The organism is Vibrio sp. 10N.247.311.47, from assembly GCF_041467535.1.
GTDB lineage: Bacteria > Pseudomonadota > Gammaproteobacteria > Enterobacterales > Vibrionaceae > Vibrio > Vibrio crassostreae_C.
Genome location: NZ_JBFSUR010000016.1, coordinates 60,329 through 117,999, shown reverse-complemented (window position 1 = coordinate 117,999; position 57,671 = coordinate 60,329). Strand labels below are relative to the sequence as shown.

The following is a 57,671-nucleotide window of genomic DNA, read 5'->3' as shown; positions in this document are numbered from 1 at the left end:
ACTACCAATAAACTGAAAAGACTTGGTTACTCTTGTTCGCTAGATTTAACGGTCCCAAAAGACCAAGCGAACTCCCGAATCATCTAGTCTTGTTTACCTATGTTGGCTTGTTCTTCACCAAATTGAATCAACTATCAACGTCATCAGTAACATCCGTACTCGTTTTTCAAACCACTAACTTTGAATTTTCTGATGCCCAACGGTCATTGTTACCAAACTGCGTTGCCATCCAAAACGAACTTCTATAAACGACTTGGCTAATCGTAAGTTACAGTGCAACATAAATTCTATTAACCTCTGTCTGGACTATATTAACTTGTCTCATAACTGCGATAATGACACTTCTATTACCAACAAGTCTTTAAAATCAGATCTTTAGGCTAGTTCTCAATTAGTTAGAGTATCTTTTGTTTGTTAACATATTCTGGAACAGAATAACTTATTATCTTAGAAGGCTTTACATGAAAATCAGTACAATCGCCCTATCGCTATTCACCGCTTTTTTTGGCATCAGCTCGCAGGCGCTTGCTAGTGAAAACGAAAACTCACCTAGAGAGCATGGTCATTTTTATGCTGGTGTTGATATCGGCTTTTATAATGAAACTGAATTAGAATATCGTGGCAGCGCCATTGAAGATTCATCTGATCTATCAGACTTTAGCTATAACTTGGTTGGAGGCTACGAATTCAATACACATGATGTCGTCAAACTGGGGCTAGAAGCCGAGTACCGAAAAATCGGAAAAGTTAGCTATAACGACTTAATGGATATTGAAGGCCATGCTTTCTTCGTAAACATTAAACCAAAGTTTATTGTTGAAGGTGACGTATTAGATCTGTATGTATCTTTATTAGCCGGTGTTGGCTCTATGGATATGGAAGCGAAAGCTTTTGGAGTATCAGACTCTAAGTCTGAAGCAGCCTACCAAGTTGGTGCTGAGCTTGGTGCGATGGTAACAGACAACATCGATATCCATATTGGTTACCGCTATGCAAACGTTGAAATTGAATCCATCGATGTGTCACCTCAAACCGCTTACCTAGGTGCAAGGTACCACTTCTAAACTTGATTCACTCGTAGGCTCAATACTACTAAAGCCGTCCTTTTAAAGCTCGGCTTTAATTTTGATCACCTATTTCCCTACTCGACCTCTACTTTGACAAGACAATTCAACCATAAATAAAGTTACGTTGTATCTTCTGTAAAAAGTTACAACTTGAAAGCTTTGCCCTAACGCAAAATAAACCACTTTAACAGGCTATTATTTCGTGTTTAAATTTTTATCTATCAAACAGTTATACGAATAAATTTGGTGATTAAGCAATCAAATGCTATGCATTCAATCCTTAAAAGTAAATTAAAGTGTTAACATCAGGCAATTTTGTAAACTAGGTGTTTGATATGTTGCCTAAACTTTATAAGTTCAGATCACTCCACGACAGAAACATACAATCTATTTCCGAGTGTTCGTTGTGGTTTGATTACGCTAAAACTTTTAATAACCCTTTTGAATCTAACCACGCATTCAACAAAGAGCTTCAACAAAACTTTAAGATCATGTGTTTCTCTCAGTCGAACGACCACCCAATACTATGGTCGCAGTATGGTGACAACTTTAAAGGCATGTGTATCGAGTATGATCTCAACTGCTATAACGGTGAGGCCAATCTCAACTGTTTTGAAGTCCAGTATGAAGACGAACCGAATATGTTCCGCCCGGCATCGCTAAGAGGTTTACAAACATCAAGACTGGGAGCTGAGATATTCAAAACTAAGCATTCTAATTGGCGTTATGAAAAGGAATACCGCTGGGTATTACCTGATGACGAAATGATCGGAAATAAACTCTACCTTAATAGAGAGTGCCTAAGCTCGGTGATTCTGTCAGAGCACGCTCCTGCCGACAGGAAATTGAAAGTTCTGATGACTTGCCAGCGCCTTGGTATCCCTGTTAAACACGCAATAGCAAAGCAAGAGTCGTTTACCTTCGAAGTGGTCAGTTAAGTAGAGTGTAATCCTACTGTTTAGCGCCAAAACAAGACATTCACATAAAGTTACAGCGCAACAAAAAAGAGAGCGACATTAATGAGACTCTCTCTTTTTATTACATGTTCACCGTAAGCTTTCCCAGTACTTTATCTTGCATCTGCTCAATCGTCGCGATAGACATTTGAACAGTTGAAAACCAATAAGGTCGGTGCTTAACGTTAAATAGTTCACTATTATCTAACGCCTCGAAAACGGAATATTTTCTACCTTGAGCCAAAGCTGCACCATAAACCGTTCGCTCAAGTACTGGAATGTCATTCACTTCCTCTAGAAGTGCCCTCTTGATGAACTGATTTCCAGGGCTCCAATCTATAAATTCAACGAGGTTTTTTAGTAGCTTAAGCTCTAGCTGCTCGACCATTGATTCAAGAAACTGTGTGTTTGGCATCACCTCAGTACAAGCATAATATTCGTCATGCTTGTCACTTGCTTCACGATAACCAAGCATCGTTTTTACCAATGCGTCTTCAAACGTTGAAGAAAAGTGGTTACAAATTAAAAACAAAGGCAGAACTCTCAACACACCAAGTAAAATGCCTACGTTAGGATCTTTAACCGACGTTTCTTGAAGTCGAATTCGAGTCGCATTTGACGTCACGACCAAGTGTTGCCAAACCTTAGGTGTGATGTGTTTAATGTTGCCATCATTCCACTTAATCAGCTGTTGACTCATTAACAATGGGAACAATAAACGACAATTTTCTATTCCTATTTGTCGTGCTGCAACTTTTGGATCGAGAATTACCTTAGATTTCTTTCCATATTTATCTGCAAACTCTTGATTGGAAACAAACTCGATTAAACTTGAGCTCAATGGCCTACTTTTCGCGGATATTTCATGGAGTTTGGAAAAGTTTAAAGATGGCGAATACGCAACACTAGCGAACTGATTGTAATCGGGTAAGTCTGAAAACAACGAACTTATTAAGGTACCTTGAAGCTTCTCAAGCATTAGCGCAGAAGCGGCATTGCTGACATCATCGATAACGTATCGTAAGGTTTGTTGCTTCGCGTCGACTTTTTCACGATGAGCATTGACTCTATCCTGCTCGCAGCGCAATAAAATACGTTGATTGTGAGATATGCGGTCAGATTCATCAAATATGACACTATCACAATACCTATTTTCCAAACTTAGTAACGTGTCTACTGTAGATTGTGCGAGCTTATATTCAGGTGAGATTAACCATCGATTAAAGCGAGCTTCAACATTGATTGAGACCTTCCTTGAGATCTCAACTACTTCAGGGGTATAACTTTTATTTGCTAACAACAACCGTGACTTTCCTTTGCCGTAAATGCTCTTGTATCGGCATATCCTGCCTTTATAACAAAACTAATATTAATAGAAATTAGAGATTGGTTCACGAAATTGTTTCAATAAAATTAAGGATATTTAGTTATAGTGCGTTGAGAGTGGCTAGTGTGTGATATGTAGCCGGATATACTTTTCTGGAAAGCTGTATTTGAACCTTTTCTTCGTCGGTAGGTGTTTTTTCGCCTGCTTGCAAACTTTACTATCTCCAGACGTTCTCACCTTTTTGATTCTTGCATAACCTTTAGAGTGCTTCATCTCAATCATCAGATCGCAATAACCCTCGAAATCAACATTACTCTTGTTGAGCCCTTTCATGACGGTGACTTTTATCTTTTTAGCTACAGGATTAACCAATGCATCGTCGGGAAAAGCGACTGGGGATAAAAAACATAATAGTAATACTAGATATCTCATACTGCTCTCTCTTTGTTGAGGGTGAGAACAGTATGCGGAGATTTAAGAGAAATGAAGGATTAACTTAGTATGAGGATTGACCAGCTAACGCGTAACTCTCAACGATTACGCTTTCTTTGAGCCTTTAGACTTAAAACCATTATGCGGGAACACGTTACGAATACGTTGCTGTACGTTTTTAGGAACATCTTTAGTGAACTTGAGATTGTAACCAGAACGTTTTGCATACACTTTTAGCTCGCCTTTAAAGGTATTGTTATGACCAATCTCTTGAAGGTTGTGCTTAAAGCTCGGTGGAAGATGCCCTTTAACTTGTTCGATCGCCCCGTCGCTAAATTTAATTTTCAATACCGGTCGGTCGACTGCTACTAACCAAAAAACTAATACCGCACCGATTAAGATTACGTACATCATAATGTCACCACTACTGTTGATGGTTATTTATCGTCAGAAAGGAGCTTGCTTAAGTCTTCTTTGAGGCTAGTCACCGTCTTGCTGGCCTGCTCACTACGAGACGCTTCGCTAACCAAATACTCGATGGCATCTGAGAGCGTACAACCTAGCTCGTTCGCACGTTGAGATAGCTTTTCCCATACACGGTAATCAAGGTCGATTGATTTCTTCTTTGTATGAACTTGTTCAGCATTGAAGTGGCGTTTTCGCTTAGCTCTGATCGCTTGTTTAAGCTTGTTATCGAGCTCAGGAGACATGTTGTTAGAGATCCACTCAAGAACACCCGTAGGCTGGTGTTCAAGCTTCAATAAGGCTTTAACAGCAACGTCAGCTTCACTTGAATCTATGTGGCAGGTGATCGACTCGCCTTCTTTCCATTTTTTGACCAGATAGTTCCATTTCCAACCACATTCCAAGTTTTCAAGTTGCTGATATTTCATGTCTAATCTCGAGAGTTAATCCTAGTGACAGCGTAACCCAAAATAGGCTATTTAACAATTATGATCTTGAAAGAATAGACCAAGATCATACTTATATTAGCTTAGTGATTAGTAACTACAACATAGAGCTACAAGCGAGATCGGTTTTTCTATATACTCCCTACCTCATTATCATAATCAGAAACTTAAATGACTCAAGTAGATTGGCGACATGTTACGCCTCAGTACGACGAATATAGCGCTCAATTAGAGCAATTCCCTGACATCTCGCCTTTCCCGTTTTCAGATATTCAACATAGATTCAAAGATGCGTTAACCCGCTTTGTCCGTTTGTCTAACCTTTCGCGTGTTTTACTTGTAAACGCTCCAGACAATTCGATCTATCGTCAAATGATTGTTGAATCTCTAGTCACTGCTTTAGATGATCACACTCTACCGGTTATAAAAACTGAGTCTTTAAATGCTATCTCTCTGTTTGACCAAGTTCAGTCAAAAGACGGTAAGGTTGTAGCGACAAAGCCCGGCCTACTGGCTAGAGCAAACAACGGCTATCTGATCGTTTCAGCAAACTTGATCTTGGCAAACCCTGGAAGCTGGTTACTACTTAAATCAGCACTGCTTGGTGAAGCCGTAGAACCAATCAGCAGCAATCCAGAGCACTTGAACCAATCCCCGACTTTGCCTTTGACTTACAACATTAAGTTGATTGTTGTTGGAGACAGAGCTCAACTAGGTGACCTTGATTACCTGGACAGCGATATTCAAACCGGTTTTTGCCTATTTAGCGATATTGAACAAGATATCAAGCTCTCTGAAGAGACTTTGACTCAATATCTTGGTTACCTTAAGTGGCTTCAACAACGCTATGAATTGCCAACCATCACGCAACAAGCGTTGACGGGCATTCTCACGGCCGGAGCAAGAGAGACTGAAGATCAAAGTTATATTCCATTATGCCCTATTTGGCACAATGCGTTATTGAACGAAGCTCTGATTGAAGCCGACAATGGTGAGATTGATATTCACCATATCCAACAAGCTCAACAGCACAAATATAACCGCGAATCTTACCTACCAGAACGCGCCCTTGATGATATTCGAGATGGCCAAGTCATTATCGAAACCGAGGGCGAACAAGTTGGTCAAGTTAATGGTCTGACGGTTATCGATGTTCCAGGACACCCGATCTCTTATGGTGAACCTGCACGAATTTCCTGCGTTATTCACTTTGGTGATGGGGATATTGCCGACGTTGAGCGCAAAGCCGAGTTGGGTGGTAATCTTCATGCTAAAGGTATGATGATCATGCAAGCATTTGTGAGCAGCGCACTAAACCTTGAAGATCCGTTGCCATACGCTGCTTCTGTTGTGTTTGAGCAATCGTATTGCGAAGTAGACGGCGATAGTGCTTCTCTTGCTGAGCTTTGTTCTCTGGTGAGTGCTTTGTCTGAATACCCTATCAATCAACAAATTGCGGTTACAGGTGCAGTTGACCAATTTGGACGTGTGCAAGCTGTTGGCGGGCTAAACGAGAAAATCGAAGGCTTCTACCATGTGTGTAAGCACAACGGCTTAACAGGCGAACAAGGTGTGATCCTTCCAAGATCGAACTTAAGGCATCTTGCACTAAAGCCTGACCTTATTGAAAGCATTAAGAATGAAGAATTCCATATTTGGTCTGTGTCTAATGTAGACGAAGCAATTCCTCTCATTATGAACAAGCCATTTAGAGACGATGAACAAGAAAGCGTTCTGAGTAAAATCGCGGAACGTATTGAAAACTTTGAAAGACATGAGCACCCTATTGGAATCGTTGGACGCATTAAAAACTGGTTTGTCTAGTACTGATCGGACTTGTTTAGCGTACACCTGTTCACTAATATGCACCTATCAAAAATCGGAGTAATTGATAATGCAAAACAAACGTGATTCTTACACTCGCGAAGAGCTTCTAGCATCAAGCCAAGGCGAACTATGGCCACAAGGCCCTCAACTACCAGCACCGAACATGCTAATGATGGATCGCATCACTAAGATGTCTGAAACTGAAGGTGATTACGGTAAAGGTTTAGTTCTTGCTGAGCTGGATATTACTCCTGACCTATGGTTCTTCGATTGTCACTTCCCGGGTGACCCAGTAATGCCTGGTTGTCTAGGTCTTGACGCAATGTGGCAGCTTGTTGGCTTCTACCTTGGTTGGGTTGGCGGCGAAGGTAAAGGCCGTGCTCTAGGTGTTGGCGAAGTGAAATTCACTGGTCAAATTCTACCTACTGCGAAAAAAGTAACTTACGAGATCCACATGAAGCGTGTTGTTAACCGTCGTCTAGTTATGGGCCTTGCGGATGGTCGCGTACTTGTTGATGGTAAAGAGATCTACGTTGCTAAAGATTTGAAAGTTGGCCTTTTCCAAGATACGTCAGCATTCTAATCTAATAGTTAGATTTTTAGTAAAGCAGCCCATGGCTGCTTTATTTTCGTTCCAATAAATTTAGTTATAGTGCATTAAAGTATCCCGTATTAAGCTTGAAACAGGATAAATCCACCAGCGATACGCTTATGATAGCGAAACTAGAATGCTACATAGCTCTGGGAGTCTTTGTGTTGTTCTGAAACTAACAAGGCTCCAGCCGTTGTAATCAACAGACAATGGAGCCCTGACCTTGAATTCGTTGCGCCCTATCTATTTATAGAGACCTGCATTTCTATCATCTTTGGCGTCACGCCATCCACCTAACCAATAAGACCGAGAATCCATTTGGCTATATGGGCAAGCTTCTTGCGACCGTCCATTTAAACCAGCCTTGTAGCCTTGAGATTGTGCTCGTTCTAGTCGATCACGCTTTTGTCTCTTCATAGTGCAGTCCTCATACGGGTGTTCCATTTACTAACATACAATGATTACAACTTTACGGAGTTTTTGTGACTCCAACTTTAAGAATCGGTCAAATTTTCACTTTTCTCAAGGCGAAAAAAAGCCCGAGTTCAGAATTGTGAACTCGGGCTCAGGAGATAAAATTATTTAAATTTTCTGCGGAACCCTAATAGACCAAGCACAGTCAAAGTTAACCAACCTAGGCTACCACCTTGGCGATCTACTTTCTCGGTATCTGCGCTACGAGTTTGAATATCATCTTTAGTTGCACCAGCAATTGGAACCAGTTTAACGGCTACCACCTCTTCTACTGCGTTAGACGCAGCGCCACCACAGTAAGAGTTGTGAGAAGTTGTGTCATACGGTTGAGTCGTTCCTCCAACTGTACATTTGATAGCAGTAGCAGAGATCACACCAGCATCGTTAATGTCAGTAGCATCAATGATTCGGAACTTGTTGTTCTCTCCGGAAACAATACCATCATTTGTTAGATCATCTAACCACCAAGCCTGACCGTTAAAGATGTCTACACGACGAGCTTCAGTTGATGAAGACACGTTATAAGGATATATAAAGCCTCTGTGTCTTCTTTCACTACCATCAACCTCACGAGTGGTTTCTGCATCTATTTGGCCAACAAACTCATTAAAGTTGTTAACTGCTTTAGCTTCACCGCTCGAACCGCCGAAGAATATACCACCAGACAAATACGTTGCTGTCGGGTTTTTAGCATCAGTTACAACAAAAATCTTGTTACCCGCACTACCACTTTCTGGCACATAACCATTACGCTTAGAATAACCAACAGCAAACAAATTCTGGTTAATATCAGTCGCAACGGAGTTACTGTATCTAGCATCGTCATTCGATGAACCAGACTTAACCTCTGCACCGCTAATTTGTGTAGTTGTCCATGTTGCGCTGGTAAGGTCAAGTGAATCGCTCACAAAAACACTGGCATTCATGTCTTGTAGGTCGCCATTGCCATCTGCTGTATTATAGCCAACACCATAGAAAACAGAGTTTGATTCAACAATTGAACGCATACTGCCTTGGGCAAAGTATTCATCTTGTTGAGCATTTCCACTTCTGATCCAATCAATCTCTTTTGTTGTAGTACCATCCCAGATAGCAGCTTTTGAGCTAAATGTTGTATCCGAAGTGTCTGTTTTTGGACCTGCCGTAGATACACTACCTACATTATAAACAGTACTGTTGCTTGCCGTAATCGCTTTCCATGCACGAGTTTCAGAGGTGCCAGTAGGCCCAGCCGTCGTCGTAAACATCGCATTATTACGGATACCACCTTCAGATTTAACACCTAGTGGTTGAGCATTATTATCTAGAGAGTTAATGACCGTATTACGAGTGTCAAATGTCGCGCCGCCTTCAACAAATGCTTTTGCATTGACGTAAGTTAGGTCGAACCTTTCCTTACTCCAAGTATCATTCCAACGGTTTTGCGCCCAACTCTCACATGTAGAGTATCTTAGCTCTCTATAACAATAGTTTTCGAAATCATCGAACTCTTGGATGTATTGGAACGGAGCGTCCATCGCGAATGGTACTTCTTCACGATAACTTACAGCCTCGACCGTATTGCGAGTTTCACCAGCCAATTTAAAACTATCACATGCAACTCCGCCAACGGTACCAGTCGTAAAACAACTTTCTGTTCCGGTTACCGTCGCAGGCTGAATAGCTACACCAAAGATTTCAGATGCACCAGTAATCGAAGGTGTTACCTCAACTACCTTGTAAAGCGCAGCGTTCGCGTTAGTTGCAGCAAAAACTAATGCTGCAACTGTTGTTAATTTAAATTTAGTACAAGTCATTATTACTTCTTAACTTTCCTGTTGTAGCGCCTCGAGCTCTTCCCAGCGCTCAAAAGCAACTTCAAGCTCCTGCTCTGCTGCAGATAGCTTATCTAAAACTGGTTGTGTCTGCTCTACAGATTTTGAAAAGAAGCTTGGATCGTTGACTTCTTCCTGAAGAGTTTCAATTTGAGTTTCCAATTCTTCCAAACGCATTGGTAGCGCTTCTAGTTCTCGTTGTAGCTTATACGATAACTTCTTAGGTTTAGCCTTAGCTGGCGCAGTTTTGGGAGTTTCCTCAACTACTTTCTCAGGCTTTGATGGCTTTTCAACCTGTCGGTACTCTAATGCTTGCTTTCTTTGCTGCTGAGCATCGTGATAGCCGCCAACAAATTCTTCAATCACACCGTTACCTTCGAAGATCCAACTTGTCATAACTGTGTTATCAACAAACTGACGATCGTGGCTCACTAAAAGAAGCGTACCCTGATAGTTGGCAAGCAAATCTTCTAAAAGTTCCAAAGTTTCGATATCTAGATCGTTGGTTGGCTCATCGAGAATCAACAAGTTGTTCGACTTAAGGAAAATACGCGCCAATAACAGACGGTTTTTCTCACCACCAGATAGTGCTTTAACAGGAGTGCGAGCACGTTTTGGAGAGAATAAGAAATCTTGTAAGTAGCTTAGAGCATGACGCTCACGGCCACCTACGGTCACTTCTTGCTTACCATCCGCGAGGTTATCGATAACCGACTTATCAGGGTCTAGAATTTCGCGGTATTGGTCAAAGTAAGCGACTTCAAGCTTAGTACCACAATGCAAACGACCTGAATCAGGCTTAAGCTGGTCAAGAAGCAGCTTAAGTACCGTACTCTTACCACAACCGTTAGGACCAATCAGAGCGATACGATCGCCACGCATGATGTTGAAGCTGAAGTCCTTAACAATTTCTTTGCCTTCAAAGCCAAAGTTAAGATTCTCAGCTTCAAATACAATCTTGCCTGAACGCTGGCCATCGTCGATTTGGATAATCGCTTTGCCCTGCACTTCACGACGGTTCAAACGTTCTTCACGTAGCTTCTTAAGCGCACGAACACGGCCTTCGTTACGAGTACGACGAGCTTTGATGCCCTGACGAATCCAAACTTCCTCTTGAGCAAGCTTCTTATCGAATTCAGCGTTTTGCATCTCTTCAACACGAAGCGCTTCTTCTTTTTCAACTAGGTAGTTTTCGTAATCACCAGGGAAAGAGCTCAACTTACCGCGATCAAGATCGACAATGCGTGTTGCCATCGATTTGATGAAAGCACGGTCATGCGAGATAAAGATAATTGAACCACGGAAGTCTTTCAGGAAGCCTTCTAACCATTCGATTGTCGCAACATCCAAGTGGTTAGTCGGTTCGTCGAGTAGAAGCACATCTGGGTCACATACAAGCGCACGAGCAAGCGCTGCTTTACGCTGCCAACCACCAGACAAATCAGTCAGTTTTGTTTCAGCTGTGAGTTTAAGCGCAGCCATTACGTTACTTACGCGATCTTCAAAGCGCCATGCGTTCGCATGATCCAACTGCTCTTGAACGCGAGTAAGACGGTTTAGGTTCTTTTCACTTGGGTCAGTGCCGATGAGATCCAGAAGATCATGGTAGATCTTCAATTGTTCGCCGATTTCCGCTAGGCCACCAGCAACGTAATCATAAACGGTGCCTTCTTCATTACGCGGTGGATCTTGCTCAAGGCGAGATACAACCACATCTTGTGTGATTTGCATCTTGCCGTCGTCCATGATGATGTTCCCAGACAGGATTTTCATCAATGTAGACTTACCAGCGCCATTGCGCCCTACTAAACACACACGTTCGTTTTCTTGCAGCACGAAGTCCGCACGATCTAATAATGGGTGATCACCAAACGCTAATTGCCCATTATGAATTGTAAGTAATGCCATTCTTCTTTAACCAATCATTAAGTTCTAACAAGCCAAATGGCCAGTTAAGCTCTGAGCTTTGAGAAAGGTCAGAGCTTTCAAATTTGAGCACCGGAATAGTGACCCCGTAACGGGAAAAAAGCTCATCATCAAATGCAATGTCAACAACGTTGACGTGATGGCTAATGTTTAACTGTTCCGTGAGTTGGAATGCCATATCACATAGATGGCACCCTTCTGTACTGTAGAGAGTCAGCACTATATATCCTTATACGATCTCTTAACTACTTATGTGTAATCAACCAGCAGTTATGAATGTGCTTATTGCGAGAGAAGTCCAATGGAAGTGTCTTCGCTGAGATATTCTGAGCCTTAAGACCTAACTCATCTAGAGCGTCCAAGTCCATTTTGAAGTGACGCTTGTTGTTAGAGAACACAATCGTGCCTTCTTCACGAAGAAGACGTTTAAGGTTTTCCATCAGCTGAATGTGATCACGTTGAACATCGAAAGATTGATCCATACGCTTTGAGTTAGAGAACGTAGGTGGATCGATAAAGATCAGATCATAAGAACCCTGCTCTTTAGCTAGCCATTGTAGACAGTCAGCTTGAACAAACTGATGTTGACGACCAACACGACCGTTAAGCTCCATGTTCTCTTTCGCCCACTCTAGGTAGGTATTAGACATATCAACAGTAGTTGTAGAACGAGCACCACCCACAGCAGCATGAACAGATGCACTTCCTGTATAAGCAAACAAGTTTAGGAAATCCTTACCTGCGGCCATCTCACCGATACGACGACGAGTGATCTTATGATCTAGGAACAACCCGGTATCTAGGTAATCATGAAGATTAACAATCAGCTTAACGCCATACTCGTTCACTTCTAAGTTCGATGAGTCTTGAGCCAATTTCTGGTATTGAGAACGGCCTTTCTGTTTCTGACGAACTTTAAGCACAACGTTGTTTGCTTCTACGCCTGTTACTTGAATAGAAGCACGGATGATATCGGTTAAGCGACGTTTTGCCTTCTCTTCCGGTACATCTTTAGGCGCTGCGTATTCTTGAATCACAAGGTGACCTGGGTATACATCAATCGCTACATTGTATTCTGGTAGGTCAGCGTCGTAGATACGGTAGCAATCTAATTGCTCTTTCTTAGCCCACTTGCCAATTTTACCGATGTTCTTTTTAAGACGGTTCGCGAAATCAGGTGCAATCAATTGTTCTTGCTCGCCTGATGGACGCTCTGACATCGGACGATCTGAAATTGAGTAGTTCTTTTGGTGACACGGTAACGCACCGTTGTTCAACTTGAACTGTTTATCTGCACGCATGCGTAAGCAGCTTAGTAGCTCGTCTGAGCTAGAGAAGATAGATGCGTTACAGCCACCAAATTCAGCTTTAAGCTGTGCACCGAATGCTGTGTAAAGTGCAATAAGACCCGGCTCGGTACCAAGACGTTCACCGTAAGGCGGGTTAGAAACAATCACACCATCAGTAAACTCTGTAGGACGCTTAAGCTTTGCAGCATCGCCTACTTCGAATTCAATCAACTCTTCAACACCGGCACGACGAGCATTGTCACGCGCAGTTTTGATCATACGTTCATCATTGTCGTAGCCATAGAACTTACATTCCACTTTCTTAACACCACGACGACCTTGAACGTTCGCTTCAGCTTTCACTTCAGCCCATAGCTCTGGTTCGAAATCTTCTAGTGATTCAAAACACCACTTCTGACGTTTAACACCTGGAGCCATGTTTGCAGCCATCATCGCCGCTTCAATCACTAACGTACCTGAACCACACATAGGATCTAAGAAAGGTTTCGTTGCATCCCAACCACTACGAAGAAGGATTGCAGCAGCTAGTGTTTCACGCAGCGGAGCACGACCTGATTCTGGACGGTAGCCACGTTGGTGAAGACCGCTACCCACCATATCAACACCAAGAATCGCTTTATCACGGTGTAGACGAACGTGAATACGAACATCTGGGTTCTCTTTGCTGATAGAAGGACGAGGCAAAGACTTCTTCTCGAAGCAATCGACAACCGCATCTTTTACTTTCATCGCACCGTATTGGCTATTACGGATTTCGTTGTTCGTACCATTGAAGTCAACAACAAAACGCTTAGAGCTATGGAATTGATTTACCCAGTTAACCGCAGTGGTTGATAGGTACAAATCCATGTCGTCCATACAAGTGAATTCAGAAAGGACACGTACAAATCGAGAAGCCAAACGGCTCCACAAACAACAACGATAAATTTGCTCATTGGTGGCTTTGAATTTAACACCTGCTTGAACAGGTTTTGCGTTTGTAATCCCTAGTTGGGTTAGTTCTTCAACTAATAAATTCTCAAGGCCATTTGAGGTAACCGCTAGATATTGATTCATAGTGTTCTTTTATTGATAAAAATGAGCTCGATTATACCTGAATTTGTTACTAGAGCATCACACTAAACTCGTCTTTTCATTGAATCTTTCTTCTAACTGGCTAGCAAACACACAGTGTTGAAGCGATCGCTTACCCACATCCCCTTAGAACATAAGACCTATCAAACCAACTTCATTTCTGACCACTTATTAACCAAAGTAGCAATGTGAATTTATATTCACCTCAAAACTGGTATATACCAAAGGAGATTTATGGATGAAATTTAGCTACAAAAGACCAAAAACAGGGAATAAAGGCGGTAGATTTACTCTTCTGGCGATGAAAACGGGCAGAAATTAAGGTGAAAAAATAGTCGTAAGTTCACTATTTAAATGGTTAAGCCGTGATGTATTTATCAGGATGAGGTTTTTTAGGCACAAAAAAATCGGCTAATGAGCCGATTCTGAGGAAGGTTTATACGTTTGTGTGCTGCGATGCGTGGTTGAAATGATGTGCTAGATTAGAGGTTAACCTACCATCGCTATGTGTGTCTGATGAAGGATAGCGTTCGCGTCTACCATTCTATCGTGCATCACCTTGATTGAGTCTCCAAATCGCAGTCCTTTTGAAGGCGTTAACAGGAACTCTTCTAGGTCAACAAATGCACATAGGCTCGCACACTCTCCCACTTCTAATACAATGAAATACCCTAAGCTATGCTCGTTATTCATTTGTACAATATCCCCTTCTTGAGGATATTCATGGCCAGTACCTTGTGAGTCGAAGAACCAACTCTTAGGCTGTACAGGCTTATGGAAACGCTTTGCTGCCACACAATAGAGTGCTAATTCAGCTTGACGAGGCTCAGACAGTTCTAAGCCAGAAATTTGTTCTTTGAAGGTTTGGTATGAAGATGCGTCATCAACGGTGAATTCATTATCTCGAAACGCGCAGTCCACCAGCTTATTGCGGACCAGATTCGTTTTGAAAATCATATCCTCTCCGAGGTTTAGCATTAATGAACATTGCTGCTCATCGTAATACCAACTCCATGTATCGCTAGGTTTAAGCATCATTTCGTCTCACACTGTTGAACCATTCCATTAGGTAAAACGCAAAATTACCTTCAATTACAGTAATTTTACTGAGCAATAGGCAAAAAAAAAGAGGAAATGAATTCCTCTTTCTTGTCGCTTTTCTCTACAACTCAGTGAGTTACAGTGTCTCTTTTATTAAGACGATGCCAGATTGTCGCTTTTCAGAAATAAAAGCGTCTTGCCGTTTAAAGATTTTTAACGATGTCACCTACAAGGCCTGGACCTTTGTAAATGAAACCAGAGTAAACTTGTACAAGCTTAGCGCCTGCCATCATTTTCTCTTTTGCAGCAACATACGAATCAACACCACCTACCCCGATGATCGGCAGTTGGTCACCAAGCTCTTGATAAAGTTTACGAACAACTTCAGTACTGCGAGATTGAACTGGACGTCCACTTAGACCACCCGCTTCGTCGCAATGCTTCATGCCTTCAACGATTGAACGATCCAATGTCGTGTTTGTTGCGATCACACCATCGATCTTATTTTTGATCAATGATTCACAAATTTGGCTGATTTCATCGTCACTTAGATCCGGAGCAATCTTAAGAGCAAGAGGAACATATTTACCATGCTTCTCTTCCAGTTCAGTTTGTTTCGTTTTCAGTTCAGACAATAGATCGTCTAGTGCTTCGCCGTATTGTAGAGAACGAAGTCCTGGAGTGTTTGGTGAAGAGATGTTCACAGCAATGTAACCAGCGTATTGATATACCTTCTCCATACAGATCAAGTAATCTTCAGCGCCCTTTTCAATTGGTGTGTCTTTATTCTTACCAATGTTAATGCCTAAGATGCCATCGTAGTTCGACTTCTTAACATTCTCAACAAGGTTGTCGACGCCTAGGTTGTTAAAACCCATGCGGTTGATGATACCTTCAGCTTCAACAAGACGGAATAAACGAGGTTTGTCGTTACCCGCTTGCGGACGTGGAGTCACTGTTCCTACTTCTACGAAACCAAAACCCATTGCGCCAAATGCATCAATACATTCGCCGTTTTTATCTAGGCCAGCAGCAAGGCCAACTGGGTTTTTAAAAGTAAGACCCATGCACTCTACAGGTCGGTGAGGTAATTGTTGGCGATACAAAAGATCAATAGGTGTGCCTGTGAAGCGCTTGAAATTTTGAATTGCAAGATCATGTGCCTTTTCGGCATCAAGTTGGAAAAAGCCAGTTCTGGCTAGACGGTAAAGCATTGTGCCTCCGATAGAAAAAAGCCCCGTGTAAACGGGGCGCTATTATTTACTTATTTACCCAACTATTCAATCTATTACTGTCTGTAAGGGTAAGATAATCAAGTTTGCTAACGAATGAGGTTCATTATTAAGCAAACGTTATCGTTTCTTCAAGTTATTAAGCCATTTCTAATCTCAACCTTAGTACAGCCATCAGGTCACTTAACAACAAACAACGTTTGCGTCGAAGTTTGTTCTTCAAAAGTCGTTAGGCCTATTGTTTCCACTTTACCGAAACGAAAAAGGCAGACCTTTTGGCCTGCCCTTATACTTTTTCGTCTTATCTAGTAACTAGTCTTTTGACATGCAGTTTAGATTCAACAGCATCAATTCACGCAGTGCTACTGAGAACTTAGCAAACTCATGAACAGAACCTACTTTGAATTCGTTTAGGATGCTTTCCCAACGATGTAGAGAAACAGAGTTACTTTCCATCCAGTCATCAAGCGCTTTAATCACATCGATATCTGAAGCACAACCACAGTTAAGTACTTGACCAGTTAACTGGCGTTGCTGCCAATCCAGATCTTCTCTGAATGCTGCACGCGCCAGTGCTTGCCAGTTGTTGTCTATAGCTTGGCCATTGATTTGCTTCAAGAACCAGTGCAGTGACAAACGGTCGCCTAGGTTGAAGTAAAGCTTAGACGCTTGCTGTACTGTTTTACCTGTTTCACGAGCCACTGTAGATATATCCAGTGCTGAGTACAGGCTAGACAAACGAGCCACTGAATTAGCCAGCTCAGCGTTTACACCTTGGTCAATCCATACTTGAGCCATTGCTTGATGCTCTTCTACTTCTGAAGCCACTAGGTTTTCATCCAGCTTCTCAGTAATTGCGACGACATCACCTTGGTAAAGCTCAATCAATGCATTCACTGACTGTTTACCGGTACGGTTTCTTAGCAACCAGCGTGCTAGACGACGAAGCGTACGACGTACATGGTAAAGCAATTCGTATTGAGCTTCAGAACTTGAGATGTTGTCCAGTTCACGGATGCTCTTCAATACCTTACCCAGGCCGTAGATTTCACGTGATGCCGCGTAAGCATTCGCAATATCAACAATGTTCGCGCCCGTCTCTTCTTGCAAGCGAGTCACGAAGTTACAGCCCATCTCGTTAACCATTTGGTTAGCAAGCGCAGTCGCAATGATCTCTGCACGAAGTGGATGGTTATCCATGTGCTGAGAGTAGTTACGGCGTAACTCTGTTGGGAAGTATTGCATCAGTTGTTGAGCATGGAACTCATCATTCGCAATGTCATCACTGACAAGATCTTCTTTTAGAACCATTTTACCGTAAGCGATCAATACTGATAGCTCTGGTCTTGTTAGTGCTTGGCCCTGCTTCTCACGTTCTAGCAGCGTTTCGTCATCTGGGATGTATTCCAAACCACGGTCTAAGTACCCGGCTTTTTCCATTGTGTGGATAAAGCGGATTTGCTCTTTCACTAAGCCTACACCTTGATGCTCAGTAACAGAGATAGACTCAGCTTGGCAGTAAGCGTCGTCTAGTACGATTTCACCTACTTCATCTTCCATAGATTCAAGAACTTGGTTACGTTGCTTAACGGTAAGATCACCATTAGACACCAAGCCATTCAAGAAGATCTTAATGTTAACTTCGTTATCCGAGCAATCTACACCACCAACGTTATCGACAAAGTCAGTATTAACTCGACCGCCCGTTAGAGCGTATTCAATACGACCCAATTGAGTCATACCCAAGTTACCGCCTTCACCAACAACCTTAGCTTTCAGGTCACGGCCATCGATACGTAGCACGTCATTTGCACGGTCACCCACATCGGTATGAGTCTCACTAGAAGACTTAACGTAAGTACCAATACCGCCGTTCCAAAGTAGATCAACTTTCATAGACAAGATCGCTTTGATCAAGTCGTTTGGTGCCATTGATGCTTTCTTGGTACCCAGCATTTTCTGAATTTCAGGTGTCAAAGAGATAGACTTCGCTCGGCGAGAGAAGATGCCACCACCTTGAGAAATCAGGTCTTTATTGTAATCTTCCCAACTTGAACGAGGCAGATTAAACAGACGGTCACGCTCTACCCAGCTTGATGCTGATTCTGGATTCGGGTCAATGAAGATGTGCATGTGGTTAAACGCAGCTTGCAAGCGAATGTGCTTAGATAGCAGCATACCGTTACCAAATACGTCACCCGCCATATCACCCACACCAATGGCAGTGAAGTCTGTGCTTTGACAGTTAATACCCATTTCGCGGAAGTGACGTTTAACCGATTCCCAGCCACCTTTCGCCGTGATACCCATGGCTTTGTGGTCGTAACCGTTAGAGCCACCCGATGCAAACGCATCACCTAGCCAGAAGTTGTACTCTTCAGCTACTGAGTTCGCTAGATCTGAGAATGTCGCGGTGCCTTTATCGGCTGCAACAACCAAGTAAGGGTCATCTTCATCGTGACGAACAACGCTCTTAGGTGGGATAACCTCACCTTCAATGATGTTGTCTGAAACGTCTAGCAATGCACGGATGAAGCGCTTGTAACAACGTTGACCTTCAGCAAAGATCTCGTCTCGGCCAGACATCATGTGTTGACGCTTACAAACGAAACCACCTTTAGCACCAACCGGTACGATAACCGTGTTCTTAACTTGTTGCGCTTTAACTAGGCCTAGAATCTCAGTACGGAAGTCCTCTTGACGGTCTGACCAACGTAAACCACCGCGTGCTACTTTACCGCCACGTAAATGCACACCTTCAATGTCTGGTGCGTAAACGAAGATCTCAAACGCAGGAACCGGCGCAGGGATATCTGGAATCTCGCTTGGTCTCATTTTCAGAGCCAACCAAGGTTTAGACTGCTTATTCTCGTCTACTTGGTAGTAGTTAGTACGAAGCGTTGCAGTGATCATTTCCATGTAGCGACGAATGATACGATCATCATCCAAGCTTTCTACATGATCCAACTGTTCAGTGATCTTCTTAATAAGATCTTGTTGGCCTTTTACGCTGCCCTTCAGTTTCGGGTCAAAACGCTTGCCGAATAGGCTCACTAGCCCTTTCGCTAATTCTGGGTAATGAGACAATGTGTCTTCAATGTATTGTTGGCTGAATGGGAAACCAACTTGACGCATGTAACGAGCATAAGCACGTAAGATTGAGATTTCACGGCCAGAAAGACCAGCGCCAAGTACTAAGCGGTTGAAACCATCGCTGTCTAACTCACCCGCCCAGATTGCCGCAAAGGCTTGTTGGAAAAGATCGCGAGCTTCACGAAGATCAATGGTCTTATCGCTCTTGTGCAGCATAGAGAAATCAAGGATCCAATAGGTCACACCGTTGGTTTTACGCACTTCATATGGAGATTCACCGATAACGCGTAGGCCAAAGTTTTCAAGCATTGGCATAACATCAGAAAGGTGAATTGGCTCATCGCTGTGGTAGAACAACTTCAAACGAACGGCTTTTGAATCTGCCGCTTCTTCTTGAGGACGGTAGAAAAGCATACCCAGTTTGTTGTCTTCACTTAGCGCTTCTAAACGTTCAATGTCGGCAACAGCAGAACCTGGCATCATGTCTTCTTTGTACGAACGTGGGAATGCACGCATGTACTCTTTCGACAATGGAAGACCTTTGCTTTCACCGAAGTTTGCAATGATAGATTCAGACAGACGGTCATCCCACGTAGACGATACTTCCATTAAATTTTGCTCAATTGTTTTCACGTCCACATCCATGTTGTTGTTATCAACACGAACAATATAGTGCGTTCTTGCTAGCGGGCTTTCAGAGAAGTACGTTGTAAATTCAACCTCTTCTTCACAACCAAAGTACTGTTTCAAGATGCGCTGTGTTTGGCGACGAAGCTCAGTGTTGTAACGATCTTTTGTTACGTAAACCATGCAGCTAAAGAAACGACCAAACGGGTCTTTGCGAACAAACAAACGCAGGAGATCGCGATCTTGCATTTGTACTACGCCCGTACCGACTTCTAGTAGCTCTTCTTCTCGAGCTTGCAGCAGTTCATCACGTGGGTAGTTTTCAAGAATGTTGTGCAGCGCTTTGTAAGAGTATGAACCTTCACGGTAACCACTCGCATCCAAAATACGTTCTACTTTCTCGCGAACAAGAGGAATCGTTTCAACGGTTTGGTTATAAACGGCAGATGTGTAAAGACCAGTAAAGCGGTGCTCACCAATGACCTTACCGTTCTTATCGAACTTCTTAATACCAATGTAATCGTTGTAAGCTGGGCGGTGAATGCGTGAAGCCGTGTTGCCCTTGGTTACGATAAGCACATAAGGCTTTTTCGCTTCAAGACGTGCCGAATCAGAAAACTCAGATAGCTTAACGTTACGTACACGATCTGAGTTCGCAAACAAACCAAGACCTTGCTCCTTGGTCGGTTGCAGTTCAGTGTCGCCGTTAACTGAAACTAGGTCATATTCCTTATAACCCATGAATGTAAAGTTGTGTTGGCCTAACCAACGAAGAAACGCCAACGTTTCATCAAAGCGCTGGCCGTCTACTGGAATGCTCTCTTTTTGCTGTTCAACTTGATTGGTCACTTCTTCAAGTCTTTCAACCATCTTCAACCAATCGTTCACGACTAAGCTAGTGTCGGTAAAGATATCCAGCAACTCCGTTTTAAGTGCTGTCATTTCAGCTTTACTACTCAGACGGTCAACTTCGATATGGAAAAGCGATTGGAATGCACCTTCGTTATTGCTTACACCGACAACACTGCCCTTATCTGAGCGAGAGATTTGTGTTGGGTTATGAAGCATAAGGTGAGAAGAAAGGTCTAGGCGAGTCAATGCCATTTTTACGGAATCAACAAGGAATGGACTGTCTGGAACGACTATCTCAACGATAGTATGAGTAGACTGCCAACCTTGACGACTTACCGTCGGGTTGAATACGCGTACAGAGATTTCGTCGGCTTTCTTTTCATTGATGTGATGCCATAAGCTAACTACAGCACCATATAAATCGGATTCGTTTCTCTGAGTTAGATCGTCGTGAGAAACGTTACTAAACAAGTGTTGAGCAAGTTGAGTTACGAGAGGTCGATGAGCAAGGTCAAGTTTGTCTTGAATCAGCTTGTAAACTTTTTCAAGTAAAACTGGAACCACAGTTTCACGTGCGGTCATAGTCACACTCCACAATTAGAATTATATTTTATTATTAGGGGGATCACTTAATCTGGTGTTTGAAACGTGCCGTTGAGCGCTTTTCTACTAACGAGTTAAGCAAAGGTAATGCATTCATTTATTGTAAAAGCATTATTGAAAAATAGTTAATTGTTTTGGAGGTGGTAAGAGCTGAAATGTTTGATTATGTGATTAAGATTCCTTTTAACTCACTAGGCACGCCAAGGTTTACAGAGCTTCTAACTTAATAAACTTATTTTTTTGGTCAGTTGTCAGCCTAAACTGCCCTCTAACCCCTATTTGTGTAAGAAATGGTCTGAACCGAGTTGCAGGTAACTGTAAGCGTAAACCTGTTGTTGTTATCACTTGAACTTTACTTGCGGCGCCAGAATAGCTGGCCAAAAACTGCTGATATGAGATGTTAAGTTGGAAAATATAGCGATTCATACGATACCTGTATAAATATACAGTGCTAGTGTTTTTTGGCACTTTTAGATGTCTGACGGTGAAACTGAACTTGAAGCTGCTCTAGCTTATCGAAAATTCGATGAACCAGAAACAAAAAATCAGTGGCAGATATTCTCTACCACTGATGACCTTTCATTATAGCAAACAGTTTATTAGTAAACCGCTTATTAGCAAACAGTTACCTGAATGCGCGCTGACTTAAGCCTCTAGTGCTTTCGTCACTTTCTCAAACAAGTCTTTTGCTAGGTTGTCCATGTTCTTTAACGTCTCTAGTTCTTTTTTGATCAGAGCTTGGCGTTCATCATCGTACTTACGGAACTTAAGTAGCGGGTCAATCAGACGTGAAGCCACTTGCGGGTTGCTGCTGTTCAGTTCACGTAAGATCTCGCCTGCAAATGCATAGCCTTGACCAGACTTGTCGTGGAATTGAACCGGGTTCATGTTTAAGAATGAACCGACCAAGTTACGGGTACGGTTCGGGTTCTTCAAACTGAACGCCTGGTGCGACATCGACGCTTTGATCACTTCAAGTGCGTTTGAACTTGGGTTTGTACCTTGCAATGCAAACCACTTATCCATAACAAGACCATCGTGTTTCCACTTGTCACTGTAATCCACCATCAAGGTTTCACGACATGGTAGTTGTGCACTGTTTGCCGCGCCCATTGCTGCCATCGTATCTGTCATGTTATTCGCTTGTTGATACATCGCAACAACCAAGTCATTACCCTGCCCAGTATGAGCTAAGTAACTTAAGCAAACTTTACGTAGAGTACGCTTACCAATCGAATCGTGATCGATCGTGTATTCTGTTAGTGCGTGGCTGTGATAAACCGCCGCTAACTCGTCTTCAAGTTCTGCAGCTAATGTAACTTTCATCGAGTTAAGAACCGATGCGACCGCATCAATATCAACGCGCTCGTACCAACCCGATACTTCATTGTGGCTTGGTAGAGAAAGCATTTCTGCAATAAACGCAGGCTCTAGTGAATCACTCAGCAGTACGCCACGGAATGCATCAACAACAGAATCAGGAAGCTCAAACGCTTGACCCTGCTGAACTTTCTCCACGTTACTGCGGATGTACTTCGCTAATAGCATTTGACCCGCATCCCAACGAGAGAATTCATTGCGAGCATTCACCATCAAGAAGATCAGTTCTTCATCTGAGTAGTCATATTCCAATTTCACTGGCGCAGAAAATTCACGAAGTAATGATGGGATCGGTTGCTCAGAAACGTTTTCAAACACGAACGTTTGCTCTGCTTCTTTCACATCTAATACATTATGAACTGGCTTACCGTTACATTGTAACTCAACAACTTCACCCGCAGCTGTGTACAGCTCGATATCAAGAGGAATATGCAGAGCCTGCTTTTCCGTTTGCTCATGAGTTGGCGCTGTTACTTGGCGAGTTGTTAACGTGTACTGTTTCTTCTCTGCGTCGTACTTACTTTCAACAGACAGCGTCGGCGTACCAGACTGGCTGTACCATAAGCGGAACTGAGATAAGTCAACGCCCGACGCATCTTCCATTGCCGCGACGAAGTCTTCACATGTTGCAGCCGTACCATCGTGACGTTCGAAGTACAGCTTCATGCCTTTTTGGAAACCATCTTCGCCCAACAATGTGTGGATCATACGGATCACTTCACTGCCCTTTTCGTACACGGTCAAAGTATAGAAGTTATTCATTTCTATCACTTTTTCTGGACGAATTGGATGAGACATTGGGCTAGCATCTTCTGCAAATTGTGGACCGCGAATGATACGTACATTGTTAATACGGTTTACTGCGCGAGAACCAAGATCAGATGAGAATTCTTGGTCACGGAATACCGTTAAGCCTTCTTTCAGACTTAACTGGAACCAATCGCGACACGTCACTCGGTTACCTGTCCAGTTGTGGAAATATTCATGGCCGATTACTGCTTCAATACCTAGGTAATCTGTATCCGTTGCAGTTTGGTCGTTTGCTAGAACGAACTTCGAATTGAATACGTTCAAGCCTTTGTTTTCCATCGCACCCATGTTGAAGAAATCAACGGCTACGATCATGTAGATGTCTAAGTCGTATTCAAGATTGAAACGTTCTTCGTCCCACTTCATTGAGTTAATCAAAGAAACCATCGCGTGGCTCGCACGGTCTAGATTGCCTTTATCAACAAAGATTTCTAGGTCAACTTTACGACCCGATTGTGTAGTGTATGCGTCACGAAGTACATCAAAGTCACCCGCTACTAAAGCAAACAAGTACGCTGGTTTTGGATGTGGGTCTTGCCACTTCACCCAATGACGACCGTTTTCAGCTTCACCTTCATCTACACGGTTACCATTACTTAATAAGAATGGGTTCTCTGCTTTGTCTGCAATTACCGTTGTAGTGAATTTCGCCAACACATCTGGGCGATCCATGTAGTAAGTGATACGGCGGAAACCTTCAGCTTCACATTGAGTACAGAACGCGCCACCCGACTTGTACAAGCCTTCAAGTGCACTGTTCCCTTCAGGGTTAACTTCGGTAACGATGGTTAGAGTAAATTCTTTTGGAAGGTCATTCAGCGTAAGTTGAGTTTCAGACTGTTCATATTGAGTCCACTCTTTACCTTCTACCAAAACAGAAACCAACTTCAAGCCTTCACCATCAAGTACTAATGTCGTGCTGTCTTTCTCCTGCTTAACACTAGAAACAGCCGTAACAATGGATGCTGAGTCGTACAAATCGAAAGTAAGATCGATTTCAGAAATCGTGTGAGATGGTGATTGATAATCTTTACGATACTTGGCTTGAGGTGTATGTGCCATGACGGGTTCCTTTTGATCGTTATACGTAATTATTTTTTAACTGTATATATCTAAAGGTTGAGCGCCAATAAAACAAGGGGAATATTAAAAAAAGGAGGCATTGTAAGAAAATGCCTCCATGTTTTGCTATTTTATCAATCAAACCAGACAGGAACGCCTAAGAAATGAACTGTGCACAATATTATCAACGAGTACGCCGTTACTGCTAAAACTCACGATTATCGAATGCGATTGAGTACCGCAAACATATCTCCCTCTTCACCTTGCAGCGTTAACACATCGCTGTTCAGTGTATATCGAGTGCCGTGTTCACCGTTCTCATAAAGTAACACTAGTTGATCGCCTTCTGTGTAATACACCCCGCGACGAATGACTTCACCACCTTCTTCATCTGATACTCGGAACATGAATATAAAGTCCGGCTGAAGGACTAAATCCATTTTTTGAATGTTACTCGCACGTAGATCGGTTCCAGACAGTTGGGCACTGGACCAGATTCCCGCCAATGCATTTGGCAAGGCCTTGGTGAACATAACACCGTTAAGATTCAGCATGTTGTGATTACTGCTGTACGCGTAAACCTGAGGTTCTGAGGTATTCAAACCCAAAATAATCGTGTCTTCATTGGCGTTATACAAACCTTCCCAATGATCGACACTGTAGTCTTTCTTTTGGATATCGATAGTGAATGAGTAGTTTGAATCAAGAGTGAGCTTGATCGCTCTAAAGTTTTCAGTGCCTTGCTCAGGATCAGGATTCATCAAATACCAATCACCAAGCAGCAAAGGAAGGTCAAAATGAGATAGATTACTATCACTTTTTGATTGTTGGCTACTCGAAGCGACCTCGCTCCCAAAAGCCACAAAACTTAAACAAGATAAAAATAGTAGAATCCATTTCATAAGCGTCCCCTCGTTTTCTTTAAGCTTAGGCACGTAATGAATAGAAAGCGAAAAAATATGATCTAAGTCACTAAATTTTAAGTGCGAAGTAACTTAAATGTCATTATCACTCGAAAAATAATACTTAAGTTTAGTTATTTTTACAGTGTACTTCACAGCCGAAAATCAAATAACAGTGGTTCTGCAGCAAGTTAAAAAGCGAGGAAGCATGCCGTTAACATGACATTATTCGAGGCAAGAACACAGGTACAAAAAAAGCGAGCCTAAGCTCGCTTTTCAAATAGTACGTCTTTAAACAATCACCTTATAACAGGTATTTTGTTTATTTCTTGATCATATCCAGCATGATAGCAACTGATTCATCAAGATAAGCATCCGGGGCTTCGTAGTCTTTTGGAATATCATCCAACGTTTTAAATGCCTCTAACTTAGCGGCTTTTTGACGTTGGTTAATACGCTCTAGACGAAGCGCATCCGCATCATCACTCTCTTGTTGACGAACCTTTTCATTCAGAGAAAGGTCATTGTCGTCTTTATCTGCCTTATATTTTTCAATATCTTGCGCGATAAAGCCAAATTCCATGTCTGTTGCGATACGAGCTTCGTGTTTAGCCGTCAACGCTGCGATCTGCTCATCGTTACGCTGTAACACTGAGTACTTCGCTTTGTCGATGCTGTCCCAAGGAAGAGCGTTGTCTTCAACACTTTCACCAGTATCTGCAGGATCAATTGGCGTTGGGTAAGCAATATCAGGTACTACACCCTTGTTTTGCGTACTACCACCATTGATTCGGTAGAATTTTTGGATTGTGTATTGAACGTAGCCTAACTCTTTATCGAACAAATCATAAATATGATTCAAAGAGCGATGCTGTTGCACCGTACCTTTACCGAAAGAGTTTTCACCTAGGATGATTGCACGGCCATAATCTTGCATCGCTGCTGCAAAGATTTCAGACGCTGAAGCACTGTAGCGATTCACCAATACCGTTAACGGGCCTTGGTAACTGATTTGACCATCAGTATCGCTGTTCACTTTGACACGACCGTAGCTATCACGAACCTGAACAACAGGTCCTTCTTTGATAAACAAACCAGAGAGTTCAGTTGCTTCAGTCAGTGCACCACCACCGTTGTTTCGGAGGTCAACAATAATACCTTCAACACCTTGCTCTTTAAGCTCGGTGATCAGTTTATCGGTATCTTTAGAAAGGCCAACGTAGAAACTTGGTACTTCTAATACACCAATTTTCTTGCCGTCTTTCTCGATCACTTCTGATTTAACAGCGCGGTCTTCTAAACGAATCTTATCGCGAACAATTGTGACAACGTGACTTTTTGCATCTTTACCATCTGGCAAGATCTGTAGCTTAACTTTGGTCCCTTTAGGGCCTTTAATAAGTTGTACTACATCGTCTAAACGCCAGCCGATAACATCAACAATTTCTTCGCCATCTTGACCAACACCAACAATGCGGTCTCCATCACTCAATTGTTTGCTGTTTGACGCAGGGCCACCAGCAACTAAAGAGCGAATAACGGTGTAGTCGTCTGTCATCTGAAGCACAGCACCAATACCTTCTAGAGATAGGTTCATCTCAGATTGGAATTGTTCTGCATTTCTTGGAGAAAGGTAACTTGTGTGAGGATCAACTTCACGCGCAAATGCGTTCATGTAGATCTGGAAAGCATCTTCATTATGCGATTGCGTAATACGCTTCATCGCATTGTTGTAACGCTTTTCCAAAACTTCTTGAATCTCTGGCCACTCTTTACCAGTAAGTTTTAGATTCAACGCATCATATTTAACGCGTTTTCTCCAAAGCTCATTCACTTCAGCGATATCTTTTGGCCACTCAGCTTCACTACGATTGAGCTCAATACTTTCATCGGTATCAAACTTAATCTCTGTATCTAGCAAAGACAATGCATATTGAAAACGTTCAAAACGCTTCTGCATAGACAGATTATAAACATCGAATGCAATCTGGTTATTGCCCGATTTCAGCTGATCATCAATTTGTTTAGATGACGCAGAGAAAGAGTCAATATCAGCTTGAGTGAAGATATTACGATTATAATCCAGCATCTCTAAGTAACGATTAAAGATAGCTTGAGAGAAATCATCGTTGAGATTGAAGTGTTTATAGTGAGAACGAGTAAATCGAGAAGTAACACGTTTACTAGCAGTTTCGTGTTGGACCTCAGGAGCGAGTAGAGGTAAATCGTCCTGATCTAATTTGGCTTCAAGAGCCTGAGCTGAAGCTGCTAGCCAAAAGCTAGCAGCAATCAGTGTCAATTTTGAACGGCATTTCATGCGTAGGAGTATCTCCTTTAAGCGCGCAAGTGCTCCGCTTTAACAACCATTTGTAGGCCGTTTGCTAACTGAACACGCACATCTTCCTTATTGATTTCAACAATGGTCGCAGCCATGTTTCCTTTACCCATGTTCACATTTACTTCTTTGCCAGCGATGAATTCGTCAGCGTTCAAAGCGCGTGTTTCTACAGGCTTTTCTACTTTTGGTGCTTTAGGCGCTTGACGACGAGGCTGTTGAGCTTTCTTCGCCTTAGGTTTCGCTTTGCCTTCTTCACGAGCTTTTTGTGCTTGTTCTTTACGACGAGCCTGAACTTTCGCTTTGCTTTCAGCAAGTGTAGCTTTAGCGTGTTCAACGTGCTCTTCTTCTAGTGTGCCACACGCGTTGCCGTCTAGGTCAACACGTTCTGCGCCAGCTTTTACGCCGTGCAGGTAACGCCATGATGATGTGTACTGTCTTAACGCTGCACGAAGCTGAGTCTTACTTACTTTTTCGTCTTCATTTAGACGTTCAGCAAGATCTTGAAAAATACCAATTTTAAGTGGCTTCGCTTCACCTTCTAGAGTAAAGCATTTAGGGAAACATTCAGCAATATATGCGATAACTTCTTTGCTGTTTTTTAACTTTTCAGTGTTTTCCATGTGGGTTCCTGGTTTTTGCGGTTTTCCGCGAGCATTAAGAAAATATTTTTACGTATTATAGAGAGATGCTTGGGAAAAACCACAGTAAGAGAATAATTTATGCCTTGTTCGCGTGCGAATTAAGCAGCTTTTCCACTTCTGCCATGAAAAATGTCAATCCGTCCTCGTCAATTTGAGAAAAACGACCAACATTTGGGCTATCAATATCAAGAACGCCCGCGATTTTTCCGCCAATCGAGAACGGAATAACGATTTCTGAGTTACTTGCAGCGTCACAAGCGATGTGACCTTCGAACTCATGAACATCATGAATGCGCTGAACTGTATTCGTCGCAACCGCAGTTCCACACACTCCACGCCCTACCGGAATTCGCACACAAGCAGGTTGACCTTGGAAAGGACCCAGTACAAGTTCGTCTTTTTCCTTAGCTTGATCCTGCTTCATTAAATAGAAACCCGCCCAATTCAATTCATCCAATTCCATGAATAATAAAGAACTGATATTAGCAAGATTAGCAGTTAGATCGGTTTCTGATTCAATTAATGCAACGGCTTGTTTGGTTAAGCGTTGGTAATGTTCTATTTTCATATTAACTTCCAATTAAATTGAGACTTCCATTATCAAGAGAACGCAGTAGAATGCGGTCATCAAACTAAATAGGACTTATTCTCATTACAATGAACAATTCAGAAGACACTATTAGCCGTTCTTGGTTAATAACTCAAGTAAAAAAACACAAGTCCAAATTACTGTTTGCTAACATTATTGCCATACTTGCAACTCTCATCAGTGTCCCTATCCCGTTGCTCATGCCATTAATGGTTGATGAAGTATTACTTGATAAGCCTGCTTCTGGCTTAGAGATGATGAACCACCTACTTCCATCTTCATTACAAACACCGACTGGCTATATAGCACTAACTTTGTTGTTAGTGATTATCATGCGCTCCGTTAGCCAAGCGTTGAACATTCTGCAAGGGCGTCAGTTTACGCTTGTGTCCAAAACAATTACCTATCAAATGCGCAGCAAGATGATAGATAAGCTTGGTCGCATCAGTATTAGACAATACGAAACCAAAGGCAGCGGCGGTATCAACGCCCACCTAATAACAGACATAGAGACAATAGATAAGTTCATTGGCTCGACTCTTTCTAAATTTATCATCAGCTTCCTGACCGTGTTCGGTACAGCGATCGTGCTGTTGTGGCTAGAGTGGCGTTTAGGGTTGTTCATTTTACTGGTCAATCCTGTTGTGATTTATTTCTCCCGTAAACTAGGCAGCAGGGTCAAACACCTTAAGAAATACGAAAACCAATCTTTCGAGCGCTTTCAAAACCGTTTGGTGGAAACCTTAGATGGCATTTACCAACTGCGCGCGGCGAATAAAGAGCGTATCTTTCTCGATGAGCTTAAGGTTCAAGCAAACCAAGTAAGAATCGATGCCGACAAATACGCTTGGCAATCTGAAGCTGCTGGCCGTGTTTCGTTTCTACTCTTCTTATTAGGTTTCGAGCTTTTCCGTGCCGTCGCGATGCTAATGGTGTTATTCAGTGACTTAACCATTGGTCAGATTTTCGCGGTATTTGGCTACTTGTGGTTCATGTTAGGCCCAGTTCAAGAGCTACTAGGGATTCAATTCTCTTGGTATAGCGCGAAAGCGGCACTGCAACGCATCAACGATCTTCTTCAGTTAGAAGAAGAGAAGCGCCCTATCAGTAAAGTGAACCCATTTACTGAAGATCAAGAAGTGACAGTCGACATCGAAGACGTTACATTCTCTTACACATTAGAAAACACTGTTTTAAATAGGCTATCGCTGCACATCCCTGCAGGTAAAAAAGTCGCTTTGGTCGGTGCGAGTGGAGGGGGTAAATCTACGTTAATCCAGTTGCTGATTGGGGTTTACCAAGCAGACTCAGGTTGCATTCGCTATAACGGTGAAACAACCGATGACATCAGCTTTGATGTAATACGCAATCAAATTGCCGTTGTTTTACAACAACCTATACTCTTTAACGATACATTAAGGCATAATCTGACCCTTGGTGCTGAATACGACGAAATGTCGTTGTGGCGTGCGCTTGAAGTCGCTCAAATGCAAGATGTCATCAAGCAACTGAGCAATGGCTTAGATACACAAATTGGTAGGAATGGCGTTCGACTGTCTGGTGGTCAACGACAACGCTTAGCAATAGCTCGTATGGTGCTGAGCAATCCTAAGTTTGTTATTCTTGATGAAGCGACATCTGCACTCGATACAGCAACAGAGTCAGCACTGCATAAAGCGTTGAGCGAGTTTTTGAAAGATCGCACAACTTTGATAGTGGCTCATCGATTATCAGCGGTGAAACAAGCCGATCTAATCTATGTTTTAGAAGATGGACAAGTCACACAGACGGGAACACATGGTGAATTGGTTGAACAACAAGGACTCTATCAAACACTCTACGGCAGTGTGCAATCGCACGCCTGATGTTTGTGGCTCTGAGTCTTTAAGTCGGGTTGCTAACCTAACTTACGTTTCAACTTGGGAGGTCGCGTGACCTCCCCATCCGTAACCAACCCTTTATCAACAAAACACCAATGCGACAGCAGCTCAGTGCGTCTTTGCCAGGGCTGCGAACTTCCCGTAGATAAAATGGACATCCCTTTAGGGAAATCAGCTTACTGCCCAAGATGCGGAACTCAGCTTTATAGAGGCGGTACCCCTAGCCTCTCTGGAAACCTAGCAATCGCAATTACCTGCTTATTGCTGTTTATCCCATCGCACTTTTTTGAATTCATCAGTATTCGCCTGATTGGCGTCATGATACCCGCGACGTTACCATCGGGTGTTTTTACCTTAATGGGCGAAGGCTTCCCTCTGCTTGGCTTACTGATCCTGTTCTGCAGTTCGATCGCTCCGTTGCTCGTGTGTACATCGGTACTCATTACCCATTTATCATTGCGATTCAAATTTTTTACACCATTTAGGTATGCGTTAGCCATCATCCAGACATTAAAACATTGGATGATGTTGGATGTGTTTCTGGTAAGTTTGGCGGTCTCATGTTTCAAACTGCAAGATTACTCAGATATTTTTGTCGGCCCTGGATTGGTTGGCCTCATTCTTCTGCAGCTTTTCAGTGTATTGTTGGTAAGCCGCATCAGCGTGCGTCGCTACTGGGAAGCTTGGACAAAAGAATCTGACTACTCATTTACTGAAAGTAAGAACGTACACTGTCACAACTGCCACCTATCTCAACCGGATGGGCATACTTGCGTGCGTTGTCACCATGACTTATACCACCGCAAGCCCTACTCTATACAGAAGACATGGGCACTGTTGTTTGCCGCATCAGTGGCTATTGTGCCAGCCAACGTCATTCCGATTTCTATCCTTATCACCAACGGACAAAGGCTAGAAGACACAATAATTTCCGGTGTCGCGTCGCTAATAAATAGCGATATGTATGGCATTGCAGCGATCATTTTCATTGCCAGTATCGTCGTTCCCGTCGCGAAAATACTGGGCCTCGCGTACATCTTAATCTGTATCAAGATGAAGCGTACGATTTACCACAGACAACGTATGACCATCTATTTCATCGTGAAATGGGTGGGAAAATGGTCGGTTATGGATCTATTCGTTATTTCGATCATGATGACCTTGGTCGACCGCGGACAAATTTTAAACTTTACACCAGGTTATGGTGCAGTCGCTTTTGGCGTCGTGGTTGTTCTCACGATGCTAGCAGCGGAAAGCTTAGATCCTAGGCTAATTTGGGATAACTACACCTCTAAAGATGAGTCAGTGAATGAACAACGATAACCAATCACAAACGTCATATTCACCAGAAGTAAGGAAAAACAAAGGCATCTCACCTTTGTGGATTCTGCCGATATTAACCGTCGCATTAGCCGGTTGGTTGGTCATGAAATCGATCCACGATGCAGGCCAACGTGTTCAGATATACTTTTCAGATGCCGCAGGTTTAGTCGCAGGTCGAACAACGATTCGTTACCAAGGCTTAGAGGTGGGTATGGTGCGCGACATCACCTTATCCAAAGATCTATCGAGCATCTATGTCGATGCTGACATCTACCCTGAAGCGAAGAAGCTACTCTCAAAAGGCACTCGTTTCTGGCTTGTAAAACCGACAGCAAGTTTGTCGGGTATCTCAGGATTAGACGCACTTGTTTCAGGTAACTATATTGCTATCCACCCGAGCGAAACCAAACAAGACCCAGAAACCATTTTCCAAGCGTTAGAATCCTCCCCTTCTGATTTACTGGCTTCTGAAGGTTTGAATATTTCACTGACGACCAAAGATCTGGGTGGCGTATCTGTTGGTTCTCAAATCGTTTACCGTAAAATACCAATTGGTGAGGTTTACAACTACCAGTTAAACGACAACGCGAAATCCGTTACGATTCAAGCGTCGATTAAAGATGAATACAGCCATATCATTACCGACCAAAGCCGTTTTTGGAATGTCAGTGGCTTAGGTGCCAGTATTGGCTTTTCTGGTGTTGATGTTCGCTTAGAGAGCCTAAGTGCATTGCTTGGCGGTTCAATTGCGGTCGACTCTCCAGGAGAAGGCCAACCGGTTGAGATGAATACTAAGTTCAAACTCTACCCAGATCTGAAAACAGCGGGTCGAGGTATCTCTATCAAGATTGCCGTTCCCGATGATAATAAAATCAGTGCAACGGGTGCTCCGATCATGTATCGCGGCATTGAAATCGGTCAAATCACTGATTTATCGCTAAGTGAAGGGCGTGAAAACGTCGTTGCATCTGCCGCTATCCAACCGGCATTCAGTGACTTTTTAAACAACGGCAGTAAATTCGTTCTAGAAGAGGCTGAATTGTCGCTTACTGGCATGAAAAACATTGCCAATTTAGTGACAGGTAACTTTTTAACCTTGGTACCGGGCAAAGGTGAAAAAGCCCGTCGATTTACTGCGATCCGTAAGAACGAATTCAGTCAGGAACAAGAGAAATCCGTTGCGATTCGCTTAACCTCAAACAATTCGTTCGGACTGGATGTCGGTACACAACTGCTCTACAAAGGTATTGCTGTTGGCTCTATCATCCAAGTGGGCTTAGTCGATGGTGTTGGCACTGGCTCTGATAAGCACGAAGTGTTCATGGATGCGCTTATCGACAACGAGTACGCGCACCTTATCAAAAGTCACAACCGTTTCTTCGTGACAGGCAGTGCGACCGCGGAGCTTACCGAATCAGGTTTGAGTGTTACTGTTCCACCAGCAAAACAGCTTCTGACTGGCTCGATTAGCTTTGTAAGTGAAGGTAAATCTGAAGCTCGAACGGACTACCAACTTTTCCAAAGTAAATCGTTAGCAGAAATCGCTAAGTTTAATCAGTCCGGCTCAAAGACGCTTTCTTTGTTTGCCAGTGAGTTACCTTCAATTTCTAAAGGCAGTCCACTCCTCTACCGCAACCTACAAGTGGGTAGTATTTCTGATTTTCAGCTTGCCGACGGTGGCGTAAGAATCAAAGTCACAATCGAAAATCGTTACACGCACTTACTCAACAAGCACACTGTTTTCTGGAACCGATCAGGCGTTGAGGTTGATGCGTCGCTATCGGGTATCAGCATTAAAGCGGCACCAGTTAAAACCCTTATCCAAGGCGGTATTGCTTTTGACTCTCTGCCGGGAATCGACAACAAACTCGGCGATGTGTGGAAGCTATATAAAGACTCGAAATCCGCTCGAAAATTTGGCCGCGCGATAACTATCACCTCTGCAGGCGATCAAGAAGTCAGCAAGGGCATGGCGATCAAATATCAAGGTGTCACTGTTGGTGAGGTTACTTTGGTGATTCCGAACTTCAACAAGGGCGGCATTGAAATTACTGCGCGTATTTTACCTGAGTACGTCGACAAGATTGCCGTGACGAACAGTCACTTCTGGTTGGCAGAACCTGAGATTGGCCTTAATGGCATCAAAAACGTCTCTGCGCTGCTCTCTAAACACATCAACGTAGATCCGGGCAAAGGTGAAAGAAACACGAAATTTGAGCTTAGTAAGGGACCTGTGCAGCCTGAAGGCAAGATATTCCAACTGCAAAGCGAAACGCGCGGCTCAGTATCTGAAGGTACACCTATCCTATTCCGTGAACTAGAAATTGGCAGTGTTATAGATGTTCAGCTGGGCGAGTTTGCTGATCGCATCATATCTACGATTCAAATAGAACCTGACTACGCGTATCTAATCCGCGCAAACACCGTGTTCTGGAACGTGTCGGGCGTCGATGTCTCTATCGGCCTGTCAGGCGCAAACATCAAAGCCGGAACGGTAGACAGCTTGTTAAGAGGTGGTATTACATTCTCAACGCCACCGACAAATGAACTTCAACCAGTAGCAAGCGAAGATCAGTCTTTCTACCTCTATCCTCAAGCCGAAGATGAGTGGAAATCATGGAGAACCGCAATTCCTCGTCCATAGAGTGAACTCTCTGACGTTTCTGGAAGATTAATTCTTCATCAAAATGCAGCCATTAGGCTGCATTTTTGTTGTTTGCTGCAAATATGGTTTAGGACGGCCTCATTTTGCTTTAAACTCCCCGCATTAATGCAATAAATCGAGATACTCTTTTGCACGCTAACGTATATATTCCTGAAGAATTCCTAACGCACATCGAAGCAATCATGCCTAGTCATCTAGATATGGCTTCTTTTGTTGCGTCATGCCAAAAACCACTTCGTAAAAGTATTCGAATCAACACATTGAAAATCAGTGTTGAAGACTTCCTAGTACGAGCAAAAGAGAAAGGCTGGGAACTGGAACCTGTACCTTGGTGTGAAACGGGCTTTTGGATTACAGCGGACGAAAGTGAAGCGCCACTAGGTAATACGGCAGAACACATGTCTGGTCTTTTCTACATCCAAGAAGCCAGCTCGATGATGCCACCCTCGGCACTTTTCCAAGGCGAAGCTGATTACCAAGCGGTGCTAGACACTGCGGCTGCACCCGGCTCTAAAACAACGCAAATCGCTGCGCTAATGAATAATCGCGGTGTATTGGTTGCCAATGAGTATGCAGCAAGCCGTGTGAAAGTCCTTCACGCTAACATCGAACGTTGTGGCGTTCGTAATGCCGCTCTAAGTAACTTTGACGGTCGAGTTTTTGGTGGTTGGTTACCAGAACAGTTTGATGCTGTGTTGCTAGACGCACCCTGCTCTGGCGAAGGTACCATTCGTAAAGACGCCGATGCGATGAAGAACTGGACGTATCAATCTGTGGTCGATATTGCCGACACGCAAAAAGATCTGATTGAAAGTGCATTCCATGCTCTTAAACCTAATGGTGTTTTGGTTTACTCAACGTGTACGCTTAGCACCGAAGAGAACCAACAAGTGTGTCATCACTTAAAAGAAACCTTTGGTGATGCGGTTGAATTTGAATCTCTTGAATCACTATTCGACAACGCAAAAGCAACCACGACAGAGGAAGGCTTTCTACACATCTTCCCTCAAGTTTATGACTCAGAAGGTTTCTTTGTTGCACGTATCCGTAAATTAGCGTCTGTTACTCCACCAGAAGTTAAAAAACGTATGGGTAAATTCCCATTTGAAAAAGCATCAAAGAAAACTCAGCAAGAAGTCGCTGAACAACTAATGAGTACTCTCGATATCGAATTGCCAAGCGATACTCAGGTTTGGATTCGCGACAAAGACGTTTGGCTATTCCCAGAAGCGCTAGAGCCTATGATCGGTGAGTTCCGTTTTTCTCGCATGGGAATCAAGATCGCCGAAACCCATAAAAAAGGTTACCGCTGGCAGCACCAAGTGGCGACAACGCTTGCAACAGGTAATGAAGCTAATGTTGTCGAGCTAAGCATTGAAGATGCTCGTGAATGGTTCATGGGACGCGATGTTCGCCCTGAAGGCTTGTCTGGCAAAGGTGAAGTACTAGTGAAGTACAACGGTGCAATCATCGGCCTTGGTAAATGGGTTGGCAACCGAGTGAAGAACGGTTTACCACGCGAGTTAGTGCGCGATAAGAACCTATTCTAAAGCTTTCTCCCTGTATACAGCTAGATAAACAAAAGCCCAAACAACGTTAATTGTTTGGGCTTTTTCTATTCTATCGGCCATGTAACTCAGTGTGCGAGCGCTTGTAAATCAACAACTAATTACATAAATATCAATTCAAGCCACTATTTCCAAAAAGAAAAATCGCACTTTAGGGAATCTAAACTAGACTTCAATCTAATAGTCAAAAGATTAAAACGATTAGCGTAGGCTCTTCGGAGCCCTTTCCCCTAAGCCCAAACAGGAAGGTTTGGGCTTTTTTTTGACCGAAAGGACCGCTTACTTAACTAAGCTGATACCTTCTTTGTCGATAGTGATCTTGCCAGATTTGTATAGACCACCAATTGTCTTCTTGAACGTACCTTTGCTGGTTCTGAATGCAGAGAAAATAACTTCAGGAGAAGACTTATCATTCAAAGGCAGGTAACCGCCTTTCTTCTCAAGCAGGTCAAGAACCTTAGTGCTTAGGTCATCCATCTTAGCCACACCAACCTTCTGAAGAGACAAATCAATCTTACCGTCTTCTTCACGAACGTTTTTAATGTAGCCTTTTAGTGTTTTACCAATGAACAGCTTACCGATGATGTCAGATGGGAAAATCATACCCCAGTGTTCACCGTTCACGATCGCTTTGTAACCTAACTGGCTGCGCTCAGCGATAATGAGATCGACTTGCTCATTTTGCTTATAAGTCGCAGGCGTGTTGTCTAACCATTTGTTGAACTTCGTTGTACCAACGATACGGCTCGATGCTTTATCGATATACACATATACTAAGATTGACTGACCTTCGTTTAAACGGCCACGCTGCTCGCTGAAAGGAACAAGAAGGTCTTTACCTTTCACGCCCCAGCTCATGAATGCACCAGTGCTGTTAACACCTTCAACCGTCATCAAACCAAACTGGCCTACTTGAGCTATTGGTTTTTCAGTCGTTGCAGCGATCTGGTTGTCAGAATCTATGTATAAGAAAACATCTAGCTTTTGACCAATTTCAACACCTTCAGGAGTAAATCGTTTCGGCAGCAACACGGTTCCATAGTCGCTCGCGTCAAGGAATACACCGAAGTCTGCTTGTTTTACTACTTCTAAGTTGTTTATTTGACCAATATTAATCATCAAGGTTGTCTCTACTTTAAATTTGGCGGAGATTATACGTGATCTCTGATATGCTTTCGCTAGTTTCATTCATATTTTTACATTCTAGGAGACATCGTTGATCACCGTTGATAAACAAGATGCGATAACACTTAAAATTAACCATGCCATGGCTAAGACCAAAAAGCTCGACATGGACGTTTATCTATTCATTCCCGGTGAACTTGGACTGACTCCTGAAGTGCTTTCTGAAAGTGCCTTTTTCTACAGCTCAATCACTCAAAAACGTGCCTACTATAGTGACAAAACACTTTTACCTTTGGTACACAGTCGCTTGGCAAAACGTGGACGCTTATCTACAACACAGTATCGTGTCAGTTTGAGTCTGTTTGCCTACCAATATGTTATCGCGTTAGATAAAGCAGTCAGCAGCTTAAATAAAACTGATAGTGACGACGTAACGGCTGATGAAGTAGATGAAGTCATTGAATTGGCTTTAGATATCTTGAAGAAGCTACGCCGAAGCATCCCTTACGAAGAAAATCTCAAGCGCTACTACGCTAATATCGATAACTACCTATCTTGGTATACCGAGCAAAAGTTCCTATCGCTAGTTTCACACATGCCACGAGGTAGTGAGTATTCAACGATTAAAGAACGACTCTTAACGCTTTGTGATAAAGAGACCGCGCACCGTAAACTGAACCGCTACAACTCAGCAAGAGTTCGAGAGGACGTTACCCGCTTGAGTAACAAGATGCGTTTGCTGCGTCGTTTGATTGAACACCCTATCGTGCTTAAAGAAAAGACAACGTCGATGGGTAAGAACGTTAAGCGTGCCGTGAAAGGCATCGCGACCGGTTTGGTGATGGTTGTCGTGACCACTACTGTGATCTTGGCTCGTGACTTTCTTGGTGAGATTACCGCCTCTTTCATCGTGGCAATGTCTTTCATTTACGCACTGCGTGAGATCTTTAAAGATGACTTGAGAGACATCCTTTGGCGCTGGCTGCGTAAAGGCAAGCCAAAATGGAAGCGTCGTTACTATGATCCAACGACCAACAAGTCAGTAGGCCATAAACTGGAATGGTTGGACTACGCAAATTTTTCTAAGCTTGCAGATCGCATTCAGTCGATCCGTAAAAAGCGTGTGGTACAACGTGAAGAGCAAATCTTGCATTACCGCTCTCATACTGAGATGTCGACATCGACCTTTATGAGTGGTTATGAGGAGACTCGTGAAACGTTATCGATCAGCCTAAGAGCGCTGACACGGTTGATGGATAAAGGCTCAAACAAGATCTACCGCTTGAATGAAGGACAAGTGAGCCGCGAATCAGTAGAAAAGCGTCATCTTCTCAACCTGATCATTAAAGAGAACAACCATGATAACGAACCAACCTACTACCGTTGGAAGATCGTTATGAACCGTTCAAAAATAGTTGATATTGAGCAGATCACTCAAGAGTCATAGAGCCGTTATAAAGTTCTCTATAACGGTATGTGGAAACCATTCACATACCGTTGTTTTATCTCTTCAACGTTACCCATGACTTCTAAACCAAAATCTATTATTTAATCGCTATTTTCTTGAAGGGACTTTCTTAATTGAAAGCGTAAGCGTGAACTCCGCCATCGGCTCGTCACCATGTAAAGATGGGCAAGTCGCGATAATGGTTACGGGTTGATTGACCCGTTCTCCGGTCGACATGGTTTCTGCCAGCATAGTGTTGATCAGCTCACCGTCGTTACAAGTGAAATGCACATCACCTTCAGGGCGCTTCAAAAAGTTACCCGTCACCTCTTTAAAAGCCAACGAGATCTTTTCACCTTGCTGCTGAGATTTGCTCATCGCAAGAAACCCACCCGCGACATCCGCACCTACAGCCAAAACGCCAAAGTACATACTGTTAAGGTGATTCTTAGTACGCCTTCTAAGCGGGATTTTCACTTCAACATGTTGGTTGTCCAACGCGAGTAGTTTTGGTCGGCACAACCAGATAAGTGGGACTTTGAAAAAGCCAAACATGCTTAAGTAGAAATTTGCTTTTTGTAGAGGGGTCAACATTCGAATTACCTAGCCAAGTTAGTCATCAGACCAGTTAATCGACTAGCGATAAGAATGTCAAAAAAATGTTACAAAAAAGAGATATCATCGCACAATGATATCTCTTTCATTCTCAAAGCATTAGCGCCTTAAGTCGGCTTATCAGGCAAGCTAATAGATTTACGCAGTCACGACCGTTTCAACACCTTCAAGGTCAGCAATGTAACCTTGTAGACGTGGATAATCGACTAAACCTTGCGTAACTAGCAGCACTGGCTTCTTCGCGTTCAGGGTTGCTTTAACAATCATATCCAACAAGGTAATAACCGCTTCGTTTTGTGGATCAAAAGCGTGCTGCTGAGCTTCATTGTGTTTGTCTACGCCTAAAGTGAAAGACGCTAAGCTATCAACGTTTACCACTACACCATCGAAGTAATGCAGTAAACGTTCGCTCAGTAGCACTGCAGACGGCACATCGCACGAGAACAGTACTTTCAAACCGTTAAGGCCGCGTGGTAGCCCTTGCTCGGCAAGCAGGTCAATAATCTTAGCGGCATCGCTTAACGCACGAACGTAAGGCACAACTACTTCAACGTTGATGCCCTGCTCACGTAATGCCTTAATAACCTGACACTCTAAAGCGAAAGCCTTGCTGTATTCTGGTGTCGCGTAACGAGCAACGCCACGAACACCTAGTGCAGGGTTAATCTCTTCTGCTTCACAGTTCCCGCCAAGCAGCGAACGGAATCCATAGCTGTCTGCACTGCTTAATGCGATACGAACAGAAGTGTGATTTGGCTGAACGGCAGCTTGAATGGCAATCACTAAGGTCGAAACAAAATGCTCATCGACTGTTTTATCGCCAAGGATCGCTTCTAAAGACGTTTTTTCAATATCAGTCAAAGTATCTAAGTGACTCTCGATACTTGGGTGGTAGAAGACACGATCCATCACTAATTCTGATAATGAAACGTATAAGTGGTTAGAATTATTATTATCGTTGTAAGAAGGCAGCACATCACCTAAGACGAGTTCTGGGTGCAAAGTGCTTTGATTTTCTTGAGTCATTGCTGCTCCAGCATTTTTATGTTGTGTTCAAACGAAAATACCGATAGCTGCCTGTTAATACAAGTGAAAATCCCTTATTTGACGCTGGCCTGCTGATAAAAATAAGAATATTAGCAATAACTGAGATAACTTTGACTCAATAGAGTTTATTCCTCTGTTCAATTCCGTTATCTTAACCACTTCGCAATAGAATAAAAAAGCTATCACATGCCATTAAAAACTGATGAGTTGAGAACCCAAGCTCTGGGTCCTATGCCAACTCCTGCCGAACTAGGCAATGCACACCCTATTACTGACGACGTTGCTGAGCGCATTAAAAATTCTCGCCGCCAAATCGAAGATATCCTAACTGGTCGTGATAACCGCCTATTAGTTATCGTAGGCCCTTGCTCTGTTCACGATACAGATGCGGCACTTGATTACGCTGAGCGCCTAAGCAAAATTCAAGACCAGTACAAAGATGAACTGTTCGTTGTAATGAGAACCTACTTCGAGAAGCCTCGTACTGTTGTAGGTTGGAAGGGTTTGATTACAGATCCTAACCTTGATGGTTCATACGCACTTGAAACAGGCTTGAACAAAGCTCGTAAGCTTCTGCTAGATATCAACAAGCTTGGCCTAGCTACCGCGACTGAATTCCTTGATATGATCACAGGTCAGTACATTGCAGACCTTATCACTTGGGGTGCGATTGGCGCTCGTACAACTGAATCTCAGATTCACCGTGAAATGGCTTCTGCACTGTCTTGCCCTGTTGGCTTCAAGAACGCGACCAACGGCAACATCAAGATTGCTATCGATGCAATTCGTGCAGCACATGCTTCACACTACTTCTACTCTCCAGATAAGAACGGCCGCATGACGGTTTACCGTACTTCTGGCAACCCATACGGTCACGTTATTCTACGTGGTGGCGATAAAGGCCCTAACTTCGACGCTGAATCTGTAGATACTGCATGTAAGCAACTGGCTGAATTCGATCTACCTCAACGTTTGGTTGTAGACTTTAGCCACGCTAACTGTCAGAAGCAACACCGTAAGCAGTTAGAAGTTGCACAAGACATTTGTGAGCAAATTAAATCTAACAAGAACCAAATTGCAGGCATTATGGCAGAGAGCTTCATTATTGAAGGCAACCAGCCAATGACAGACATTAACAACCTAGAATATGGCAAGTCGATTACTGACCCATGCCTAAGCTGGGAAGATACTGCAACAATGCTAGACATGCTTGCAACAGCAATTAAAGATAGAAACTTAGCTTAAGGAAACAACACAATGCCATCATTTGACATTATCTCTGAAGTAGAAGCAGTAGAACTGCGTAACGCAGTAGACAACGCAAACCGTGAACTATCGACTCGTTTCGATTTCCGCGGCGTTGACGCAAGCTTTGATTACAAAGATGAATCAGTAAAATTGACTGCTCAAGACGATTTTCAACTGAAGCAAATGCGCGATATCCTTCGCAGCAACCTAACGAAGCGTAATGTTGATCCTAACGCGATGGAAGCGAAAGCGGCAGACCAAACAGGTCGCACTTGGCACCAAACGGTTATCTTTAAGCAAGGCATTGAAACTGATGTCGCTAAGAAGATCGTTAAGCTAATCAAAGACAACAAAGTTAAAGTTCAAGCTTCTATCCAAGGCGACAAAGTTCGTGTTACTGGTAAGAAGCGTGATGACCTACAAGCTGTTATGGCTCTAGTTCGCGGCGGTGAACTTGGTCAACCTTTCCAGTTTGACAACTTCCGCGACTAATTATTGAGTTTGAGCGACCGCCTATTTGGGTTGCTCATTCATCAGCACAATGTCGTGTTTGAAATAGCAAAAAGCCACTTCTTTTGAAGTGGCTTTTTATTTATCTGGTCCAGCTTTAGTTTTATTCCGAGCCTCTAGCCGATTTCAAACAACCAGAAAGCTCTCATTTCAACTAGAAGCAATTACCTCAACTGAGTACTTGGGCTGCTGACAATTTTAGATCTTTGCCGACCAACAGATTAAACTCTACGCTTGCTGGTGGAATAAACACACACACTCGTAATTTCTCTGCTCTTGCTTGCTCAAGCTTTGTTGATAGCTCTCCGCTGTTGGCGTAGCTCTCTCTTTCTGCATCTCGGCGGCACAGGTCGATAAATTCAAATGGACAATCGCTCGGTGAAAGTACGAGCTCTGCCTCCTGCATCAAACGTAAAGCCTTCATAGACAGCAGCTCGACATCTTGCTCGAATTCAATCCAAGTGACCTGCCCTTCGCTATCAATGCCTTCGGTTAGCGCTTGCTGGTAGTAAGACTCTAACTGCTCTCTGTCATTCACCTGCTCGATAAAGCTGGATGACAAGAAACGCTCCCAAAATTTACGACGCTCGTCGACGGTTGGGAATGACTCTTTGATTGAATTGCGTTTTGATGCACCGAAGTCTGCTATCAAACCTATGTTTTGTGGCAATACCGTTTCGAGTTTTTCTCTGATATTTCTTACTAAAACAGGTGATGCCCCGCCACTAGAGATGGCAATTTGGATTCTGCCGCGATTTATCATCGAAGGTGTGATGAAGTCGCAGTAAGGAAGATCGTCAACCACATTGACTAAAATGCCCAGTTTTTTCGCATCATTATACACTTGGTGATTCAAGCTTGGGTTGTCTGTTGTGGCCCAAACCTGCAAGTAATTTTTCGATATGATCTGTGACGAGTAAAAGTTTTGAACCCAGTGAAGCTTGTTCTCGTCCACAAGCTGCTTTAAGTAAGGCGCTACCTTGGGAGACACCAAAGTCACATCCGCTCCCGCTCGTAGTAAGCTATCGACTTTACGGCAAGCAACCTCACCCCCACCAACCACTAAGATTGGCTTATTTTCTACATCCAAAAACATTGGGAAATAACGCATGTTCTTCCTTGAGACTACTTCAATAACTATTCAGCCATGCTACCAAATTTGGAGCATATTCATAACTATCGAAGTGTAATAAAAATATTTATTGACCAAATTTCAACATTTCTTAAGTTTAATATTTCACCATTGTGATGTTTATTCAGAATATTCATCTAGTCGATTATCAATATAAAAATCTAAATCTCGTTGCACCAACAGTGTGAACCGTTGCACTATTTACATTCACTTAACATTTGGTCATTCTAATTGTGTTCGGATTTGTGATTTCATTCAAAATTCTTTTTAAATTATACATTTGTGAAAGTACGGATCCTTTCCTAACCTTATAAACAGTTGTTTAAATCGCACACAGTTTCATTTGCAAAATGCAACTCGTTTAATTTGAACAACAAGGTCATAGAAAACGCAACACATAAGAGAAACTCAAACGAGCACGAGTATCAGGTGTCACCTGGTTAACAAGGAAGGATACAAATGACAAATAAACTAACACTTCTTGCTTCAGTAGTAGCTGCATCAACTGCGATGATGGCAACATCGGCATCAGCGGCAGAAAGCACTCTGGACAAAGTCACATCTCAAGGTTTTCTAACTTGTGGTGTAAGTACCGGTCTTCCAGGGTTCTCTAACCCTAACTCAAAAGGTGAATGGGAAGGAATTGATGTTGAGTATTGTCAAGCTCTTGCAGCGGCTGTACTCGGTGACAAGACTAAAGTTAAGTATGTACCTCTAACAGCAAAAGAGCGTTTTACTGCGCTTCAATCTGGCGAAATCGACGTACTATCTCGTAACACAACATGGACATTACATCGTGACACTGCTCTAGGTCTGAACTTCGTAGGCGTTAACTACTACGATGGTCAAGGCTTCATGGTTAAGAAAGAACTTGGCCTAACAAGTGCTCAAGAGCTTGATGGCGCTTCTGTATGTGTTCAATCAGGTACAACAACTGAACTTAACCTAGCCGATTACTTCCGTAACAGTGGCATGTCTTACAAGCCAGTGGTATTCGATACGGCAGCACAAACATCGAAAGGTTTCGACGCAGGTCGTTGTGACGTACTAACAACTGACCAATCTGGTCTATACGCACTTCGCCTAAACCTAGCTGATCCTAAATCTGCAGAAGTACTTCCTGAAATCATCTCTAAAGAGCCTCTAGGCCCTGTTGTTCGTCAAGATGATGATCAATGGTTTAACGTTGCTAAGTGGACACTTTCAGCAATGATTAACGCGGAAGAATACGGCATCTCCTCTAAAAATGCAGACGAAATGCTTAAGTCAAAAGATCCAAACATCAAACGTATTCTTGGAGTAGACGGTCCTAAAGGTAAAGGCCTTGGCATTCGCGACGACTGGGGTTACCAAGTAATTAAGCAAGTTGGTAACTACGGTGAGAGTTTTGAGCGTACTGTTGGTACAGGTTCTCCACTTCAAATCTCTCGTGGTGTAAATGCATTATGGAATGCGGGCGGCTTTATGTACGCTCCACCAATCCGTTAATAAATTTTCAAGCATCAATTAGGGCGGAGTTTTCCGCCCTATTTATTAAATGGATTTGAGGTTATAGTAGTATGAAACCTAATGAAACTATTTCTCCAGCTCAGGCAAAGCCACAACCCAAAAGTGCCAACTTATTTTACAACCCCACTTTTCGCTCCATCATTTTCCAAATTATCGCCGTCGGGGCGCTTTGTGCTTTCTTTTACACGATTGTAAATAATGCACTCACAAACTTAGATTCCCGTGGTATCACCACTGGTTTTGATTTTCTCTCACAAGAAGCTGGTTTTGGTATCGGCTTAACACTGATTGAATACGACGAGACCTACTCATACGGTCGTACATTCTTTATCGGTCTTCTCAATACCGCTTTGGTTTCAGTACTCGGCATCATGCTAGCTACAGTGCTGGGCTTTAGTATGGGTATCGCTAGGCTCTCTTCAAACTGGCTAGTTAGCCGATTTGCAGCTGTCTACATTGAGATATTCCGAAATATCCCTCTGCTATTACAAATCTTTTTCTGGTATTTCGCCGTTCTACAAGCCTTGCCTTCTGCTCGTCAAAGTATGAGTCTAGGTGAAGCAATTTTCTTGAACGTACGCGGGTTGTATTTCCCTGCTCCAGTCTTTGAGCAAGGCAGTAGCATTGTCATCGCATCATTGATTGTCGGTATTATCGCTACGTTTATTATCAACATCTGGGCTAAGAACAGACAGAAACTGACCGGCCAACAAACACCGATGTTGCGAATTGCCGCTGCGTTGATTTTAGGCTTACCGTTGATAACTTACTTTGTTATGGGCATGCCTATCTCTGCAGATTACCCTGTGTTGAAAGGGTTTAACTTCAAGGGTGGTGTTACGATAATCCCTGAGCTTGCTGCATTGATGCTCGCTTTAAGTATCTATACAGCAGCGTTCATTGCTGAGATTGTTCGTTCAGGTATTAACGCGGTAAACCATGGGCAAACTGAGGCTGCGATGTCTCTAGGCATCCCACGTTCTAGAACTCTAAAGCTTGTCATTATTCCACAAGCATTAAGAATCATTATCCCACCACTAACCAGTCAGTATCTAAACCTGACCAAAAACTCATCACTTGCGATGGCCATTGGTTATCCTGATCTTGTCTCTGTATTTGCAGGAACAACACTTAACCAAACTGGACAAGCTATCGAAGTAATCGCGATGACAATGGGCGTCTACCTAACCTTGAGCCTATTAACGTCCGCTCTAATGAACATATACAACCGCAAAGTAGCATTGGTGGAGAGATAAGATGAGTACACATCAATTTCAACCTGATCTTCCGCCTCCAGCGAATACCGTTGGGCCAGTCGGTTGGTTAAGAAAAAATCTATTTAATGGACCTGTTAACAGCGTCGTCACTGTGATTCTTGCTTACTTTGCTTTCACCCTATTATGGGCAATAGCGGATTGGGCATTCATCAGTGCCGACTGGATAGGAACCACACGTGATGCCTGTACTAGCGAAGGCGCTTGTTGGGTTTTTATCAGCGTTCGTTGGGACCAATTCATGTATGGCTTCTACCCAGAAGCTGAACTGTGGCGACCTCGCCTCTTCTATGCAACGTTGGCCATTTTTGTAGCCTTACTGGCTTATGAAAAAACACCTAAACGTACGTGGATTTGGTTGTTCTTCGTCAACATCTACCCATTTATCATTGCTGGCTTGCTATACGGTGGCGTCTTTGGGTTAGAAGTTGTTGATACCCATAAATGGGGCGGCCTACTGGTTACACTGGTCATCGCACTTGTTGGTATTGTAGTGTCACTCCCTATTGGTGTTGCACTTGCTCTTGGGCGCCGCTCAGAGATGCCGATCATTCGCAGTATGTGTACCGTATACATCGAAATTTGGCGTGGCGTACCGCTCATTACAGTTCTATTCATGGCTTCAGTAATGCTGCCACTCTTTTTATCAGAAGGGACAGAAACCGATAAGCTCATTCGAGCACTTGTAGGGGTAGTTCTATTCAGTGCAGCCTACATGGCCGAAGTAATTCGAGGTGGTCTACAAGCAATACCAAAAGGCCAATACGAAGCAGCTGATGCTCTGGGGTTAAGCTACTGGAAAAAGACTGGGCTTATCATTCTACCTCAAGCTCTTAAAATCACGATTCCTTCAATTGTGAACACCTTCATTGGTTTGTTTAAAGATACCAGTCTTGTTTTGATTATTGGTATGTTTGATGTACTAGGAATTGGCCAAGCCGCGAATACCGACCCTGAATGGCTTGGGTATTCAACAGAAAGTTATGTATTTGTCGCGTTAGTGTTCTGGGTGTTTTGTTTTGGCATGTCGAGATATTCGATATGGCTAGAAAACAGACTTCACACCGGTCACAAACGATAATTAACAAGATCAAGGACGTATTATGACGCAGCAGACAGAAAACAACTCTCAAGGTCTTATGATCGAGTTGAAAGACATGAACAAGTGGTACGGTGAATTCCACGTACTTAAGAACATCAATTTAGAAGTTAAAAAAGGCGAGAAAATCGTTATCTGTGGCCCTTCAGGCTCTGGTAAATCAACGATGATCCGCTGCATCAACCGATTAGAAGAGCACCAAAAAGGTCATATCTTCGTTTCAGGTAATGAATTAACGGAAGACCTAAAGAACATCGAAGCCGTGCGTAGAGATGTCGGCATGTGTTTCCAACACTTCAATCTGTTTCCACATCTGACGGTATTAGAGAACTGTACTCTGGCCCCTATCTGGGTAAAAAAGATGCCAAAAGAAGAAGCCGAAGCGATTGCAATGAAGTACCTAGAGCGCGTAAAAATCCCTGAGCAAGCGGACAAGTTCCCAGGTCAGCTTTCAGGTGGTCAACAGCAGCGTGTAGCTATCGCTCGCTCTTTGTGTATGAACCCTCAAGTGATGCTGTTTGATGAGCCAACGTCGGCGCTCGATCCAGAAATGGTTCGTGAGGTGTTAGACGTAATGGTTGAGCTTGCAGAAGAAGGCATGACGATGCTTTGTGTAACGCACGAGATGGGCTTTGCTAAAGAGGTCGCGGATCGCGTTATCTTCATGGATGCCGGTGAAATCATAGAAGAGAACAACCCTGTCGATTTCTTTGAAAACCCACAATCAGACAGAACGCAGAACTTCTTAAGCCAAATCTTACACCACTAATGTGTTATGATGCATAAACTACAGAGGCGGCTTAGGTCGCCTCTTTGTTTTCAGTGTTATAATTAGTTTTTCAAGATTATAAACAGCGATTCAGTGCGATTAAAATTGAACAACGAACCTTAACTGCACTTTAAGAAATACTTTGTTACACCTTCAGAAACACTTAACCGACTATTTTGATTATTATTTTACGTATACAAGAGGAATGAGAGACTTGATTTTTCGAACTTTCACCCCCATAAATGTACTAATAACTATTGAAGTCACCTTACGAGGAAGATTATGAACAGCCCTATGTTTTCACGCACAGCATCTCAAGAAAGTGCTCTGCAAACCAATAAAGTGTTGCGTAACACCTACGCATTACTGTCTATGACACTACTTTGGTCTGCTGTTGTAGCAGGCGTATCCATGGCGATGAACCTTCCTCGCCCGGGTCTTATTATCATGCTAGTTGGCTTCTACGGCCTACTTTTCCTAACAGAAAAGAACCGTGACAACAGCATGGGTCTAGTCTTCACATTCCTATTTACAGGTTTCTTAGGCTACACCATCGGTCCAATCTTAAACATGTACGTTGGCGCAGGCATGGGTGATGTCATCCTAACTGCACTTGGCGGTACAGCACTGGCGTTTATGGGCGCATCAGCTTACGCACTAACAACTAAGCGTGACCTGTCGTTCCTTAATGGCATGCTATTAGCTGGTTTCGTAGTACTACTTGTAGGTATGGTTGCAAACATCTTCCTACAAATGCCTCTACTATCATTGGCAATGAGCGGTATGTTCATCCTGTTCTCGACTGGTGTTATCTTGCTTACAACGCAAAACATCATTCGTGGCGGTGAAACAAACTACATCTCTGCAACGATCAGCTTGTACGTATCGATCTACAACATCTTCATCAGCCTACTAAGCATCCTAGGCATCATGGGCAGCGACGACTAATCGTTCCCATCATTGAAGAATATCTAGCCCAAGAGCCTACCTCTTGGGCTTTTTTGTATCTATAAGTACGATATTTCATTGGATAGCTACAATTTCTGTTGAGAAAGACAAACTTGGTCATGTACCCTATCCGCATAGTTAATTGGATTCTGGATTAAACATGTTTGAATATAACGGCAAGCAAATCGAAACCGACGCTCAAGGCTACCTATTGGATTACACGCAATGGGAAGAAGGCATGATTGAAATTCTTGCTCAAGACGAGGCGATTGAACTTACAGATGCACACTTAGAAGTCGTACATTTTGTAAGGAGCTTTTACGAAGAGTTCAACACCTCACCAGCGGTTCGCATGCTCGTTAAAGCAATGGAAAAAGCTCACGGCCCAGAAAAAGGCAATAGTAAGTACCTTTTCAAGTTATTCAAAAAAGGCCCTGCAAAACAAGCGACCAAGCTCGCCGGTTTACCTAAACCAGCAAAGTGCTTGTAAAACCTAACCCGCTTTAGGTCATTAAGTTACGTTCAATATAAAATACTGTAGTGCTACAACTACAGTATTTTAAACGCCCCTATGCGTACGTCTTGGCGCTCACTATCTTTAACTTGATGCATCACAACGTTGTCTACTGTTGCGCTCGAAGGGCCAATATAGAGCCAAGCATGTAACTTCTCAATTTGCTGACTCTCTCCGACAACTAACACTTCAACTCGACCATCATTTAAGTTCTTTGCATAACCTGAGAGACCCATAGCTTGCGCCTGCCTACTGGTGTGGTAACGGAACCCAACACATTGAACTACGCCTGACACGACAAAAATATATTGTGAACTTTCCATAACGTTGCCTCATAAATTATATGAATGATATAGTCGAGTTTCTATTCATTCACCGCTTATTGGTGGACTTACTTCGAGTATAACGATTATGAAAGAAATCCCATTTCGTTGGATTGACAAATATCTCATTCACCTAAAAATCCAAGAAAAGTTCTATCTACTCTTCTTATTGCCTCTTCTCGCCCTGGTTATATTAACTCTCGTTTTAGATAGTGCCGCGGACTCTTTACTTGCTCACCTTTATCAAGAAGAAATGCTCTTGATGAAAGGGCTTATCGAAGCGGGTCAACTCACTAAAGATCAAGTAGCTCAGCTTGTCAGCAGCTCTGAAACCATCTCTTTAGGCTACGGTGCTGGTTCTGTTTCAGTGATGAATGGAGCGTTCAGCCTAGTTGCTAACCATGACCAAAACCTTTGGTCTGCTCTATCGACGACTCAGGTTTCTATCATCGCTGTAACCCTAACGCTTATCGCACTAGGTGTTTACTACATCATGACCTTTATTGGCGGCGCGATGTTCTCTATGAACAAAGCTCTGAACACGCTTGCTAATGGCGACTTAACTTGCCGCATGAACTACTTCTTAGTTCGTGACGAGTTCAGTGAAATCGCGATTACAATCGATAAAGTTGCGGAGCGTGAACAAAACATGGTTCTATCAATCCAAGAGTCTGTCGCTCTCATGCAGCAGATCAGCTCGGACTTGAACCAGTCAACACAACAAAGTTCAGACATCTCAGGTAACCAACAAGAACACCTGAATAGCTTAGCAAGTGCAACGGAACAAATGGCGGCTACCATTCGCGAAGTCGCTACCCTTGCTCATGCGTCTAGCTCACAAACGATGGACGCTCGCGGCGTTGCTCAGAGCGGTCAAGTCAAGGTTTCAAATACACTGGAGTCTATCTCTAGCCTATCTCAAGAGATCCAGTCCGCTTCACAAGCAGTAGAAGAACTGGATGCCAACGCGGCGCAGATCGATGAAGTAGTCACAACCATCAACGGTATTTCTGAACAGACTAACCTGTTAGCGTTGAACGCAGCTATCGAAGCCGCACGTGCTGGCGAGCAAGGTCGTGGATTTGCTGTTGTTGCCGATGAAGTTCGTGCCCTTGCCGGTCGTACTCAGCAAGCAACGGTTGAAATCCAAAGCATGATTGAATCATTACAACGTAACAGTCAATCACTGACCAAGCTGATGGAAGTCACGGTGAACAATGCTAACGAAGGCCAAACACTGATGTCAGAAGTGAACGTCGAGATCGGTTCATTAGCGGAAAAAAACCAGTCTATTTCAGATAGCAGCACTCAAATTGCTACCGCGGCTGAAGAACAAGGCGTAGTCGCTGACAACATTGCACAGAGTGTTGAAGAGATTCGTCATCAGTCAGACAGTATCTGCGAGATGATCAGTAAGAGTAATTCCAATGTTGACCAACTTCGTAAACAAAGCGATACGATGGAAGGTTTGCTGACAGGTCTTAAAGCTTAATACTGATATCCACCACAATGTGTTGATTAATCATTACTAGGGCTGCTTCTGCAGCCCTTTCTTATTTGCTTTTCACCTGCACTTCCCCGACAATACCCCTCCTTCAAATTCAACAAACAGAGTAAATTATGACTCCTTCAATTCATCTAGCTAAAGGCCGAGATAAATCACTACGCCGCAAACACCCTTGGGTATTTTCACGCGGTATCGATAAGGTCGAAGGCGAACCAAAACAAGGTGAAACTGTAGACGTATATGCTCAAAATGGTCAGTGGCTTGCAAAAGCGGCTTACTCACCAGAATCTCAAATTCGAGCTCGTGTTTGGACATTTGAAAAAGAAGAGATCAACAAGGCGTTCTTCGTAAAACGAATTCAAGACGCACAGTCTTTACGAGAAGACATTATCGAACGTGATGGTCTAACGGGCTACCGCCTAACGGCCGCAGAGTCTGATGGCTTACCAGGTATCACAATCGACAAATACCAAGACTTTCTTGTTTGCCAACTGCTAAGTGCTGGCGCTGAGTTTAACAAAAGCGTATTGGTTGAAGCGTTAATCGAGTGCTTCCCTGACTGCAACATCTACGAGCGTTCAGACGTGGCAGTTCGTAAGAAAGAAGGCCTAGAACAAGTTGTCGGCGTTCTTCATGGTGAAGAGCCACCAAAATCTATCGTGATTGAAGAAAATGGCGTTAAAATCAGCGTGAACATTATGGAAGGCCACAAAACAGGCTTCTACATGGACCAACGTGATAGCCGCAAAGAATCGATGAAGTACGTTAAAGGCAAAGATGTCCTTAACTGTTTCTCATATACAGGTGGCTTTGGCCTTTACGCACTTAAAGGCGACGCGAAGCGTGTTATCAACGCTGACGTATCTCAACTTGCTCTTGATACCGCTAAATTCAACGCTGAACTTAATGAGTTTGATATCTCGAAAAAGCGCGCTGTATTCCTAAACGCTGACGTTTTCAAACTGCTTCGTGAGTACCGTGATCAAGGCACTAAGTTTGACGTAGTGATCATGGACCCACCAAAGTTTGTTTCAAGCAAGAATAACCTAACTTCAGGCGCTAACGGCTACAAAGACGTTAACATGCTTGCGATGCAAATCCTGAAACCAGGTGGCACTCTACTCACCTACTCTTGCTCTGGCTTAATGGGTACTGATTTGTTCCAAAAAATCATTGCTGATGCAGCATTAGATGCAGGCCGCACTGTTAAATTCGTAGAACGCTTCGAACAAGCAGCCGACCACCTAACAGACACTGCCTACCCAGAAGGTTTCTACCTGAAAGGTTTCGCTTGTAAGGTTCTTTAATCCTTGAGCTTTTGACTCTATTATTTTATATGACGAAACAGACATATTAAAAAAGGGCCTTTCGGCCCTTTTTGTTATTCATGAATTAAGAGTTTGGTAGGTTAGTCATTAGTGAATTTACTAAATTCGTCAATTCATCACCGGAATAAACACCAGAAGAATCGACGTCAAAACCACTAAGATTACTTGCTTGGCCCTGCAATACTATAGTTTGAGAACCTTGATCATTAGTAATGGTTAACTCTAGGTCTTGGTTGTTATCGCTAATCTTAGCTGACAAATGTTCAAGAACATCATCCATTGTATTTTCATCATGAAGGAGTTCAGACAAATCAATACGGTCACTGCCCACTTCAAAGTCAGTAATAACGTCTCGATAGTTGTTCAAAGGTTCATCAACCCACTTGAAGATATCATCACCGTCGCCACCAGTTAGAATGTCATCACCTAAGCCACCGATTAAGATATCGCTACCGTCGCCACCGAGTAAGATATCATCGCCCGCAGCCCCTAGTAGTACATCATTACCAGCATGACCTAAGATAATGTCATCTTGTTCAGTACCCTGGAACTGATCATCACCTGTCGATGCGTTAAACGAAGAAGTAGGTGCAACATTCACCTCACCGCTAGGGCTTAGATTTAATGTAATAAGTTGCTGTGACTGAGCGCCTTGACTGTCTTCTACAGTTACAAGGATTTCAAATGCAACCGCTTTACCGGTGTCACTTGCTGTGCTGTCACTTGATGGTTGGAAATAGTATGAACCATCTTGTGCAACTCGAAATTCTCCGTAACCAATATCAACAACCAGTTCATTCCCAACACTGTCTTTGGTAAATGTTAGACCTGTTGGCAGGTTAATGGTGTTTCCATCAGTATCGACTTTCTGAATCACTGACGCTTTGCTCTCATCAATCATTACTGCTACTGCATCTAGGCCAGATAGAGATAGCAACAACGAACCAGCAATACCGATTGTTGGACGAAGTTTTGGTAATTCCGTTGTGATTAGAGAGTCTGGTATATAAACAACTTTACCATTGTTACCAGCGACTTCTTTAAGACCACTCTCAGGCACATTATCTGAGCTACCGACTCCAACGGCAGTCACATCTTTATCGGCAATAAAGCTGTCCCAATCGCTGTTGGTATCACTGTCCCAATCGCCATTGTCTCGACCGTCACTTAAGAAGTAAACAACGTCATTGGTATCGTCAGATGACAAATTTGAAACTGGGTTAGTATTGTAACCAGCGATTGCTGCCTCTACGCCATCTTCATAATCCGTTCCGCCTTGCGCATCGAAGATACCGTTATAATTTCTCTCATCTACTTTTTCTTGAGCGGTGGTAAGAATAGCTATAGCTTCAGCTACTGTCTTCCAACCAGTATTCGTCGCTCCAGAATCAAAGTCTATTAACTGTACCAGAACATCTTCACTGCCTTCTTGATCAGCCACGTTTTGCAAGAGATTAATTGACGCTTGCAATACGTACTCAATTCTCATATCGCTTAGACCACTCGGAGTACTTGCCATACTTCCAGAAGAATCAATAATCAGAGTAATGACTGTTGTTGGTACGCTCCCGCCTTGATCTGCCATGATATCGTTAGTTTCAGCAACATTAACACTAGTACTCGCTGTTGAAACATTTTCATTCACATCTACAGCAACGACTTCAACATCAACATCTAACTGTTCACCTGAACTATCTCTTACTGCAAGATTGTCATAGCTAATATGCTGTGTAGTGTCACCTTCAATATCAATGACCCAGACAGATTCATCACCAACGGTTACGAAACCACCAAGAACATTACCAGTATCTTTATCAATAATTTCTGCAGAATCTGGTAACCCGGAAATTCTAACTTCGTCTAGGTACTCACTTCCGTCTGTATCTGCTACCGAAGCTGTTACTGTAAAGCCAACATCTTGAAGCACATTGAATGTTCCGTCTTCATTAAGTTCAACAATAGCATCTGCAAAAATTAAACGTTCAATTTGATACAGTTTATCACCAGTACTACCCCATTCAGGAGTATCACGGTTCAAACTATCCACGATAGTCCAATCATGTTGTGTCGTCGTGTCACCAACAAAAGTTAAATTGTATTCAGAAAAATCACCTTCATATACTGCAGTATCAATAGCACTTTCAGCATCCAATGAACCAGTACCACCAGAAAGATGATCATCACCATCACGGCCAACAAAAATATCAGAACCTGTACCTCCTGGGTTTGTATTAGCATCTCCAATCAAACTATCACCAGAGCTTACATCAGAACCAACGATTAAATCATTTCCTACAGTCCCCGTTGTTTGACCATACTGATTCATTACAGTATGACCAAGTTCAGCATAATCACTTTCAGTAAAACTGGTGTTAGCATCAGCATTAACAAGCTTAGTATGCAATGCATCACTAATCACAACATTTGAAGTATCACCAAATACCGCAGTAACATTAGGCTTATCAGCCACGGCATTCACAACAAGTGTTGCTGTACCTTCGCTCGACTTAGCTCCATCAGAAACAGTCACAGTAAACGGTACGCTATCGAAATGTTTATCCGAAGCTGGTGTAAACTCTGCAGAGGTCACTTTCCCTTCTGAATCTGTTACAAGCTGAACCGAACCATATGATGGGTCAACCTTGACATCTGTAATAAATGTCTGGTCTCCATCAGCATCAGTAATATTGAGCTTATCCAGAGACAAACTAACCACCTGATCTTCATTAGAAGCATCAAGCTGAGAGTCATTCAAGACTGGTGCTTTATTTGTTGAATCCTGTGTACTTGAAGTTGAAATGGTTATAACACCAGTATCGGTTCCTTTGTCACTATCTGTAGCTTCATAGGTGATTTTTTCAGAAACAATCGTATCTACAACTTCAACACCTTGCAATGTGATATTAGAGTTCGATCCATTTGATTGGTCCCCATTAACTGTGTATACACGAATCTCATCAAACCCACCATCAAGCTGGATATTTGCAGTGAATTCACCGCTTCCATCATAAACGGCAGAATTAGTATCATCATCAAAGATGTAAGGGTCATTGCCTACCTGAACACCATCTTTAAATAAGATAACTTGTATCTCAGCATCAGCAGAATTGTTATCGGCATAGTGAGCCCAGACACTACCAAAATCGATATTAACCTCAGTTACTGTTACCTCAGTGGCGTTAGAATCACCAACCTTAGTAAAGTCTATCGAGATAAAATCTTTAGTTGAAACATCAAGTTCTTTATCACCTACACCTAATCCTGACTCATTTTCCTCACTATCATAATGCAATGTTTCAGCTGTTAAATTGCTAGATGAGTCTGGTCTATCTCCATCGAAAAGACCACCAGAAATGATTACACCACTATCTAATGTATAAGATGTTTCTGAACCATTTATATTGTTAAAATCTTCTGATGCATCAAAAGACAGGTCTGAGTTTATAGTCTCATCAAGTACATATTCGATTTGGGTGTCTTCAGTTAGAACTGTATTTTCATCAACTAATGTACGAGTATCACCATCAACCACATATAAAGAACCAAGCTCAGGAAGATCAATAATCGAAAGTTGAACATCTTTATTATCAGTACTGCTTAAATCGTCTTCAGCGTCACTTACGTGAGAATCGAACGTGAACTGTGCTGTCTGCTCTGTACCTAAGTCAATACTAAAACTAGATGCACTAGGGTCGATATTGGTAGATAACGCATCAGTCCCAATAAATTGCGTGCCTGCAGGCTGATTTTGATATGTTAACTCTGCATCAATATTCAGCTCACCGTCTACAACCGTATCCATATCAACATCAAAGGATAAGGAGCCAGAATCTATATCAGATTGAGTAAGAACTTTAGTTTCAGTAAGTTGACCTTCAACTTCTATCGACAGCGTGGCACCGACTGCAGCACCAGCTGGCAGTGTCACATTATATGAAACCACAGGTCTATCACTGTTAATGAATTCGTCTTCATCCCTTACAATAGTAACTGAAGGGGCAAAGAGTTCTTCAACAGTTTTACCACCATCAGTGAAGTTGAAGTTTTCAAACTCGATGAAAGTGTTCACATCACTATTGCTTTCAGTGATAGTCACTGAACCATCAGCGTTTAACTGTACTAAAGCTGAATCCAAAGAGAAATCAAACACAGCGGTATCTGTACCAGAGCCACCATCTACAACTAATCTGTTATCTATGTCGTCTACTGTGGCATTAAATTGATCATCTCCCCCACCAAGTAAGACGAAGTCATCTGTAGTTTCTTGCTGTGCTGGGTCAAAATCACCATGGTAGTAATGTACGGTATTCGATGATTCACTAGTGTTACCGTAATTATCAACTTGTTTGGCTGTAAAGAATTCGTTGTCATTAACTGACGTAGAAACCAGGTTCGATATATCAGTGGTCCAGTTACCATTACTGTCGACTGTAATCGGAGCTACATTCACCTGATTACTGTCTTCATCGAATAGTAATATTGTTAAGCCAGGCTCACCAGTACCACTCAATGTAACTTCAGAATAATCACTAGCTGCAGAATCATCTGAGATATTTGTAATTACAGGAGATTCCGGAATATCTGTGAACACAAAGTAACGCTCTGTATTAGAAGCAACAAAATCGTTACCAGCATCGTCACTTCCAGTCACAGTAGCGGTAAGATCTGCAGGGTTACCCATAATAAGATTCGAACCATGTGTGACTAACTTGAACGTATTGTCAGCTAGAACTACCGTCGAACCGATAAGAACTTTGCTATCTCCAACCCCCAAGTAAATATGTACAGTATCCCCTTCACTTGCATCACCAGAAACTTTACCTGTTATCTCTTGATCAGATGAAGCTTCTTCAGCATTAACAATCCCATCACCAGTAACTTGATCGATATCTATACCTGCTCCAGCTTCGGTATCGATGATGACTTCAAGCTCGGTCGACGTCGCGCTATTGCCCGCATC

The 57,671-nt window shown here is 42.9% G+C and carries 43 protein-coding genes; 19 read left to right on the top strand and 24 right to left on the bottom strand.

Annotated elements, in window-relative coordinates:
• The first annotated feature begins 461 nt into the window (after positions 1-461).
• Both AB6E51_RS12605 and AB6E51_RS12600 read left to right on the top strand, forming a co-directional pair.
• Positions 462-1,064, top strand: coding sequence for a porin family protein (locus tag AB6E51_RS12605; RefSeq protein ID WP_017059668.1), 603 nt, complete (start codon positions 462-464; stop codon positions 1,062-1,064).
• Positions 1,065-1,402: 338 nt separating this feature from the next.
• Entirely contained in the window at positions 1,403-2,005 is a 603-nt protein-coding gene (locus AB6E51_RS12600) for a DUF2971 domain-containing protein (protein ID WP_137002462.1), read from the top strand.
• A 100-nt stretch (positions 2,006-2,105) separates the two neighbouring features.
• On the opposite strand, the gene AB6E51_RS12595 is transcribed toward AB6E51_RS12600, so the two are convergent.
• The 4 genes from AB6E51_RS12595 to matP form a co-directional block, all read right to left on the bottom strand.
• Entirely contained in the window at positions 2,106-3,326 is a 1,221-nt protein-coding gene (locus AB6E51_RS12595) for a hypothetical protein (protein ID WP_065585053.1), read from the bottom strand.
• Positions 3,327-3,470: 144 nt separating this feature from the next.
• Positions 3,471-3,782 carry a hypothetical protein gene (locus AB6E51_RS12590; RefSeq protein ID WP_017059671.1) on the bottom strand — a complete coding sequence of 104 codons (312 nt, stop codon included), beginning with the start codon at positions 3,780-3,782 and terminating at the stop codon, positions 3,471-3,473.
• A gap of 105 nt (positions 3,783-3,887) precedes the next feature.
• On the bottom strand, positions 3,888-4,196 hold the full coding sequence (locus tag AB6E51_RS12585) for a DUF3634 family protein (RefSeq protein WP_017059672.1): 309 nt from the start codon (positions 4,194-4,196) through the stop codon (positions 3,888-3,890).
• 23 nt (positions 4,197-4,219) lie between these two features.
• Entirely contained in the window at positions 4,220-4,675 is a 456-nt protein-coding gene (gene matP / locus AB6E51_RS12580) for a macrodomain Ter protein MatP (RefSeq protein WP_017059673.1), read from the bottom strand.
• A 189-nt stretch (positions 4,676-4,864) separates the two neighbouring features.
• Between matP and AB6E51_RS12575 the strand changes: the two genes are divergently transcribed.
• Positions 4,865-6,517: an AAA family ATPase gene (locus tag AB6E51_RS12575; protein ID WP_372057979.1), complete on the top strand. Its 1,653-nt coding sequence runs from the start codon at positions 4,865-4,867 to the stop codon at positions 6,515-6,517.
• A gap of 70 nt (positions 6,518-6,587) precedes the next feature.
• Positions 6,588-7,103, top strand: a complete 516-nt coding sequence (fabA, locus tag AB6E51_RS12570; protein ID WP_017059675.1) for a bifunctional 3-hydroxydecanoyl-ACP dehydratase/trans-2-decenoyl-ACP isomerase — start codon at positions 6,588-6,590, stop codon at positions 7,101-7,103.
• 252 nt (positions 7,104-7,355) lie between these two features.
• On the opposite strand, the gene rmf is transcribed toward fabA, so the two are convergent.
• The 14 genes from rmf to AB6E51_RS12500 all read right to left on the bottom strand — a co-directional run bounded on the left by rmf (position 7,356) and on the right by AB6E51_RS12500 (position 28,859).
• Positions 7,356-7,529, bottom strand: a complete 174-nt coding sequence (gene rmf / locus AB6E51_RS12565; RefSeq protein ID WP_010440780.1) for a ribosome modulation factor — start codon at positions 7,527-7,529, stop codon at positions 7,356-7,358.
• Positions 7,530-7,690: 161 nt separating this feature from the next.
• Positions 7,691-9,382: a DUF3466 family protein gene (locus AB6E51_RS12560; RefSeq protein WP_372057978.1), complete on the bottom strand. Its 1,692-nt coding sequence runs from the start codon at positions 9,380-9,382 to the stop codon at positions 7,691-7,693.
• A gap of 9 nt (positions 9,383-9,391) precedes the next feature.
• Entirely contained in the window at positions 9,392-11,308 is a 1,917-nt protein-coding gene (locus AB6E51_RS12555; protein ID WP_372057977.1) for an ABC transporter ATP-binding protein, read from the bottom strand.
• Positions 11,286-11,546 (bottom strand): glutaredoxin family protein, encoded by a 261-nt coding sequence (locus AB6E51_RS12550; protein WP_132761924.1) that lies wholly within the window; start codon positions 11,544-11,546, stop codon positions 11,286-11,288. Before AB6E51_RS12550 ends, AB6E51_RS12555 begins: the two co-directional genes overlap by 23 nt.
• A 25-nt stretch (positions 11,547-11,571) precedes the next feature.
• Positions 11,572-13,692, bottom strand: a complete 2,121-nt coding sequence (gene rlmKL / locus AB6E51_RS12545; RefSeq protein ID WP_372057976.1) for a bifunctional 23S rRNA (guanine(2069)-N(7))-methyltransferase RlmK/23S rRNA (guanine(2445)-N(2))-methyltransferase RlmL — start codon at positions 13,690-13,692, stop codon at positions 11,572-11,574.
• Between the two features lie 507 nt (positions 13,693-14,199).
• Entirely contained in the window at positions 14,200-14,748 is a 549-nt protein-coding gene (locus AB6E51_RS12540; protein WP_017063848.1) for a cell division protein ZapC, read from the bottom strand.
• A 206-nt stretch (positions 14,749-14,954) separates the two neighbouring features.
• Positions 14,955-15,965 (bottom strand): quinone-dependent dihydroorotate dehydrogenase, encoded by a 1,011-nt coding sequence (gene pyrD, locus AB6E51_RS12535; protein ID WP_136974293.1) that lies wholly within the window; start codon positions 15,963-15,965, stop codon positions 14,955-14,957.
• A gap of 330 nt (positions 15,966-16,295) precedes the next feature.
• Positions 16,296-21,137: an NAD-glutamate dehydrogenase gene (locus AB6E51_RS12530; protein ID WP_017066961.1), complete on the bottom strand. Its 4,842-nt coding sequence runs from the start codon at positions 21,135-21,137 to the stop codon at positions 16,296-16,298.
• Positions 21,138-21,365: 228 nt separating this feature from the next.
• Positions 21,366-21,584, bottom strand: a complete 219-nt coding sequence (locus AB6E51_RS12525; protein WP_004733645.1) for a DUF2835 domain-containing protein — start codon at positions 21,582-21,584, stop codon at positions 21,366-21,368.
• 219 nt (positions 21,585-21,803) lie between these two features.
• Positions 21,804-24,410, bottom strand: a complete 2,607-nt coding sequence (gene pepN, locus AB6E51_RS12520) for an aminopeptidase N (protein WP_372057975.1) — start codon at positions 24,408-24,410, stop codon at positions 21,804-21,806.
• Positions 24,411-24,628: 218 nt separating this feature from the next.
• Positions 24,629-25,312: a hypothetical protein gene (locus AB6E51_RS12515; RefSeq protein WP_372057974.1), complete on the bottom strand. Its 684-nt coding sequence runs from the start codon at positions 25,310-25,312 to the stop codon at positions 24,629-24,631.
• Positions 25,313-25,634: 322 nt separating this feature from the next.
• Positions 25,635-27,629, bottom strand: a complete 1,995-nt coding sequence (gene prc, locus AB6E51_RS12510) for a carboxy terminal-processing peptidase (RefSeq protein ID WP_017068919.1) — start codon at positions 27,627-27,629, stop codon at positions 25,635-25,637.
• Between the two features lie 17 nt (positions 27,630-27,646).
• On the bottom strand, positions 27,647-28,270 hold the full coding sequence (proQ, locus tag AB6E51_RS12505) for an RNA chaperone ProQ (protein WP_017057223.1): 624 nt from the start codon (positions 28,268-28,270) through the stop codon (positions 27,647-27,649).
• Positions 28,271-28,367: 97 nt separating this feature from the next.
• Positions 28,368-28,859, bottom strand: coding sequence for a GAF domain-containing protein (locus AB6E51_RS12500; RefSeq protein WP_019823239.1), 492 nt, complete (start codon positions 28,857-28,859; stop codon positions 28,368-28,370).
• A gap of 89 nt (positions 28,860-28,948) precedes the next feature.
• On the opposite strand from AB6E51_RS12500, the gene AB6E51_RS12495 reads away from it, so the two are divergent.
• The 4 genes from AB6E51_RS12495 (at position 28,949) to rsmF (ending at position 36,298) form a co-directional block, all read left to right on the top strand.
• Positions 28,949-30,745 carry an ABC transporter ATP-binding protein gene (locus tag AB6E51_RS12495; protein WP_102333356.1) on the top strand — a complete coding sequence of 599 codons (1,797 nt, stop codon included), beginning with the start codon at positions 28,949-28,951 and terminating at the stop codon, positions 30,743-30,745.
• A gap of 54 nt (positions 30,746-30,799) precedes the next feature.
• Positions 30,800-32,083, top strand: a complete 1,284-nt coding sequence (locus AB6E51_RS12490; RefSeq protein ID WP_065585048.1) for a paraquat-inducible protein A — start codon at positions 30,800-30,802, stop codon at positions 32,081-32,083.
• The gene (locus AB6E51_RS12485) at positions 32,070-34,727 is read left to right on the top strand and encodes an MlaD family protein (RefSeq protein WP_372057973.1); all 2,658 of its coding nucleotides are present in this window, start codon (positions 32,070-32,072) and stop codon (positions 34,725-34,727) included. The genes AB6E51_RS12490 and AB6E51_RS12485 overlap by 14 nt, the downstream gene beginning before the upstream one ends.
• 149 nt (positions 34,728-34,876) lie before the next feature.
• Entirely contained in the window at positions 34,877-36,298 is a 1,422-nt protein-coding gene (gene rsmF / locus AB6E51_RS12480) for a 16S rRNA (cytosine(1407)-C(5))-methyltransferase RsmF (protein WP_372057972.1), read from the top strand.
• Positions 36,299-36,595: 297 nt separating this feature from the next.
• Here the strand turns inward: rsmF and AB6E51_RS12475 are convergent, their stop codons facing one another.
• Complete coding sequence (locus AB6E51_RS12475) at positions 36,596-37,504, bottom strand: S1 RNA-binding domain-containing protein (protein ID WP_017059694.1); 909 nt, start codon at positions 37,502-37,504, stop codon at positions 36,596-36,598.
• A gap of 28 nt (positions 37,505-37,532) precedes the next feature.
• Here AB6E51_RS12475 and AB6E51_RS12470 point away from each other — a divergent pair, with 28 nt between their 5' ends.
• The gene (locus tag AB6E51_RS12470; RefSeq protein ID WP_017063834.1) at positions 37,533-38,888 is read left to right on the top strand and encodes a hypothetical protein; all 1,356 of its coding nucleotides are present in this window, start codon (positions 37,533-37,535) and stop codon (positions 38,886-38,888) included.
• A 108-nt stretch (positions 38,889-38,996) separates the two neighbouring features.
• Here AB6E51_RS12470 and AB6E51_RS12465 read toward each other — a convergent pair whose 3' ends face one another.
• Both AB6E51_RS12465 and AB6E51_RS12460 read right to left on the bottom strand, forming a co-directional pair.
• On the bottom strand, positions 38,997-39,482 hold the full coding sequence (locus tag AB6E51_RS12465) for a PaaI family thioesterase (protein ID WP_017059696.1): 486 nt from the start codon (positions 39,480-39,482) through the stop codon (positions 38,997-38,999).
• Between the two features lie 159 nt (positions 39,483-39,641).
• The gene (locus AB6E51_RS12460) at positions 39,642-40,529 is read right to left on the bottom strand and encodes a putative PEP-binding protein (RefSeq protein ID WP_017059697.1); all 888 of its coding nucleotides are present in this window, start codon (positions 40,527-40,529) and stop codon (positions 39,642-39,644) included.
• A 207-nt stretch (positions 40,530-40,736) separates the two neighbouring features.
• Here AB6E51_RS12460 and AB6E51_RS12455 point away from each other — a divergent pair, with 207 nt between their 5' ends.
• Positions 40,737-41,795, top strand: coding sequence for a 3-deoxy-7-phosphoheptulonate synthase (locus AB6E51_RS12455; RefSeq protein WP_017059698.1), 1,059 nt, complete (start codon positions 40,737-40,739; stop codon positions 41,793-41,795).
• A gap of 12 nt (positions 41,796-41,807) precedes the next feature.
• Positions 41,808-42,290: a YajQ family cyclic di-GMP-binding protein gene (locus tag AB6E51_RS12450; protein WP_017063832.1), complete on the top strand. Its 483-nt coding sequence runs from the start codon at positions 41,808-41,810 to the stop codon at positions 42,288-42,290.
• A gap of 187 nt (positions 42,291-42,477) precedes the next feature.
• Here AB6E51_RS12450 and AB6E51_RS12445 read toward each other — a convergent pair whose 3' ends face one another.
• Entirely contained in the window at positions 42,478-43,419 is a 942-nt protein-coding gene (locus AB6E51_RS12445) for a bifunctional precorrin-2 dehydrogenase/sirohydrochlorin ferrochelatase (protein WP_017059700.1), read from the bottom strand.
• 480 nt (positions 43,420-43,899) lie between these two features.
• On the opposite strand from AB6E51_RS12445, the gene AB6E51_RS12440 reads away from it, so the two are divergent.
• From AB6E51_RS12440 to AB6E51_RS12415, 6 genes are all read left to right on the top strand, one after another.
• Entirely contained in the window at positions 43,900-44,928 is a 1,029-nt protein-coding gene (locus tag AB6E51_RS12440; RefSeq protein WP_017059701.1) for an amino acid ABC transporter substrate-binding protein, read from the top strand.
• A gap of 71 nt (positions 44,929-44,999) precedes the next feature.
• Positions 45,000-46,205, top strand: coding sequence for an amino acid ABC transporter permease (locus tag AB6E51_RS12435; protein ID WP_017063829.1), 1,206 nt, complete (start codon positions 45,000-45,002; stop codon positions 46,203-46,205).
• 1 nt (position 46,206) lies between these two features.
• Positions 46,207-47,304: an amino acid ABC transporter permease gene (locus AB6E51_RS12430; RefSeq protein WP_017066317.1), complete on the top strand. Its 1,098-nt coding sequence runs from the start codon at positions 46,207-46,209 to the stop codon at positions 47,302-47,304.
• A 22-nt stretch (positions 47,305-47,326) separates the two neighbouring features.
• Positions 47,327-48,091, top strand: a complete 765-nt coding sequence (locus tag AB6E51_RS12425) for an amino acid ABC transporter ATP-binding protein (protein WP_017059704.1) — start codon at positions 47,327-47,329, stop codon at positions 48,089-48,091.
• Between the two features lie 282 nt (positions 48,092-48,373).
• Entirely contained in the window at positions 48,374-49,039 is a 666-nt protein-coding gene (locus AB6E51_RS12420) for a Bax inhibitor-1/YccA family protein (protein ID WP_017057206.1), read from the top strand.
• Between the two features lie 160 nt (positions 49,040-49,199).
• The gene (locus AB6E51_RS12415; protein WP_017057205.1) at positions 49,200-49,529 is read left to right on the top strand and encodes a TusE/DsrC/DsvC family sulfur relay protein; all 330 of its coding nucleotides are present in this window, start codon (positions 49,200-49,202) and stop codon (positions 49,527-49,529) included.
• Between the two features lie 59 nt (positions 49,530-49,588).
• On the opposite strand, the gene yccX is transcribed toward AB6E51_RS12415, so the two are convergent.
• Complete coding sequence (gene yccX, locus AB6E51_RS12410) at positions 49,589-49,876, bottom strand: acylphosphatase (protein WP_017059706.1); 288 nt, start codon at positions 49,874-49,876, stop codon at positions 49,589-49,591.
• An 88-nt stretch (positions 49,877-49,964) separates the two neighbouring features.
• Here yccX and AB6E51_RS12405 point away from each other — a divergent pair, with 88 nt between their 5' ends.
• Positions 49,965-51,368 carry a methyl-accepting chemotaxis protein gene (locus AB6E51_RS12405; RefSeq protein WP_102319806.1) on the top strand — a complete coding sequence of 468 codons (1,404 nt, stop codon included), beginning with the start codon at positions 49,965-49,967 and terminating at the stop codon, positions 51,366-51,368.
• Between the two features lie 128 nt (positions 51,369-51,496).
• A complete protein-coding gene (locus AB6E51_RS12400; protein ID WP_017059708.1) occupies positions 51,497-52,690 on the top strand; it encodes a class I SAM-dependent methyltransferase in 1,194 nt (397 codons plus the stop codon).
• Between the two features lie 85 nt (positions 52,691-52,775).
• Here AB6E51_RS12400 and AB6E51_RS12395 read toward each other — a convergent pair.
• Positions 52,776-57,671 (bottom strand): Ig-like domain-containing protein (locus tag AB6E51_RS12395; RefSeq protein ID WP_372139923.1); only part of this gene is annotated, 4,896 nt, incomplete at its 5' end.

Bases quoted from the DNA above. Each gene is read 5' to 3' on its own strand.
- AB6E51_RS12495 (WP_102333356.1), top strand. From the start codon at position 28,949: ATGAACAATTCAGAAGACACTATTAGCCGTTCTTGGTTAATAACTCAA.
- AB6E51_RS12430 (WP_017066317.1), top strand. From the start codon at position 46,207: ATGAGTACACATCAATTTCAACCTGATCTTCCGCCTCCAGCGAATACC.
- AB6E51_RS12445 (WP_017059700.1), bottom strand. From the start codon at position 43,419: ATGCGTTATTTCCCAATGTTTTTGGATGTAGAAAATAAGCCAATCTTA.
- AB6E51_RS12475 (WP_017059694.1), bottom strand. From the start codon at position 37,504: ATGAAACTAGCGAAAGCATATCAGAGATCACGTATAATCTCCGCCAAA.
- rlmKL (WP_372057976.1), bottom strand. From the start codon at position 13,692: ATGAATCAATATCTAGCGGTTACCTCAAATGGCCTTGAGAATTTATTA.
- AB6E51_RS12435 (WP_017063829.1), top strand. From the start codon at position 45,000: ATGAAACCTAATGAAACTATTTCTCCAGCTCAGGCAAAGCCACAACCC.
- AB6E51_RS12485 (WP_372057973.1), top strand. From the start codon at position 32,070: ATGAACAACGATAACCAATCACAAACGTCATATTCACCAGAAGTAAGG.
- pyrD (WP_136974293.1), bottom strand. From the start codon at position 15,965: ATGCTTTACCGTCTAGCCAGAACTGGCTTTTTCCAACTTGATGCCGAA.
- AB6E51_RS12500 (WP_019823239.1), bottom strand. From the start codon at position 28,859: ATGAAAATAGAACATTACCAACGCTTAACCAAACAAGCCGTTGCATTA.
- AB6E51_RS12400 (WP_017059708.1), top strand. From the start codon at position 51,497: ATGACTCCTTCAATTCATCTAGCTAAAGGCCGAGATAAATCACTACGC.
- AB6E51_RS12525 (WP_004733645.1), bottom strand. From the start codon at position 21,584: ATGAATCGCTATATTTTCCAACTTAACATCTCATATCAGCAGTTTTTG.
- AB6E51_RS12440 (WP_017059701.1), top strand. From the start codon at position 43,900: ATGACAAATAAACTAACACTTCTTGCTTCAGTAGTAGCTGCATCAACT.
- AB6E51_RS12460 (WP_017059697.1), bottom strand. From the start codon at position 40,529: ATGACTCAAGAAAATCAAAGCACTTTGCACCCAGAACTCGTCTTAGGT.
- yccX (WP_017059706.1), bottom strand. From the start codon at position 49,876: ATGGAAAGTTCACAATATATTTTTGTCGTGTCAGGCGTAGTTCAATGT.
- AB6E51_RS12590 (WP_017059671.1), bottom strand. From the start codon at position 3,782: ATGAGATATCTAGTATTACTATTATGTTTTTTATCCCCAGTCGCTTTT.
- AB6E51_RS12425 (WP_017059704.1), top strand. From the start codon at position 47,327: ATGACGCAGCAGACAGAAAACAACTCTCAAGGTCTTATGATCGAGTTG.
- AB6E51_RS12575 (WP_372057979.1), top strand. From the start codon at position 4,865: ATGACTCAAGTAGATTGGCGACATGTTACGCCTCAGTACGACGAATAT.
- AB6E51_RS12540 (WP_017063848.1), bottom strand. From the start codon at position 14,748: ATGATGCTTAAACCTAGCGATACATGGAGTTGGTATTACGATGAGCAG.
- rmf (WP_010440780.1), bottom strand. From the start codon at position 7,529: ATGAAGAGACAAAAGCGTGATCGACTAGAACGAGCACAATCTCAAGGC.
- proQ (WP_017057223.1), bottom strand. From the start codon at position 28,270: ATGGAAAACACTGAAAAGTTAAAAAACAGCAAAGAAGTTATCGCATAT.
- AB6E51_RS12560 (WP_372057978.1), bottom strand. From the start codon at position 9,382: ATGACTTGTACTAAATTTAAATTAACAACAGTTGCAGCATTAGTTTTT.
- pepN (WP_372057975.1), bottom strand. From the start codon at position 24,410: ATGGCACATACACCTCAAGCCAAGTATCGTAAAGATTATCAATCACCA.
- fabA (WP_017059675.1), top strand. From the start codon at position 6,588: ATGCAAAACAAACGTGATTCTTACACTCGCGAAGAGCTTCTAGCATCA.
- AB6E51_RS12585 (WP_017059672.1), bottom strand. From the start codon at position 4,196: ATGATGTACGTAATCTTAATCGGTGCGGTATTAGTTTTTTGGTTAGTA.
- AB6E51_RS12450 (WP_017063832.1), top strand. From the start codon at position 41,808: ATGCCATCATTTGACATTATCTCTGAAGTAGAAGCAGTAGAACTGCGT.
- matP (WP_017059673.1), bottom strand. From the start codon at position 4,675: ATGAAATATCAGCAACTTGAAAACTTGGAATGTGGTTGGAAATGGAAC.
- prc (WP_017068919.1), bottom strand. From the start codon at position 27,629: ATGAAATGCCGTTCAAAATTGACACTGATTGCTGCTAGCTTTTGGCTA.
- AB6E51_RS12415 (WP_017057205.1), top strand. From the start codon at position 49,200: ATGTTTGAATATAACGGCAAGCAAATCGAAACCGACGCTCAAGGCTAC.
- AB6E51_RS12455 (WP_017059698.1), top strand. From the start codon at position 40,737: ATGCCATTAAAAACTGATGAGTTGAGAACCCAAGCTCTGGGTCCTATG.
- AB6E51_RS12555 (WP_372057977.1), bottom strand. From the start codon at position 11,308: ATGGCATTACTTACAATTCATAATGGGCAATTAGCGTTTGGTGATCAC.
- AB6E51_RS12515 (WP_372057974.1), bottom strand. From the start codon at position 25,312: ATGAAATGGATTCTACTATTTTTATCTTGTTTAAGTTTTGTGGCTTTT.
- AB6E51_RS12605 (WP_017059668.1), top strand. From the start codon at position 462: ATGAAAATCAGTACAATCGCCCTATCGCTATTCACCGCTTTTTTTGGC.
- AB6E51_RS12530 (WP_017066961.1), bottom strand. From the start codon at position 21,137: ATGACCGCACGTGAAACTGTGGTTCCAGTTTTACTTGAAAAAGTTTAC.
- AB6E51_RS12420 (WP_017057206.1), top strand. From the start codon at position 48,374: ATGAACAGCCCTATGTTTTCACGCACAGCATCTCAAGAAAGTGCTCTG.
- AB6E51_RS12465 (WP_017059696.1), bottom strand. From the start codon at position 39,482: ATGTTGACCCCTCTACAAAAAGCAAATTTCTACTTAAGCATGTTTGGC.
- AB6E51_RS12405 (WP_102319806.1), top strand. From the start codon at position 49,965: ATGAAAGAAATCCCATTTCGTTGGATTGACAAATATCTCATTCACCTA.
- AB6E51_RS12600 (WP_137002462.1), top strand. From the start codon at position 1,403: ATGTTGCCTAAACTTTATAAGTTCAGATCACTCCACGACAGAAACATA.